The sequence below is a fragment of the Pantoea sp. ACRSB genome, from assembly GCF_022346905.1.
GTDB lineage: Bacteria > Pseudomonadota > Gammaproteobacteria > Enterobacterales > Enterobacteriaceae > Pantoea > Pantoea piersonii.
Map to the genome: position 1 here is coordinate 173,015 of NZ_JAKRNL010000003.1, position 56,934 is coordinate 229,948.

Here is a 56,934-nt window from a genome sequence, read left to right on the forward strand (position 1 = left end):
TGTAAAACGACGCTTATTTGCACAAATCCATTGACAAAAGAAGGCTCAAAAGGCATAGTCCTCGGCCTTTGATTTGTCCATATAGAACACATTTGGGAGTTGGACCTTGGCTAATATCAAATCAGCTAAGAAACGCGCCGTAACATCTGAAAAACGTCGCAAGCATAACGCGAGCCGTCGTTCTATGATGCGTACTTTCGTTAAGAAAGTATACGCGGCGATCGCAGCTGGCGACAAAGCTGCTGCGCAGAACGCATTTAACGAAATGCAACCGATCGTGGACCGTCAGGCTGCTAAAGGTCTGATCCACAAAAACAAAGCTGCACGTCATAAAGCTAACCTGACTGCTCAGATCAACAAAATGGCGTAAGCCTTTGTTTATCGCTTTGTAAAAAGAACCGGCGCTTAGCCGGTTTTTTTTCGTCTCAATTAAGCAGCGCGTTGCGCCAGACGCAGCCTCAGAATCAGATAGCCCGCTACCGCCGACAGAATCGATCCCAGCAAAATACCTAGCTTCGCCAGCGTGATCAGCTGCGGATTGCTCTCGCCATAGGCCAGCGAGGCGATAAAAATCGACATAGTAAAACCGATGCCGCACAGCACGCCGACCGCGGCGATATCCGCGAGACTAGTGTTTTTCGGCAGCGACGCCAGCCTGAATTTTACCGCCAGCCAGCAGAAGAGCGTAATGCCGGTGGGTTTGCCAATCAGCAGTCCCGCTACAATCCCCAACGGCAGCAGCGAGAAGATATCCCCAGCGTGAACGCCATCCAGCGACACGCCCGCGTTGGCGAAGGCGAACAGCGGCAGGATCAGCCAGCGCACCCAGGGATGCAGCGCATGCTCAAGATGAATAGCCGGTGAGTGGCCCTCCTCCTTTTTCAGCGGGATCAGGAAGCCCACCACGACGCCCGCCAGCGTCGCATGAACGCCCGACTTCAGTACGGCGGTCCACAGCACCATGCCGACCAGCAGATAGAGCCCGGTATTGCGCACGTTGAGCAGATTCATCGCCGCCAGCACCACAATTGCCAGCGCGGCGACGCCCAGCGCCGTCATCGACATATCGCTGGTGTAGAAGAGCGCAATAATCACAATCGCGCCGAGGTCGTCGATAATCGCCAGCGCCATCAGAAAGATTTTCAGCGCTGGCGGCACGCGGCTGCCCAGCAGCGCGAGGATACCCAGCGCAAAAGCGATATCAGTGGCGGTAGGGATCGCCCAGCCGCTGCGCGTGGCCTCATCCGCGCCGTTAAACGCCAGAAACAGCAGGCCTGGCACCAGCATGCCGCCCAGCGCAGCGATCAGCGGGAAAACCGCCTGCTCGCGCTTCGCCAGCGCCCCCATCACCATTTCGCGCTTCACCTCCAGGCCGACCAGCAGAAAGAAGATCGCCATCAGCGCGTCATTAATCCACAGCAGCAGGTTCTTGCTAATATCGAGCGAGCCAAAGCGGAACTCCACCGGTACGGCCAGCAGGTTTTGATAAGCCTGCTGCGTAGCGGCGCTGTTCGCCAGAAACATCGCCAGCGCAGCCGCCAGGATCAGCACGACGCCGCTGGTGGCGTCATTATTAAGCAATTTTTTAAGCCCGATATTCACAACTCATCCTTCCCAGAAAATAAAAAACGTACAGGGTCATAATAATAACAGGTTGTAATCGTGCTTTATTATCAGGCGTGGGTTAATCGCGTAACGTGGGGCAAAAAAAAGCCAGTGACAGAGCGCTGGCTTCATTTTCACTGAGTGCGGTTTAGCGGGTCAGGTCGTCAAAAAACTTCTTCACACCGTCGAAAAAGCTTTTTGAACGCGGGCTGTTGTTCTCGCCGGTCGGGCCGCCGAAACTCTCTTCCAGATCGCGCAGCAGCTTTTTCTGCTTTTCATTCAGATTAACCGGCGTCTCCACCACGACACGACACAGCAGATCGCCGACCGCGCCGCCGCGTACCGATTTCACCCCTTTGCCGCGCATGCGGAACAGCTTGCCGGTCTGGGTTTCCGCCGGGACTTTCAGCTTCACGCGGCCATCCAGCGTCGGCACTTCGATTTCACCGCCCAGCGCCGCCATAGCAAAGTTAATCGGCACTTCGCAGTAAAGGTTGTTATCTTCACGCTCGAAGATCGGGTGTTTCTTCACCGAAACCTGAACGTAGAGATCGCCTGCTGGCGCGCCCTGCTCTCCGGCTTCGCCTTCGCCACTCAGGCGGATGCGGTCGCCGGTATCGACGCCTGCGGGGATTTTCACCGACAGGGTTTTCGATTTCTCGACGCGACCGTGGCCGTGACAGGCGTTGCACGGATCTTTAATCACCGAACCGCGACCGTGACAGGTCGGACAGGCCTGCTGTACGGTAAAGAAGCCCTGACGCATCTGCACCTGGCCTGCGCCATGACAGGTCGGACAGGTTTGCGGCTGAGTTCCCGCTTTCGCCCCGCTGCCGTGGCAGACGTCACACTCCTGCAGCGTTGGGATGCGGATCTCTTTGGTCACGCCGCGCACCGCTTCTTCCAGCGTCAGCTCCATGTTGTAGCGTAAATCGGCGCCGCGCGCTGCGCGCTGACGACGACCGCCGCCAAAGATGTCGCCGAAGACGTCGCCAAAGATATCGCTGAAGTCCGCGCCGCCGCCGAAGCCGCCGCCGCCCATGCCGCCCTGTTCAAACGCCGCATGGCCGTACTGATCGTATGCCGCGCGCTTCTGCGCGTCGGTCAGGATTTCGTAGGCTTCCTTGACCTCTTTAAATTTGGCTTCAGCCTCTTTATCACCCGGGTTGCGATCGGGGTGAAACTTCATCGCCAGGCGTTTGTACGCCTTTTTAATTTCACGTTCGTCCGCGGATTTGGAGACGCCTAAAATCTCGTAGTAGTCACTCTTCGCCATTTTTAGCCCTTAACATGCTCGCACGGGCGTGGAGAGAACTCCTACGCCCGTGCTGGTTTCAACGGCTGTCAGGCCAACCGTCGCGCCCGGTCAGGGGCAATTATTTTTTGTTGTCTTTCACTTCTTCGAATTCAGCGTCGACCACGTCGTCATCTTTCTTCGCAGAAGCGTCGGCTGCATCCGCGCCGCCCGCCTGTGACTGCTGCTGCGCCGCTTCCATCAGCTTGCTGGAAACCTGCATCAGCGCCTGCATCTTAGCGTCGATCGCCTCTTTGTCTTCGCCTTTCAGCGCTGTTTCCAGCTCGCTCAGCGCGGACTCGATTGGCGCTTTATCGTCAGCGGAGAGTTTATCGCCCGCTTCATCCAGCTGCTTACGCGTGCTGTGCGCAATCTGGTCGCCCTGGTTGCGGGTCTGTACCAGCTCTTCGAACTTGCGATCCGATTCAGCGTTCGCTTCTGCATCGCGAACCATTTTTTCGATCTCTTCCTCGTTCAGGCCGGAAGAAGCTTTGATGGTGATCTTCTGCTCTTTACCGCTGTTCTTGTCTTTCGCTGAGACGTGCAGGATGCCGTCCGCATCGATATCGAAGGTGACTTCGATCTGCGGCATACCACGCGGTGCCGGCTGAATGCCGTCCAGGTTGAACTGACCCAGCGATTTGTTATCGCTTGAACGCTTACGCTCGCCCTGCAGCACGTGAATGGTCACGGCAGACTGGTTGTCTTCAGCGGTTGAGAACACCTGGCTGTGTTTGGTCGGAATCGTGGTGTTCTTGCTGATCAGCGAAGTCATCACGCCGCCCATGGTTTCGATACCCAGCGACAGCGGGGTTACGTCCAGCAGCAGCACGTCTTTTACGTCGCCCGCCAGCACGCCGCCCTGTACCGCAGCGCCTACGGCAACCGCTTCATCCGGGTTAACGTCTTTACGCGGCTCTTTACCGAAGAACTCCGCTACTTTCGCCTGCACCATCGGCATACGCGTCTGACCGCCGACCAGGATAACGTCGTTGATGTCGGAAACAGAGAGTCCCGCATCCTGCAGCGCGACTTTCAGCGGTTCGATAGAACGGCTGACCAGATCTTCTACCAGCGACTCCAGCTTAGCGCGGGTCACTTTGATGTTCAGGTGTTTCGGACCCGTTGCGTCCGCCGTGATGTACGGCAGGTTAACGTCGGTCTGCTGCGCGGAAGAGAGCTCGATTTTCGCTTTCTCTGCGGCTTCTTTCAGACGCTGCATTGCCAGCGGATCGTTGTGCAGATCGATGCCCTGATCTTTCTTGAATTCCGCTACCAGATAGTTGATCAGACGGCTGTCGAAGTCTTCACCACCCAGGTGGGTATCACCATTGGTCGCCAGCACTTCGAAGGTTTTTTCGCCATCAACTTCGTCGATTTCGATAATAGAGATATCGAACGTACCGCCGCCCAGGTCGTATACCGCGATGGTGCGGTTGCCCTGACCTTTATCCAGGCCGTAGGCCAGTGCCGCTGCGGTCGGTTCGTTGATAATGCGTTTTACTTCCAGACCTGCGATACGGCCGGCGTCTTTTGTCGCCTGACGCTGCGCATCGTTAAAGTAGGCCGGAACGGTAATAACGGCTTCGGTGACCGGCTCGCCAAGATAGTCTTCTGCGGTCTTTTTCATTTTCTTCAGCACTTCCGCAGAGATCTGCGGCGGCGCCATTTTCTGACCTTTTACTTCCAGCCAGGCATCGCCATTGTCTGAAGAGGTGATTTTGTACGGCATGATTTTGATATCACGCTGCACTTCTTCGTCCTGGAAACGACGGCCGATCAGACGCTTGATAGCGAACAGCGTGTTCTGTGGGTTGGTCACCGCCTGACGTTTAGCCGGTTGGCCCACCAGAGTTTCGCCATCCTGCGTATAAGCAATGATTGAAGGCGTGGTACGATCGCCCTCGGCGTTCTCCAGCACGCGCGCTTTCGCGCCGTCCATGATCGCAACACAAGAGTTGGTTGTACCCAGGTCAATACCAATAATCTTACCCATCTAAACGTCTCCCACTTAAATTCTTTGTCAATTTGGGTTGTGACCCCTTAATGCGGTCGCTTTGTTGGCTTTCAACCGCCGTGACTCGCTTTTTTTTCCGGGCTCACAACGCTCGATGACAACTAAATGGGGCCGCTTCGAAGCGCATCAAGGGTTAAAAGAAAATTTTTTTTCAGACCAGCCTTTTCTGAGCCGCGCGCGGTCCGTACGCTGCTGGAGCAAAGGAAAAGGCCGCGCAAAGCGCGGCCTTGTAAACAGGGTGTTGAGTCAGTGCGGTGTGGAGCGGTCAGGCCAGCAGCGGCGTGGCAAAAATATATTATCGTTATTATCGCGAAGCTAAATTATTTTCAGTTTTCCCTGATGTCGGCGAATATGTGGATGCATATCCATCAAACAACTGCCGCTATCATAATATCAGGCCTTTTATTTCACAGGGGTAATATTAGCCCTTGCGTCCGACTGAGCCTCATGGTAATAATGAAAATTCCGGAAGTTTTCTATCCCTCCTTTTTCAATTCATATTTCTATCATATGGGCATTATTATATGGAAATAAAGATCGGCCATATTAAGGACCAACAGACCGAAGAATATATTATTCAGCAGCTCTGGCAGCATAATAGCCGCTTTGCCGACGTTAATATGAAGCCGTTGAACGTTATATTGTACGATGACGAACAATATATTAAGGGCGGTCTGCTGGCCCACACCTGGTTCGGCACGCTGGATATTCACTATTTATGGATAGATGAGGCCTATCGCCAACACGGCACAGGGCGTCAGCTGATGCAAAAGGCCGAAGAAGAGGCGCGCAGCCGCGGCTGCCATATGGCTGTAGTGGATACCCTAAGCTTTCAGGCACGCGGTTTTTATGAAAAGCTCGGCTATCGCGTCTATGGCGAACAGGATGGCTATGCGCAGCGCTTTGCCCGTTATTATCTGGCAAAAAGATTATAACCCGCACTTAATCAGCGAGGCGCTATGGGCAGCCCATATCGCAGTATCGACGATTTTCTTGCCGCCTTTGCCACTACCATGGATCTATTACCTACGCCATGGGGGTTTAAAGATGCGGCGTCGCAGCATTTATATATGAATACCGCGGCGAGGCTATATACCGCCACGCCGAAAAACTATTCATTAGAGGGCAAAAAAGATAATGAGTTTCCCACGCCCTGGAGCGACTGCGCCGATGAATTTTGCGAGCATGATGAAAAAGCCAAAGCGCTGAACACCGGCGTCGCCGTTATAGAAACCCATTACTGGTATGGAAAAAACTATCTTACGCCTTTTATCAGCGAAAAATATCCGGTATTCGATAGCCGCAACGTTTTCCTGGGCTGCATCTGGAATGCACGACCGCTGGAGAGCCTTACCGCGCTGACGTTTATTCATCCACAAAAGGCCTCAGTGCTGACGACGCAGCTCGAACACCCTCTTTTTACCCCTGCCGAACTGGATGTGATCTTTCTGCTGCTCAGGCGATTCAGCGCAAAAGAGATCGCCAGGATTTACAACCTCAGCGTGAAGACCATTGGCAATCGCATCGCCACCCTTTACCAAAAGGCGGGCGTGCACTCGCTGCAACAGTTCGAGCAGTACTGCCGCGCTGAGTCGCTGGAGAACTATCTGCCAGAGAAACTGCTCAGTAAAGGCGTCTCTTTTATTTAAACCGGCAAGGAAAACCTGTTGTGAGTAAATTTGATGACTACCCGTTGAGCCGGGTGCCCGCGGGCGAAAGGCTCTCGCTGCTTAGCGTCGCCATAGTGCATATGGGCATGCTGACCGCGCTCGATCAGTTTATGCTCGGCGCCGTACTGGGCAACAGCATGACGCTCGGCGAAGCCTTCACCGCCATCACCCTGGCAAGCCTGCTGTTTGGCTTGCTGACTTTCGCGCTCGGCTATGCCGGGATGCGCGAAGGCCTATCGGGCACTCTGCTGGCGCGCTGGTGCGGCTTCGGCCGCCACGGCTCGGTCCTGATCGGATTGCTGGTCGCCGTCAGCCTGCTCGGCTGGTTTGGCATCCAGAATGCGGTTTTCGCCCGTTCGCTTAGCTACGCGCTGGGGGGCAAGCTGAGCTTCGCGCAGTCCGCCTCCTTGTCAGGCGCGGTGCTGACCCTGTTGGTCGCCTTTGGCTTTAAGGCGTTGCGTTTTACCGCGCGCGTGGCGGTGCCGCTGTTTATCGCGCTGGTCGGCTGGATTTTCTGGCACGCGTTCCACGGCGAAACGGGAAGCGGCATACCGCCGGTCGCCGCGACGGAGACTATTACCGTGAGTGCCGCCATTACCATGGTGATTGGCGGCGCCATTCTCGCCAGCCTGATGACGCCAGACCTGACGCGTTTCTCACGCAGCGGTAAAGATGTTTTCGCCATCACGCTGTTGACCATCCTCGCAGGTGAGTATGGCGTTAACGGGCTGGCTATTCTGATAGCGAAAGAGCTGCATACCTCCGATATCATTGCCATCCTTACCCAGACCACCAGCACGCTGGGGCTGTTCGCGGTGGTTTTCTCGACCCTGCGTGTTAACGACCTCAACCTCTACTCCTCAACGTTGGGCATCGCTAACGCCACGGAAGGGCTGACCGGCTTTAAACCGCGCTATAGCATGATTACGCTGCTGCTGGGCTTTCTTGGCACGCTCTGCTCTGTGCTGGGTATTCTCGATCGTTTCGTGGATTTTCTTGAGCTGCTGGGCGTGGTCTTCCCGCCGGTGCTGGGCGTAATGATTGTCGATTACTATCTGCTGAAAACCGATCGCCAGACGCTGGCGCAGAGCCGCGCCAGCAATGCGCTGCCGCCAACTTCGCGGCTTATCGGCTGGCCTGCGCTGATCGCCAGCGTCGCAGGCAGCGCCGCCGGGCTGCTGGTTGAGCGCGGCGTGCCGGTTTTCAATTCGATTATTGTCGCCTGCCTCGTTTACCTGTTGACCGCGCCGCTGATGAAGCGCGCGGCGGTTACGCCGAAAGAGAGAGCCGCCGGATAAGCGCCTAACGCGCCTGGAGACAGGCGCGTTATTTATCGCTAAGACGTTAGCTGTGAGCCTCGTACTGCGGCTATTACTGGCTACAGACGCGTTTCACTCGCCAGCGCGCCCTGCCGTCCGGCACTGTGCAGCCACAGCCCAATAAACAGCCCGGTCAGCGCCAGCGCCAGCACATACCAGGCAGGCGCCAGCGGCGTCAGCCGCAGGATCAGCGTCACGAAGATCGGCGTCAGACCGCCAAAGATGGCGTAGGCGACGTTATAGGAGAATGAGATACCGGTGAAGCGCACCGCCGCAGGAAAGGCGCGCACCATCAAAAAGGGCACCACGCCCACCACGCCGACGCTCAGTCCCGCCAGCCCATAGTTAAAGAAGAGGCCGTTGGCATCCGGCGTCTGGCTGGCAAAGAAGTGCCAGCTACAGACCGCCAGCAGCAGCGAGCCGCCCGTCAGGGTTTTCGCCGCGCCTATCCAGTCCACCAGCCATCCGGCGACAATACAGCCCACCAGCAGCATCACCGTTGCCAGGCAGTTAGCCTGCAGGCTCAGCGCGGCGCTAATGCCGTGCTGTTTCTGCATCAGCGCAGGCGCCATCAGGATCACCACCACAATACAGGCGGAGAGCAGCCAGGTGAGCAGCATAGAGAGCAGAACGCTGCCTTTATGGCGGGTCAGCACAGTTTTCAGCGGCAGCGTATCAGCCAGCATTTTACGCTGCTGCATCTGCTGAAAGACCGGCGTCTCATGCAGCCAGCGGCGCAGATACATCGCCAGTAGCCCAAACAGACCGCCCAGAAAGAAAGGAATGCGCCAGCCGATGCTGGCGACCATCTGCGGCGTCATGCTGCTGTTGATGGCGGTCGCGACCAGCGATCCCAGCAGGATCCCCATCGTCAGTCCGGCGGTCAGCGTGCCGCAGGCGAAACCGATGCGCTTTTCCGGCACGTGCTCCGCCACAAACACCCAGGCGCCCGGCACTTCGCCGCCAATCGCTGCTCCCTGCAACAGGCGCAGCAGCAGCATCAGCAGCGGCGCGATAATGCCCGCCGAGTCATAGGTAGGCAGCACGCCCATCGCCAGCGTTGGCAGCGCCATCAGCAGAATGCTCAGGCTGAACATTTTCTTGCGCCCGACCTTGTCGCCGAAATGCGCCATGATCAGGCCGCCCAGCGGACGCGCCAGATAGCCCGCGGCGAAAATCGCAAAGGTTTGCAGCTGGCGCAGCCAGTCAGGAATATCAGGCGGAAAGAAGAGTTCGCCGATAACCGCGGCGAAAAAGACGAAAATAATAAAGTCGTAGAACTCCAGCGCGCCGCCGAGCGCGGCCAGCGACAGCGTTTTGTAATCCTGAGCTTTCAGGCGATGGGCAGCATGTGAATCCATAAGCGTACAGGTTCCAGAAGTAAAAGAAGAATTGTAAATTTACGCTTACTATACCGTTCATCTTTCACCACACCAGCGCCGCCAGAGGCTATGCCTGAAATGACGAATATTTAGTTATTTATCTCTCGTATCGCGCTTTTAGGGCGAAAAGCTGCTACCACATCGCGATGCGTATCGACGTAAGGCCCTTCCAGAAGTTGTAAACAATAAGGTACAGCGGCGAAAATACCCGGCACTTTTACCTTGCCGTCGGCATCCTTCACCCCTTCCAGCGTCTCTTTAATCGACTTTGGCTGTCCCGGCAGGTTAAGCACCAGCGACTGTTTACGGATCACGCCGACCTGACGCGACAAAATAGCGGTAGGCACGAACTGCAGGCTAATCTGGCGCATCTGTTCGCCGAAGCCGGGCATTTCGCGATCGGCGACCGCCAGCGTGGCGTCGGGCGTGACGTCCCGGCGCGCCGGACCGGTGCCACCGGTGGTCAGCACCAGATGACAGAAGCGCTCATCCACCAGCTCGCAGATCGCCTGTTCAATCAGCGGCTGCTCATCCGGCACCAGTCGGGTTTCGGTGGTAAAGGGGGTCGCCAGCGCGCTGCTGAGCCAGGCTTCCAGCGCGGGAATGCCCTGATCCTGATAAATGCCGTTCGCGGCGCGATCGGAAACGGAGATCAGGCCAATGCGTAAAGTATCCATGAATGTATTACCCGGGTTGACCACAAAGCGGTGAAGAGAGGAATAGCAGGAAGAATAATAGAAAGTGGCGCAAAGAGAAAACCGTGGCGGCCTGGCCGCCACGGCAAAAGATTACAGCAGGTCAGCGATCATTTTCTCAAGCTTGCCCTGATCGACGGCGAAATTACGGATACCTTCCGCCAGTTTCGCAACCGCCATCGGGTCCTGGTTATGCTGCCACAGGAACTCAGATTCGGTCATTCGCGCCGGACGCGCTTTGACTTCGCCGCTGTAGCTCAGTTTACGCTCGACCGTACCTTCGCTCTCCGCCAGCTCTTTCAGCAGCGCAGGGGAGATGGTCAGACGATCGCAGCCCGCCAGTTCCAGGATCTCGCCCGTATTACGGAAGCTCGCGCCCATCACCACGGTTTCATAACCATGCTGCTTGTAGTAGCTATAGATTTCAGACACTGACACCACGCCTGGATCTTCATGCGGCGCGTACTCTTTCTTGTCGGTGTTATTTTTGTACCAGTCGAGAATACGGCCAACGAACGGCGAAATCAGGAAAACGCCCGCTTCCGCACAGGCGCGCGCCTGTGCGAAGGAGAAGAGCAGCGTCAGGTTACAGTTGATACCCTCTTTTTCCAGCTGCTCCGCGGCGCGGATGCCCTGCCAGGTCGACGCCAGTTTAATCAGGATACGGTCGTTGCTGATGCCCGCGTCGTTGTAGAGTTTGATCAGGCTGCGCGCTTTGGCGATGCTGCCTTCGGTGTCGTAAGAGAGACGCGCATCGACTTCAGTCGAAATGCGGCCCGGGATCAGCTTGAGGATTTCCAGACCAATGTTGACGGCCAGCTTGTCGGACACCAGCGAAATCAGCTCATCTTTGCTGCCGTTCTGCTCGCGCGCCCAGCTAATCGCTTCGTCAATCAGCTTGCGGTATTCCGGGATTTGCGCGGCGTTAAGGATCAAAGAAGGGTTAGTAGTGGCGTCTTGCGGCTGGTAGAGCTTCATTGCTGCGATATCGCCGGTGTCAGCGACAACGGTGGTAAGTTGACGCAAGGAGGTCAGTTTGTCCGTCATGTCTCTTGTCTCTTGTGTAATGTCAGGGTGAAAAAGGCTGTTGCGATAATATCATGCGGCAACCGAGGCGCAAGGTCGCCAGATGCCGTTTACGATAGCGCCAACGAATGGCTGCGATTTGCCGATCGCTGCGGCTTTTTTGTTACACTCGGCAGCCTGATAATTAGCATTTTCCCTGTGATGACAAGGGATAACCGAGGAAGCGACTATGTTAATGGTGATCTCACCCGCCAAAACGCTCGATTTTACCAGCCCGCTGGCGACCCAGCGTTTTACCCAGCCTGCGCTGTTAGAAAAATCACAGCAGCTGATTGAGGTGGCGCGCGATCTCTCACCGGCGCAGATCGCTTCGCTTATGGGCATCAGCGACAAGCTGGCGCATCTGAACGCTGAACGTTTCAATAGCTGGCAGCCCGATTTCACGCCGGAAAATGCGCGCCAGGCCATTCTGGCGTTTAAAGGCGACGTCTATACCGGCCTGCAGGCGGAGAGCTTTAGCGAAGCGGATTTCGACTTTGCCCAGCAGCACCTGCGCATGCTGTCTGGCTTATATGGCGTGCTGCGCCCGCTCGATCTTATGCAGCCCTACCGCCTGGAAATGGGCATTAAGCTGGCCAGTCCGGCAGGCAACGATCTCTACAGCTTCTGGGGCGACCTGCTGACGGAACACCTCAACGCCGCGCTGCAGCAACAGGGCGACGACGTGCTGATTAACCTGGCGTCAGATGAGTATTTCCGGGCAATTAAGCCGAAGCAGATAAAAGGCCGTCTGGTGAAGCCGGTGTTCCTCGACGAAAAGAATGGCGCGTTTAAGGTGATCAGCTTTTACGCTAAAAAGGCGCGCGGGCTGATGAGCCGCTACGTGATCCAGCATCGTTTAACCACACCCGACGCGCTGAAAGCGTTCGATGTAGATGGCTACTTCTTCGATGAAGCCAGCAGCAGCGAGAACGAACTGGTCTTTAAACGCTACGAGCAAAAGTAAACTATTCTGGCTGCGCTTCAGCCAGAATAATCAACCGTCAGAGTTGCCGGTGTTAGCCACTCTCAATAAGCCAAATCAGGTTCAGTCGCTGGCGTTCAGCGCGCAATATATTCAGACGAGTGAGCGGATTAAGGCAGGCAAAGCCAACAGCAGCGCGCCGGTTTATGCCCGCAAAAGCCGGGTAAACCGGCGCGCTTAACAGCAGGCGCGCCGTCAGCCGTTACGCCTTCAGAAGAAACGCCCGCAGCGGTGCGAAATCAGCCTGCATACTGTGCGACAGCAGCGGCAGCCCGGCGCGATCCGCCAGCTCTTTCGGCAGCGGCAGCGCCTGACCCAGAATCGCCTCTACGCTCTCCTTAAATTTCGCCGGATGCGCCGTACCGAGGAACAGACCAAACTCCCCTTCCTGCAGCTGATCGCGCAGCAGGCGATAGGCGATAGCCGCATGCGGCTCGGAGATATAACCAATCTCCGCCAGCTCGCGCATCGTCGCTTCGGTCGTTTCGTCGCTTACCGCGCCGTAGGCGAGATCGGTCAGACGCCAGGTCTTACGGCGGAACAACTCCTCCACGCGCGGCCAGTTATTCGGCTGGCTGACATCCATAGCGTTCGACAGGGTGGCGACCGTCGCGTTCGGCGTCCAGCTGCCGCCCTGCAGAAAGCGCGGTACGGTGTCGTTAGCGTTGGTGGCGGCGATAAAGCGCTTAATCGGCAGACCCAGCGATTTCGCCAGCAGGCCTGCGGTAAGATCGCCGAAGTTGCCGCTCGGCACCGACACCACCAGCTGGTTGCGTTTCTCCTGCGGCAGCTGCGCGACCGCTTCGAAGTAGTAGCAAATCTGCGCCAGCAGGCGGCTGATGTTAATGGAGTTGGCGGAGTTCAGGCCAATCGCTTTTTTCAGCTCTTCATCGTCGAACGCCTGCTTAACCAGCGCCTGGCAGGCGTCGAAATCACCGTCGATGGCGATAGTTTCGATATTGCCGCCCAGCGTGCAGAACAGTTTTTCCTGCAGCGGGCTGATTTTGCCCTGCGGGTAGAGGATCACTACGCGCACGTTTTCCATACCGTAAAAGGCGTGCGCCACTGCCGCGCCGGTGTCGCCGGAGGTCGCGGTCAGGATGGTGATCTGCTCGTCCGCGCCTGACACGTAAGAGAGCATCTGCGCCATAAAGCGGCCGCCGAAATCTTTAAAAGCCAGCGTCGGGCCGTGGAACAGCTCAAGGCAGGAGATATCTTCGCTGACCTTCGCTACCGGCGCGGGAAAGGCAAAAGCGGTTTTTACGCGTTCGGCCAGCTGATGCGGCGCGATTTCGTCGCCGATGTAGGCGGAGAGAATTTTGCTGCTGCGGCTGACAAAATCCATTTCCAGCATCGCGTCGATATCGGTCAGCTCGAATTCTGGCAGTTCAAGCGGGAAGAACAGCCCCTGCTGTGAGCCCAAGCCCTGTTTTACCGCCTGCGAAAAGCTCACCTGCTCGTTATGATCCTTAAGGTTATAGAGTTTCATGCGTTATCCCAGTTTACGTGCGCCAGCCGTATCAAGACGGCAAATATGGACGAAGCCTTCATCATTCTGCAGATAGTGCTGGCGCAGCCAGTCTGCCATCCGCTGCGCCGTTTCCATCTGATTGCAAACGGCGAAAAGCGTGGGGCCGGAACCGGAGATGCCGCAGGCCAGTGCGCCGATGTCGGCGGCCGCCAGCCGCGCCTCGGCAAAGCCCGGCAGCAGCTTCGTGCGGTAAGGTTCGGCGATCACATCCTGCATCAGTTTAGCGGCCAGCAGCGGCTGACCGCTATGGCAGGCATGAATAAAGCCGGCCAGCAGGCGGCCATGTTTAATCACATCCTCTTTGCGATACTGCGCGGGCAGAATCGCGCGCGCTTCGGCAGTAGAGACCTTAATGCCCGGATAGGCCATTACCCACAGCCAGTCGTCAAAGCCCGGCACAGCCTGGCTGATAATGCCATTCTCTTCCAGCATCAGCTGAATGCCGCCGAGGAAGCATGGTGCCACGTTGTCATAGTGCACGCTGCCGGAAATCCGCCCTTCCAGCTCGCCCATCAGCGTCAGCAGCTGGGTGTCGCTAAGGGGTTTGCCGCAAAACTCGTTCATCGCCATCAGACCGGCTACTACCGAACAGGCGCTGGAGCCGAGGCCAGAACCGATAGGCATATTTTTTTCCAGCGTCATCGCCACCGGCACCTCTTCGCCGATCGCCTCGCAAAAGCGCTGCCAGCACTGATAGACGATATTCTCTTTGGGATCGTCCGGCAGTTTGCTGACGAAGCGTCCGCTGTTCTGCAACGAAAAGCGCTGCGCTACTTCCACCGTAACGCAGTCGCCCAGCAGCGACCCATCCACCGGCGACACCGCCGCGCCCAGCACATCAAAGCCGACGCTGACGTTGCCAATCGAGGCCGGTGCGTAAATTTTTACCATCATCAAACTCCCAACTTCCACGACAGGGTGCGCAGCAGATCGGCGAATACGCCCGCCGCCGTCACGTCATTTCCCGCGCCGTATCCGCGCAGCACCAGCGGAATCGGCTGATAATAACGGCTGTAGAACGCCAGGGCGTTCTCGCCGCTTTTCACTTTATAGAGCGGATCGTTGCTGTCGACCGCGTCGATCTTCACTTTGCAGACGCCGCCCTCTTCAATCGCGCCGACGAAGCGTAACACTTTTCCTTCATCACGCGCTTTGACGACGCGCGCGGCGAAGGCGTTATCCAGCTCCGGCAGACGCTGCATAAACTCTTCAACGTCAGCGATCTCATTCAGGCTGGCGGGCAGCAGCGGCTCAATCTCGATATCGCTCAGCTCCAGCTTATGGCCCGCTTCGCGCGCCAGGATCAGCAGCTTACGCGCCACATCCATGCCGGAGAGATCGTCGCGCGGATCGGGTTCGGTAAAGCCCATCTCACGCGCCATCTTCGTCGCTGCCGAGAGCGAAACGCCTTCATCCAGCTTGCCGAAAATAAAGGAGAGCGAGCCGGAGAGAATACCGGAGAATTTGATCAGCTCGTCACCGGCGTTTAACAGGTTCTGCAGGTTTTCAATGACCGGCAGGCCCGCGCCGACGTTGGTGTCGTAGAGGAATTTGCGACGCGATTTCGCGGCAGCGGCGCGCATCTGCTGGTAGTAGTTCCAGGATGAGGTGTTGGCCTTTTTGTTCGGCGTCACGACGTGAAAACCGTCGGCGAGGAAATCGGCGTACTGATCGGCCACCGCCTGGCTGGAGGTGCAGTCGACGATCACTGGGTTCAGCAGATGGTACTCTTTTACCAGCCGGTTAAGACGGTCAAGATTAAACGGCTCTTTGGCCTCGCTCAGCGCGCCTTTCCAGTCGCTCAGGTCGATGCCATGTACATTAGTCAGCAGCGCACGCGAGTTGGCGATGCCGCAGACGCGCAGATCGATATGTTTCTGTTTCAGCCACGCCTGCTGGCGATAAAGCTGATCCAGCAGCGCGCCGCCGACGCCGCCGACGCCGACCACAAAGACTTCAATCACCTGATCGGTGGCGAACAGCATCTGATGCACCACGCGCACGCCGGTCGTGGCGTCATCGTTGCTGACCACGACCGAGATAGAACGCTCTGACGAGCCCTGCGCGATGGCGACGATATTGATATTGGCCCGCGCCAGCGCGGAGAAAAATTTGGCGGAGATGCCGCGCAGCGTGCGCATACCATCACCGACCACGGAGATCACCGCCAGCTGTTCCATCACGCCCAGCGGATCGAGCAGCCCGTCTTTCAGCTCCAGATAGAACTCCTCTTCCAGCACGCGACGCGCCCGCGCCTGCTCGTTCTGCGGCACGCAGAAGCTGATGCTGTACTCAGAGGAGGATTGCGTAATCAGCACTACCGAAATGCCGGTGCGCGACATCGCGGCGAAAACGCGCGCCGCCATCCCCACCATGCCTTTCATGCCCGGCCCGGAGACGTTGAACATCGCCATGTTGTTCAGGTTGGTGATGCCCTTCACCGGGTTTTCGTCCTGCTCGCCTTCGCCGCCAATCAGGGTGCCAGGGGCCTGCGGGTTGGCGGTGTTTTTGATCAGGCAAGGGATCTGGAACTGCGCGATAGGCGCAATGGTACGCGGATGCAGCACTTTCGCGCCGAAATAGGAAAGCTCCATCGCCTCCTGGTAAGACATCGACTTCAGCAGGCGCGCGTCGGGCACCTGACGTGGATCGCAGGTATAGACGCCGTCAACATCGGTCCAGATTTCGCAGCAGTCGGCGCGCAGACAGGCGGCCAACACCGCGGCGGAGTAGTCAGAGCCGTTGCGCCCCAGCACCACCAGTTCGCCCTTTTCGTTGCCTGCGGTAAAGCCGGCCATCAGGATCATATTTTGCGGCGGGATCTGGCTGGCGGCGATGCGGCGGGTCGATTCGGCGATATCAACGGTGGATTCAAGATAGTGGCCGACGGCCAGCAGCTTCTCTACCGGATCGATGACCGTGACGCCATGTCCGCGCGCCAGCAGCAGCGCCTCCATAATCGCAATTGAGAGCTTTTCGCCGCGGCAGATAATGGCGGCGTTAACGCTGTCAGGGCACTGCCCCAGCAGGCTGATGCCGTGTAGCACCTGTTTTAGCTGGGCGAACTCCAGATCGACGCGGGTTTTCTGTCCCTCATAGTCGAAACCCGGCTGCGCCGCCGCCAGCCCCTGCAGCAGCTCGTCGAAAATGCGCTCGGCGTCGGTGATATTTGGCAACGCATCCTGACCGCTGATGGTCTTTTCAATCATCGCCACCAGGTGGTTGGTGATCTTTGCAGGTGCAGAGAGTACGGTGGCAACCTGTCCCTGCTGCGCATTACTTTCCAGAATGTCAGCGACGCGAAGAAAACGTTCCGCATTCGCTACCGAGGTCCCACCGAATTTCAGCACTCGCATGTTAAAGCTCTCCTGAATTTATGCCGAAAAAAAAGCCCGCACTGTTGAGGTGCGGGCTTTTTTTTGTTTTTCCTGTATGCGTCAGCCCGCACCGTTACCTGTGGTAATGGTGGTAATAATGGTGGTGTTCAGGCTGGTTGAGTTACGCATTGAGATTTTTTCTGTCTGTCTTTTAGAGTCTGTCTGCCTTCCAGAAGTAAAGCAAAGTGCCGGTTAAGTCAACGAATTTGTCCGACGCCCATTTTATCGCCGCTGCGCACTGCTGCGTGCTGACGGTAAAAACGCTTGCAGAATCGTTTGTCCGGCGCGCGCTTTTTACGATCAGCCGCTACCAAAGGCGATTTTTCAGGAAGATTTATCTATAAGTTTTTTTTCTACATCATGCAGCAGGCGATGCAGCATGGCGCTGTCGCGCTGCTCCAGCAGGCCGATGCGCTGATCGATCCAGTCAGCCATCTTGCGATCGTCGCTGACCTCCAGCGTCTGCAACAGCCGTTCAAAGCGTTGACGCAGCGCGTCCAGCTGCTGCGCGTCAGCCTGCGGCGCGGCAGGCGGCGCCACGCGATTGAGCGCGGAGAGCTGATAGCAATAAACCATCACTGCCTGACCGAGGTTAAGCGAGGGATAATCCTGCGCCATGGGGATGCCGGTCAGCAGATCGACCAGATCCAGCTCCTCGTTGGTCAGCCCGCTATCTTCGCGGCCAAAGACCAGCGCCATGCTGTTTACCCACTGACGCTTCTCCAGCAGCTGCGCCTCAACCTGCTGCGGCGTGGCGTAGTAGCGGAACTTCGCGCGGCTGCGCGCCGTCGTGGCGACAGAGAAGTCGATATCGGCCAGCGCGTCGTTCAGGGTGTCGAAGGTGCGCAGGTTATCCAGGATATCCCCGGCGCCGTGTGCGACTCGCCGCGCGGCGGGTTCCTGCCAGGCGTCGCTGGCGACGATGCGCAGTTCGCTGAAGCCCATCGTTTTCATCGCACGCGCCGCTGCGCCAATATTTTCCGCCCGGGCGGGCGAAACCAGAATAAGGGGGAAACGCATGATTATTCCATTTGTGTTTAGAAATCGCGCCGTATAGTAGCACGCGCCGCTGTTAAAGCCGGAATCCAGCGGGCTGAGAAAATAATTTGTTAAGGATGTTAAAATTCAATAAAAAACCCTGTAGAACCCTATTGCATTACGAACTGGCAATAAATCAAATTAACAGGCGAAATAGCCTTTTAAACAGGACAGTAGCAAAAGCGTAACTACAATTTTGTTTTACGCATACATCGCGTAAATATGTAGCGAAATTGATATTTTTTGTGAGCTAAGCTTGCATTACAAGAGAAGTTTTTCACATAAGTGTTAACGTGCTACAATTGCATTTGATATAAGTCAACGAAGCGTTGTTTTTATGCTTATCGGTTGTTGTCGGTGCTGTTAGGTTGCTGTTAATGCGGTTAGGATATGCGCCAAAAGATTCTCTCCTGGGGCAGGCAATATTCATTCTGACTGGCTGAGCTAACACTGTTGTTGACGTTGATAGATGGTTTATCAAGAACATAATTTCGTACAACGGTTAAGCGCCACACACCGCGCTTTTTAGCGAGCCTGAATACCCGCGTACGCCCTGTTTTCGATTTGTTGGCAAATTTTAGGTAGCGAAACATGCAGACCCCACACATTCTTATCGTTGAAGACGAACTGGTCACGCGTAATACCCTCAAAAGCATTTTCGAGGCGGAAGGTTATGTCGTTTATGAAGCCACCGACGGCGCTGAAATGCACCAGGTGCTCACCGACAACGACGTCAACCTGGTGATCATGGATATCAATCTGCCCGGTAAAAACGGCCTGTTGCTGGCACGCGAACTGCGCGAGCAGGCCAACGTGGCGCTGATGTTCCTGACCGGTCGTGATAATGAAGTGGATAAGATCCTTGGTCTGGAGATCGGCGCGGATGACTACATCACCAAACCGTTCAACCCGCGTGAGCTGACCATTCGCGCACGTAATCTGCTGTCGCGCACCATGAATCTGGCGATGCCGAACGAAGAGCGCCGTCAGGTAGAAAGCTACAAGTTCAACGGCTGGGAGCTGGACATCAACAGCCGCTCGCTGATTAGCCCTAACGGCGAACAGTATAAGCTGCCGCGCAGCGAATTCCGCGCCATGCTGCACTTCTGCGAGAACCCAGGCAAAATCCAGACCCGCGCCGATCTGCTGAAGAAGATGACCGGCCGCGAGCTGAAGCCGCACGATCGCACCGTCGACGTCACTATTCGCCGTATTCGCAAGCACTTTGAGTCCACGCCGGATACGCCAGAGATCATCGCCACCATTCACGGCGAAGGCTACCGCTTCTGTGGCGATCTGGAAGAGTAATTCCTTAACGGAAGTCAGGGTTGGTTGACACCGCGCTAATGCGGGTGAGACGACCCGATGGCAAAGACGCAAAAAGCGGCATCCATGCCGGCTCGCAATAAAACGCCCTTACGGGCGTTTTTTTATTCCCGCCACGGCATAATCGGCACTGCGCTCAGCGCGTTTTTTGGCGACCCTTCAACGACCCTGTCGGAATAGCTCAGGTAGATCAGCGCATGACGTTTTTGATCGAAGAAGCGCACCACCTGAAGCTTTTTAAACACCAGCGAGGTGCGTTTCTTAAACACCACTTCGCCCTGCGCCTTACCGTTAGCAATAGCGTCGCTCAGCTCCACCGGCCCCACCTGCTGACAGGAGATCGCCGCATCGGCGGTATCTTCCGCCAGCCCTAAGCCGCCTTTGATTCCGCCGGTTTTTGCCCGGCTGATATAACAGGTTACATTTTTTACGTCGGGATCGTCGAACGCCTCCACCACGATCTTATGATCGGGGCCAAATATCTTGAATACCGTATCTACCGAGCCGATCTCTTCGGCCAGAACCGGGGATGCCAGCAGCAGCGTGGCGAATGAAGCAGCGAAAAAGCGAGTTATTGTCATAGCGTTACCATTGCAAATCTAATAGACGAGCATGTAATGTACTGACAAATGTCCGCGTTGACCAAACCAGAACCGGTTTTATCCCACATTGACATGGCACAATCTCCCAACAGAACTGCCCACGCCAGATGTGCAATTAGTGCTATTATTCGGCGACTGCGTTAGTCGCACCCAGAGAGTATGAGGATGTTTTATGGACCAAGCCGGTATCATTCGCGATTTGCTTGTCTGGCTGGAGAGCCATTTGGATCAGCCCCTTTCACTGGACAATGTTGCCCTGAAAGCGGGTTATTCTAAATGGCATTTACAGAGGATGTTCAAAGACGTAACAGGCCATGCAATCGGCGCCTATATCCGTGCCCGTCGCCTGTCTAAAGCGGCCGTGGCGCTACGCCTGACCAGCCGCCCGATCCTGGACATCGCTCTGCAATACCGTTTCGATTCACAACAAACCTTTACCCGCGCCTTTAAAAAGCAGTTTAACCAGACGCCCGCGTGGTATCGCCGCTCATCGGACTGGAATTCATTCGGCATTCGCCCGCCGATTCGCCTCGACGATAGCAGTATGCCGGAGTCAACCTTCGTCACGCTGCCGGAAACGGTGCTGGTGGGACAAACGCAAAGCTATAACTGCACTCTGGAGCAGATCTCACGCTATCGCGACGAAATGCGTATCCATTTCTGGAAGCAGTTTCTACTGGAAACCGACACCATTCCGCCGGTGCTGTATGGCCTGCATCAGGTACGCGCCAGCCAGGAGAAGGATGACGAGCAGGAGATCCTCTACACCACTGCCGTACCGTCCGATCAGGCGGTTAACCTGCACTCCGGCCAGAGCGTGCTGCTGGAAGCGGGCGACTATGTGCAGTTCACCTATAACGGCCCGCGCAACGAGCTACAGGACTTTATCCTGCTGCTCTACGGCACCTGCATGCCGACGCTCGGCCTGACGCGTCGTCAGGGTCAGGATATCGAACGCTTCATTACCCACGGCGGCAAGAAGCGCAGCGAGCCACCAAAAGAGATCCGCTGCGAATACCTGATCCCGATTCGCCATCAGCAGGCGAACTGACCATTAAGCCGTCGCCACGACGGCTTTTTCTTTAGCGCTGTAGCTCATCCAGCGCAGGCGCGTCAAGATGCGATATATCCCCCGCCGTCTCTACCACCCAGCCTTCCGCCAGCCAGGCGCTGTGCTGATGATCGACGCGAGAGATTGAGCAGTTGCGCAGGCGCAAACGACGCTCCGCATGAGCCGGCAGGCCAAGAATGGTGCTGATTAGCACGCCAAGCGCCATACCGTGGCTCACCAGCAGCGGTCGGCTACCCGCGGGGAGCGCCAGACAGGCATTCAGCGCCTCGTGCATGCGCGCTGCCATCTCCGCCATCGATTCGCCCTGCGGAATACGGCCATTTTCGGTGCCGTCCACCAGCGTACTGCGCCAGCGCTCCTCTTCCTCGGTTAACCCATCCAGCGGACGCTTCTCCAGCACGCCCATATTCAGCTCGCGCAGGCGCGGCTCCAGCGTCACCGCGCAGCCGCAGGCGTCGGCGATGATCTCGGCGGTGCGCTGCGTGCGCCCCAGATCGCTGGCGATAACATGGGTAATGCCAAGATGTTTAACGCGCTCGCCCACCTGATGGGCCTGTTGCTCTCCTTTCTCCGTCAGCGGACTGTCGGATTGTCCCTGAATGCGGCGCTCCGCATTCCATACCGTTTCACCGTGACGAACAAGATAGACCTGTAGCATGCTGAGTTTCCGTTATACTGCGACAAATTTGCCTAAAGGGTTCAATAGATTATGTACCAGGTTATCGCAGCCACCATCAATCCGGCAAAAATTCGCGCAATCTCTCAGGCGTTCAACGACGTTTTCGGCGAAGGATCCTGCCATATTCGCGGGGTTGAGGTCGATAGCGGCGTCGCAGCCCAGCCCCTGAGCGATGCGGAAACGCGAACCGGCGCACGTCAGCGCGTTGCCAACGCGCGCCAGGCAGAGCCAGAGGCTGATTTCTGGGTAGCGATCGAGGCCGGTATTGAAGAGGATTGCGCTTTCGCCTGGATGGTAGTGGAAAACGCCGAACGGCGCGGCGAGTCGCGCTCCGCCAGCTTTACGCTGCCGCAGGTGGTGCTGACGGGCTTACGTGCCGGGCGCGAGCTGGGCGATGAGATGGCGCGGCTGACCGGGGTAGAGAATATCAAACATAAAGGCGGTGCCATCGGTGCCTTTACGCAGGGCCTGCTGACGCGCTCCAGCGTTTATCATCAGGCACTTATCCTGGCGCTCTGCCCCTTTACTCATCCGCTTTATCAGCGCTGACCCCGCCACGTCCCAGTTGCGCCTCCAGCCAGCGCCGCAGTTCAGGCGGCGCCTCTTTCAGACTGTTCGAGCCGCGCGTAATCGTCGCGATGCCGACGCCCAGTTCATTTTTCAGCTCTCGCTGGCTCATGGTGCCGTTCATTAACTCTTCCACGATGCGCAAGCGCGTGCCGAGCGCTTCGCGCTCATCGGCCGTCAGCATCAGCTGCAGCAAAGGCAACGCCACGTCATCAGCGTAAGCCTGCTGCATCAGCGCGATAAAGCGCCGCCAGTTATCTTCAGAAAGGGAATGTTGCGCCGACCGGGCGGGAGATTGCGTCATAAAACAGGCTTCCGTACTCACTAACGAGTACGGAAGCATAACACGCTAGTAGCGGCGGTTCCACTCGCTGTCCGACAGTACCTTGTCCGGCTCGCCCATAAAGTGGCGATAGTAGGCGTCGTAGGCCAGCACGTTCTTCACGTAGCCGCGCGTTTCAGAGAAGGGAATGGTTTCGATAAAGGCGACCGCATCAAGATTGCCCGCGCTGACGTTCTGCCAGCTGCGCACGCGTCCCGGCCCCGCATTGTAAGCCGCGGAGGCGAAAATGCGGTTCTGCCCGAACTGCTGATAGACATACTCCAGATATTGCGTGCCGATCTGGATATTGGTCTGCGGATCCAGCAGCTGATTGCTGTTCATATAGCCGGGAATATTGTACATCTTCACGGTATGCGCCGCTGTCGTCGGCATCACTTGCATCAGACCGCTGGCACCGACCGGCGAACGCGCTTTCGGGTTCCAGGCGCTCTCCTGGCGCGAGATCGCCATGGCGTAGCTCGGCGCAATGCCTTTGTCGCGAGTGTTGCTCTTATAGAAGCTCTCCCACGCCAGCGGGAAGCGCTCTTTCAGGCTGTCCCACATCTTTGCCGTAATCGTCGCCTGCACGCTGAGATCCCACCAGTCCTGCTCGTTGGCGTAGCGCGCCAGCATCTGCTGCTGCGTGTGGCTTTTGCTGGCGATCAGGTTGGCCCATTCGCTGCGCGCCAGGTTATCCAGCCCCCAGAACATCAGCTCGCGCACGCGCGCCAGCTCCGGCCCCTGCACCGTCGCGCTGTCCGGCTTCGGCGCCTCGTCGATCTGCATCGGATATTTCACGCCCAGCCGCTGCGCCGCCACCATGGGATAGAAGCCGCGCGCCTGCATCAGCTTATGCAGGATCTCGTCCGCCTCCTCTTTACGTCCCTGGGCGTAAAGCAGATCGGCCTGCCAGTACTGCCACTCATCTTTCTCTTTCGCCTCAAGCGGCAGTCGCGCGATCCAGGTATTCAGGCCGCGGCGATCGTTTTGCGACAGCGCCAGGCGGACGCGCCGCTCAATCAGCGCTGTCGACTGGCTGTTCATGATCACCGCATCACGCCAGCGCGCCTGCTCCGAGGTTAAATCGGAGCCCATCATGCGCCAGACCACAATCTCTTTCAGCGCCTGCTCATCGTCCGCCTCCATCTTCTGTCCGCGTACCAGCAGCGGGATCATGCTGCGCGCATTCTCCATATCGGCGCGCGCGACGCGGGTAAAGGCGTAAATTGTCGCCTGGCGGGTAAAATCGGTCGGGCCGACGGATTGCGCAAACGTCACCACCGTCTGCGGATCGTTCTGCAACGCAAGCACGCCGTTGGCGATGGTCTGGTAATCTTCCAGCAGGGTTTTTGCCAGGAAGCTCACCAGGCTGTCGTTGCCCGCCTTCATCGCGAGGCGTATGCGCTCCAGTACGGTAATGGGCGACATCTGGCCGGAAGATTGCCAGACGGAGAAGAGTCGATCGCAATCGTTAGGCAGCGAGGTGCCGCGCAGCCAGATCTCCTTCGCGCCCTCAAACGCCTGCTGCTGCGCGCCCGTCGCCCATTTGGCGTAGAGCCAGTTGCAGCGCGCCTGTACCGGGCCTGGCGCTTCCGGGCTAAAGCTCAGAATGCCCTGCCAGTCCTGGCGGTGCGCCAGCACGTTGACGAAGCGGGTTTTCAGCGAGCGCGCCGGCGGCAGCGTCGGATATTGCTGGATAAAGTTTTTAACGGCGAGCGGCGTTTCCTGGTCCAGGTCCTGCGCCAGCAGGCGGTACTGCAAATAGGGGTATAAAGGATAATCCTGCAGCGTCGGCAGCAACTGCTCCACCGTCGCCATCTGGTTGCTGTCCCACGCCTGTTTGATCTCCTGATAACGCTGTCGCTGCTGATCCAGCGAGTCTGCCCACGCGCTGCTGGCCGCTCCGGCCAGACAGATCCCTATCATCCAGTTACGCCACTTCTCCACGAAAATCTCCTCATGTTGCTGCTCTCCGGCTGCGTGCCAGGCATTCTTCATGCTAACCAGGGGAACCGGCTCTTGCCATGTTCTTCACAAAATTTACGCAGCGCGACGCGCAATGGTGGCTAAAGAGGCGTAGCAAGGATGATGCTGGCTCCCGCAGGACGCGGGAGCCATTGCTTAAGCGACCTGCGCTTCGCTGAGGTTAAGCTGGAACAGGCTTACGTTCTCCATGAGCGCGCCAACCTGCTGATTGAGCGCGCGCGCCGCCTGTGCCGACTGTTGCGACAGCGTGGCGTTCTGCTGCGTGGCGGCATCCATATGCGTAACGGCGAGGTTGACCTGCTCGATGCCGGTGCTCTGTTCGGCGCTGGCTGACGAGATATCTTCCATCAGCGCGGCCAGCGCCTTGACGCTGGCGATAATCTCCTGAATAGAGACGCCAGCGCCTTTTACCAGCGCGTTGCCCTGAGAGATCAGGCTGACAGAGCGATCGGTCAGGGTGCGGATATCGCGCGCCGCCGAGGCTGAACGCTGCGCCAGCGCGCGCACTTCCGAGGCCACCACCGCAAAGCCGCGACCGTCATTACCGGCGCGCGCCGCTTCTACCGCCGCGTTGAGCGCCAGAATATTGGTCTGGAAGGCGATGCCGTCGATAACGCTGACGATTTCGTTGATTTCGCGTGAGAACTGGTGGATCTCATCCATCGCTACCACCACTTTCTCCACCACTTCGCCGCCCTCCCCGGCGCGCTGCCGCGCCTCACGGGCGATATCGCTGGCGTGCTGCGCATTGCCGGCGTTGTTTTTCACCACGGAGGTAAGCTGCTCCATGGACGCCGCCGTCTGCTCCAGCGCGCTCGCCTGCGCCTCATTGCGCGATGAAAGCTCGCGGCTGCCGTGTGCGACCTGCTCGGTGGTCTGCGCGATAGCGTCGGTGCCGGTACGCACGCCGGTCACAATTCGCGTCAGGCTATGGTTCATATCGCGCAGCGCCGTCATCAACTGCGCGGTTTCGTCACGGCCCGACACCTCAATGTGAGCGCGCAGATCGCCCGACGCCACGGTTTTGGCAATGTCGATAGCCTGATTTAACGGCCGGGTAATGCTTTTGATCAGCCACAGCGTCACCAGCCCGCCCGTCAGCAAAATGCAGAGCATAACCGCCAGCAGCAGCAGCCGTGTCTGGTGATAGTGCGCCAGGTTATCGTTCTCAATCTCTTTATGCATCACCTGCGCGCGCTGCAGTGTGTCGTTAACCAGCCCGTCGATCATCTGCGTCGGCGCGCGGTCGATGCCGGTTACCAGCTTATCGACACGTCCTGCGCTGTTGACGTCCTGAACGTTATAGTCGCTGAGCGCGCTCAGATAGCGCTGTTCCAGCCCGGCATGCACCTCGCGCGCCTTCGCGACGCTGGCGCCGTCGATGCCAAGCGCCGCCTGAATGTGACTCAGGCTGGTAAGCAGCGCCTGGGTCTGGCGGCTCTCTTCCAGAAAGGCGTTTTTATATTTATTGAAAACTTCCTCGCCCTGCGTCCCGCGCAGCAGCGTGTTTTTCCACTCCTGGACCTGAATCTTGAACTGGACCTGGGCGCTGCGCGCCGTATCGATACTCTCGGCGATGAGCATCTCACGCGCCATTATCGCCTCATTGTTATGCAACGCCTGCAGGTTGATCTGCAGGGCGCGCAGTCCCATTAACAGCGTGGCAAGCAACAACAGCGTGGCGAGAAAGCCCAGTCGCTGACCGATTTTAAAATGATTTAGCTTCATAAAGCCGATACCTGCTGATAATTAAGTGAGACGCCGGACGGCATCCCCCATGGTTATCGTCCCGGCGAGCGCAGGCTTTACGCTATAAACCGATGTTTTATATGACACTTTTATGACAGCGGCCGGACGCGGGAACGAGCAAGGCGGCGTTTGCGAGGCGATCTTATTACAGGTAAGATTGACCGCTTAGTAGACTGAACACGCAACTTATTAAAATTGCGAGAATTATCGCTGTTTCTCGGCGAGGCGACTGCATCGCATTTCTTTCGGCCATCAACCACAACAGAGACGTCTATGGAAACCCGGCGCGACGAACGCATCCAGAAACTGACCCTGGCGTTAAAACGTACCGACAAGCTACATCTGAAAGATGCTGCGCAGCTGCTGGGCGTCTCGGAGATGACCATTCGACGCGATCTGAGCGAGCCGGCATCAGCCGTGGTGCTGCTGGGCGGTTATATCGTCAGCGATCCGAAAAATCACGTCGGGCACTATTTTATTTCTGACCAGCATGGCCAGAACGCGGCGAAAAAGCAGCGTCTGGCGCAGGCTGCCGCCAGCCTGATTAGTGAGAACGATACGGTCTTCTTCGACTGCGGCACCACCATTCCCTATATCATCGACGCCCTGCCTGACGGCCTGCCCTTTACCGCTGTCTGCTGCGCCATGAATACCTTTCTCGCCTTAAAAGAGAAACCGGCCTGCAACGTTATTCTGAGCGGCGGCGAGTTTCACGTCGATAACGCCCTGTTCACGCCGATCGGGGCGCACACGATTCTTGACACCCTCTGCCCGTCGCTGGCGTTTATCTCGGCGGCGGGCATCGACAAAGATCAGGGCGCGACCTGTTACAACCTCAACGAGCTGGCGATGAAGCACCACGCGATGCTGCGCGCGCGCCAGCGAGTGCTGGTGGCGGACAGCAGCAAATTCGGCAAGGTGCTGCCCGCTCGCATCGGCGAACTACACCGCTTCGACCTGCTGGTGAGCGACAGCGCGCCGGACAAGGCGCTGGCGGAGTGGCTGGCGCAGCAGCCGTTGCCGCTGCGTCTGCCCGATTCAGCCTGACCCCGCCTTTTCTCTTTACGCGTAACAACCTTGCGCGCCCGGAATAATCCCGGCGCGCGGCTGGGATTAGCCAGGCAAAAAGGCTAAACTTCGTCACTAATTCACCCACCAGAATCAGAGGCTCATTACAACGTGGCTCAATTCGTCTATAGCATGCATCGCGTCGGTAAAGTGGTACCGCCGAAGCGTCATATTCTGAAGAACATCTCCCTCAGCTTTTTCCCGGGCGCAAAAATCGGCGTGCTTGGCCTGAACGGCGCGGGTAAATCAACGCTGCTGCGCATCATGGCAGGCATCGATAAAGATATCGAAGGGGAAGCGCGTCCGCAGCCGGGCATCAAAGTGGGTTATCTGCCGCAGGAGCCGCAGCTCAACCCGGAACAGACAGTACGCGAATCTATTGAAGAAGCGGTCTCCGAAGTGGTCGGCGCGCTGAAGCGTCTGGATGAGGTTTACGCGCTCTACGCCGAGCCGGACGCCGATTTCGACAAGCTGGCGGCTGAACAGGGTCGTCTCGAAGAGGTGATTCAGGCGCACGACGGCCATAACCTGGAAACTCAGCTGGAGCGCGCCGCCGATGCGATGCGTCTGCCGGACTGGGATGCCAAAATCGGCAACCTTTCCGGTGGTGAACGTCGCCGCGTGGCGATGTGCCGCCTGCTGCTGGAAAAACCGGACATGCTGCTGCTGGACGAACCGACCAACCACCTGGACGCCGAGTCTGTGGCCTGGCTGGAGCGCTTCCTGCACGAGTTTGAAGGCACCGTTGTGGCGATTACCCACGACCGTTACTTCCTCGACAACGTAGCGGGCTGGATCCTTGAGCTGGACCGCGGCGAAGGCATTCCGTGGGAAGGCAACTACTCCTCCTGGCTGGAGCAAAAAGATCAGCGTCTGGCGCAGGAAGCTTCTGCCGAAGCTGCGCGTCGTAAGTCGATCGAGAAAGAGCTGGAGTGGGTGCGTCAGGGCGCTAAAGGCCGTCAGTCTAAGGGCAAAGCGCGTCTGGCCCGTTTTGAAGAGCTGAACAGCACCGAATATCAGAAACGTAACGAGACCAGCGAACTCTTTATTCCGCCAGGTCCGCGTCTGGGCGATAAAGTGGTTGAGGTGAAAAACCTGACCAAATCCTACGGCGACCGCGTACTGATCGACGATCTCTCTTTCTCCGTACCGAAAGGCGCTATCGTCGGCATTATCGGCCCTAACGGCGCGGGTAAATCGACCCTGTTCCGCATGATGACCGGTCAGGAGCAGCCTGATTCCGGCAGCATCGAGCTGGGCGAAACCGTGAAGCTGGCGTCGGTCGATCAGTTCCGCGACTCGATGGATAACAGCAAAACCGTCTGGGAAGAGGTTTCTGGCGGTCTCGATATTATGCGCATCGGCAACTTTGAAATGCCGAGCCGCGCCTATGTCGGCCGCTTTAACTTCAAAGGCACCGATCAGGGCAAACGCGTCGGCGAACTCTCCGGCGGTGAGCGCGGTCGTCTGCATCTGGCGAAGCTGCTTCAGGTTGGCGGCAACCTGCTGCTGCTGGACGAACCGACCAACGACCTGGACGTAGAAACCCTGCGCGCGCTGGAAAACGCCCTGCTTGAGTTCCCAGGCTGCGCCATGGTGATCTCGCACGACCGCTGGTTCCTCGACCGTATCGCCACCCATATTCTTGACTATCAGGATGAGGGCAAGGTGGAGTTCTTCGAAGGCAACTTTAGCGAGTACGAAGAGTATAAGAAACGCACGCTCGGCGCAGATGCGCTGGAGCCGAAACGTATCAAGTACAAGCGTATTACCAAGTAAACAGCAGGCTGTCTGCTGTTGTAAAAAGGGGTCATGCTTATGCATGACCCCTTTTTTTTAACCTGTGCAACCCTCTGAAGTTAAGATTATTCCGTTATTTATAATTAGCGTTCGTTAATATAATAATTAAAATCTCATCTCCTGCTAAATAGTGGGATTAAAATTTATGGAACCCTGCTTTCCAGTTCTCCGATAATCGCCTGTATATCAATAATAATATTTAACGCCCCGCCAAATTTTCCATCATTATAAAGCCAGAAAATAGCGCTGTTATTTTCCTTACAAAGGTAAATAACTTTAGTTTCTTATATTTATTATTAAGAATTTGTCTGATTGATCGCAGTTTTTCGTTAATGTAAATTCGCCTTTACATTTAATACCACTATTACTGAGGGAATTATGCGCGCACGTATTACGCATCTGGACGGGATGCGCGGCTTAGCCATCCTGCTGGTCATTGGCTACCACGCCTACGCTCGCTGGCCCGATTTATTACCTTTTGTCCAGGCGACGCAGCATATTCCCCTGTTTTCTTTTGGCTGGGTAGGCGTACAGCTTTTTTTCATGATCTCGGGTTTTGTTATATTTATGTCGCTCGATAAGTCAGAGAGCTATATTAGCTTCCTGAAAAAACGCTGGCTGCGCCTGTTTCCTGCAATGCTAACTGTTAGCGTGCTACTTTATTTTACGGACGGCTTTTTTCCCGAATGGTCAGCGATGACGCCCTACGCAAAGAACCTTCTGCCGGGGCTGTTATTCTTTAACCCGGAGACCCTGACGCAGATTAGCGGCGTCGAGCTTCACTCAATGGCAGGCTCTTTCTGGTCGCTGTACGTGGAGGCGATGTTTTATCTGATTATCGGGGTAGTTTACTTTACCGCCGGGAGAAAATATTGCCTGCCTGCGCTTATCGTGCCGATGTTGCTGCTGTCAGCGTCGTCGGTATTAAAATCGCTGGGACATCCACTGTTAATTGATATCGTATCAAAATTCGGTTTTATTCATTACGCCTGGTTTATGGTGGGCTGTCTGGTTTACGAAAGATTTCATGAGCGCGACAAGGGCTATCATTATGCGCTGGTGGTACTGGCGCTGCTGATTAACTTCAGTTACTACGTGAAAAATAGCGGCGTTATAAGCCTTGTGCCGCTGCTCATCGTTATGCTGTTTTTTATCGCAAGCTTTTACTCAAAGCAGATTGAGCGCTTTCTTTCGCTGCGCTTTTTTACGGCCGTTGGCTTCGTCAGTTACGCCTTCTACTTAATCCATGAAAATTTGCTGATTGCGACGCTTATCAAGACGAATCGGTATATCAAGAGCGAGACGCTAATGCTGCTGATGCCGGTTATTATTGCCGTCGCGCTCTATTTTATCGCTTTGGCTATCACAAAATATGCCGAACCGGCGGTGCGTAACATGCTGAAAGGCCGGCGTCAGCCGGTGCGGCAGGCGTAAAGCCCAGGCGCAGTTAATCACTGCGCCTGAGCAAGAGCCGCCTGTCAGGCGCGGACGACTCTACTCATGGACGGCAGACGAATGGCTATTTCGTTTTGCCGTCCATCATCTCTTTCACCAGCTCAATACAGCGCAGGAAGCGCGTATCGTAATCATCCTCACGCACATGCACGAACGAGACGTTATTCTCGCGCAGCATAGTCACCAGCATCGACTGAAACTCGCGGCGGTCCACTGAGCTGCCCAGGCTGCGCAGGCCGTCCGCCACCCAGGGCACGTTATTCTCCAGCAGGATCACCAGGTCGAAACGGTATTCGTCGATCAGCGCCTGCACAAAGGGATGCTCGCGCCCTTCATACTTCAGGCAGAACGCCTGCGTGGTGATGAAATCGGTATCGATAAAGGCGACTTTATTGGCGTACTTCACCGCAAAGTCGATGTACTGCGCCTGGCCGAGAGCGATCTTGTCGTAGTCGGAATATTGCAGCGCCATCTCGTCGCCGCCCAGGTGCGAGAAGACGTAGTCGCGTCCGTACTCCCAGGCGCTGGTGGTGTTAAAGATATTCGCCAGCTTGTTGACCAGCGTGGACTTGCCGCTTGATTCCCCGCCGAGCACAGCGACGGTGCGCACGAAAAAGGGCTTAACCTCAGTCGGGATATATTCCCAGTAGCGAAAGGGATCCTGACGGATCTGCGCGCCGCTGATATTCATAAAGGAGCGCGCCGGATCGACCAGTACGGTGCGCACGCCCAGGTGCTGTTGATACATCTCCGCGTCCGCGGTTTCGCTGGTATAGATGCAGTCGGGCGTGACGCCCTGATCGCTGAGAAAGGCTTTTACGCCCTTGCTCCAGACGTCCCAGCCGTGTGGATAAGGCTCGATGCCCTCTTCATTGAAAGAGTGAATCCGAATATTTTTCTGGTACTTGAAGGTCTGCAGCAGCCAGCGCAGCCGATCGCTGACGGTCGGCTGCTGCGACATGGCGCTGTTCTCGAACAGCTCGCGATCGCGCGGCTCGTCGTGCCCCATAATGATATGCAGCTCGTCGACCTGGCTGCAGGCGCGCTGGATCAGGTAAATATGGCCGGTATGCAGCGGATAAAACTTGCCGAACACCACGCCGACGGTTTTATCGCGACGTGGAAACTCCAGACCCAAAAAGCGATGCAGCGCTTCCAGTTTTTGCGCGCTCGGACTTTTGATTTTGGCGTTGAGCAGCTGGCTCAGATAGCCCTTGGTCATCCCGCTGGCGTCGGCCACCTGCTGCAGGGTATGCCCCTGCTGGCGAATGGCGGTTTTCAGATAGTCGAACGACGTCATGCTGCCTCCTGCATGGATTGAAGTTGCCTGCGAGTGTACCCGCTCAGTCGTTAAAGCTCATCCAGTATCGCCAGCGCGTCCGCCAGTTTTTTCGCGCTATAAACTTTCATGCCGTCGATGGTTTTCTTCGGCGCGTTGCCGGCCGGAACGATGGCGCGCTTAAAGCCGTGTTTGGCCGCTTCGGAGATACGCTCCTGACCGCTCGGCACCGGACGGATCTCGCCCGCCAGCCCCACTTCGCCGAAGATGACCAGATCCTGCGGCAGCGGCCGATCGCGCAGGCTCGACACCATCGCCAGCAGCAGCGCCAGATCGGCGCTGGTCTCGGTCACCTTTACGCCGCCGACCACGTTAACGAAGACATCCTGATCGGCCATCTGCAGGCCGCCGTGACGATGCAGCACCGCCAACAGAATCGCCAGGCGGTTCTGCTCCAGCCCCACCGCGACGCGGCGCGGATTGCCCATCATCGAGTGATCCACCAGCGCCTGGATCTCGACCAGCAGCGGACGCGTGCCTTCCCACACCACCATTACGGAGCTGCCGGAGGTAATCTCGTCGCCGCGCGACAGAAAGATCGCCGAAGGGTTGCTGACTTCACGCATCCCCTGCTCGGTCATGGCGAAAACGCCCAGTTCATTGACCGCGCCAAAGCGGTTTTTGTGGCTGCGCAGCGTGCGGAAGCGCGAGTCGGCGTCGCCGTCCAGCAGTACCGAACAGTCGATACAGTGCTCCAGCACTTTTGGACCCGCCAGCGAGCCATCTTTGGTGACGTGGCCGACCATCACTATCGCCACGCCGCGCGTTTTCGCGAAGCGCGTCAGATAGGCGGCGGTTTCACGCACCTGCGCCACGCTGCCTGGCGACGACTGAATATCCGCCATATGCATGACCTGAATGGAGTCGATCACCATCAGCTTCGGCTGCTCCTGCTCGGCAATCTGGCAGATCTGCTCGATGCTGGTTTCCGACAGCATATTGAGGTTTTCGCTCGGCAGGCCGAGACGATGCGCGCGCATCGCTACCTGCTGCAGCGACTCTTCACCGGTCACATAGAGCGTTTTCATCTCCTGCGCCAGACGACACATCACCTGCAGCAGCAGCGTCGATTTACCCGCGCCGGGACTGCCGCCAATCAGAATGGCACTGCCCGGCACTACGCCGCCGCCCAGCACGCGGTCGAACTCTTTAAAGCCGGTAGAGAAGCGCGGCAGCGCCTCCAGGCTGATTTCCGACAGCTTCTGCACCCGACTGACGCCCGCACTGCCGGCGTAGCCGCTCAGGCGCTCGTTGCGCGCCGCCGCTGGCGACGCTGCAATGCGCACCTCGGTGATGGTGTTCCAGGCGTGACAGGCGCTGCATTGCCCCTGCCAGCGCGGATAATCTGCGCCGCATTCGTTACAAACGAAGGCGCGTTTTGCCGCTTTGGCCAAATCAGTACCTCTAACGCTCTTCGTGAATCAGGCTGCCGCTGAGGATGCAAAATACGCCCATCAGATCGGCGTGACGGATAGTCACTTGCGTCTGCTCATTCACTTTTGGTTTAGCATGATAAGCGATACCCAGCGCCGCGGCCTTTATCATCGGCAGGTCGTTGGCGCCGTCGCCGATAGCGACGGTTTGCTCCGGCGCGATATCAAAACGCTGCGCCAGTTTCTTCAGGGTGTCGGCTTTGTATTGCGCATCGACAATCTGTCCCAGCACCTCGCCGGTCAGCTTGCCGTCGCGCATCTCCAGTTCATTAGCGGCGACGTGCGCCAGATGGAGCGTGTCGCGCAGGTATTCCGCGAAATAGGTAAAACCGCCGGAGGCGATGGCGACCTGCCACCCCAGCGCCTGCAGCTTCTGCACCAGCTCGGTCAGGCCCGGCATCAGCGGCAGCGCGTCGCGCACCTGCTTCAGGATATTGGCATCGGCGCCTTTCAGCGTCGCTACGCGCTGGCGCAGGCTGGCGGCGAAGTCTAGCTCGCCGCGCATCGCGCGTTCGGTCACTTCCGCCACCAGCTCGCCGCTGCCCGCCAGTTTGGCGATCTCGTCGATGCACTCGATCTGAATCGCGGTGGAGTCCATGTCCATTACCAGCAGGCCTGGCGTTTTCAGATGCGGGATCTTGCCGAGCGGCGCGACGTCGAGGCCGTTGTCATGCGCCAGCTTCGTGGCGCGCGGCGTCAGGGAGCCCGCCAGTCGCACCACCTGATACTCATCGACGCGCCAGGCGCTGACGATCACCATCGCCGCGCCTAACTGGTGCTGATAGTCGGTGAGCTGTTGTTTATTCAGTTCCCGGCCATACAGCAGCCAGCCGGTCCGACCGGCACGGTAGTCCAGCGGCATCACTTCATCGCCGCTAAGGGAAAGAGGTAAACCCGGCCATTCGGAGAGTTCGGCGGGCAAATCGCACCAGGTAAGACGGTTCGGCATCAGAGCTCCTGTAGGGGGACAACAAAACCACGCAAGAGGCTACCTTGTCTGCGCCGCTTCTGGCAACATAATCTCCTGGTTTCTGTTGTGACGTGACACAGGTTATTGATGGCTAAAAGGGCACTGAAATTTCGCTTACATCGTACAGTGATTGTGTTGATCTCGCTGGCGCTGTTGGTCGTCCTGATGCAGGGCGCCTCATGGTTCAGCCTCGGCCATCAGATGGCGCGCTCCGAGCAGGTCGAAGAGCTGGCGCAGACCCTGACGAAGCAGGTCGCCTTTAGCCTGTCGCCGCTGATGGACAACAGCGACGATAACCGCAGCCAGATAGAAGCCATCCTCAACCAGATGACCACCAACAGCCGTATTCTCGACGCCTCTGTCTATGCCGACGACGGCAGCCTGGTGGCGCACAGCGGCGAAAACATCAACGTCCGCGACCGCCTGGCGCTCGACGGCAAGCGCGCCGGCAGCTACTTCAACCATCAGCTGGTGGAGCCGCTCGGCAACAGCGACGGCCCGCTCGGCTTTCTGCGCGTCACGCTGGATACCCACGTGCTGGTCACCGAATCGCGTCAGGTCGACAACACCACCAATATTCTGCGTCTGATGATGCTGCTGGCGCTGGCGATCGGCATTATTCTGACGCGTACCCTGCTGCGCGATCGCCGCACCCGCTGGCAACAGTCGCCGTTTCTGTTGACCGCCAGCACGCCGGTTAAAGAGGATCGCGACGACGAGGGCGAGAAAAAAGATGCTGCGCCTTAAGTAAGACGCGCCCTACGCCTGCGGAATGCTTTCTGTAGACGGAAACGCCCGCTTCGCCTCTCCCGTCACGCTATTTACCGCCTGGTGCAACCTACATGCGGTCAAATAGTATGCTTTCAAGATGCAATCGCACATTTGCGTTGATAAGTTCATGAAGGCGAAACCCCGTCACTGCTTTGCCCGTCAATACCCACTCTCACCTATCATGAATAGATTCGTGAATAGATTCTGAATGCAAAAAAGCCCGTTATACGGGCTTCTTAGCGATAAAGCTGACCGATTTATGAATAGATACTCAGGCGAGCAGCAGCGCCTTCAGTTCACCCAGCGACTTCACCGTCCAGGTCGGATGGATATGCGCAGGCAGCGGGCGCGTGCCGTGATCGATCCAGCAGGTTTTCACGCCAGCATTCATACCGCCGAGAATATCTGACTCCGGCGTATCGCCTACCATCAGCACGCGGCTGCGATCCGGGTTGCCCATTTTCTCCAGCGCGTAGTCGAAAATGGCGGCGTCCGGCTTAGGCACCCCCACCTGTTCAGAGATTACCAGCGCCGAGAAATAGTCGTGAAAGCCGGTGCGCTCAAGACGCGCCTGCTGCAGCGCGGTAAAGCCGTTGGTGATAATGCCCATCGGCACCTTATTGTGCAGGGCGTGCATCAGGCTGACCGCGCCCTCCAGCGGCATACAGATCTCCGACATGGCGCTCAGAAAGCCGCTGTTGAGCACGTCAGGCGCCACGCTCAGTTTTTCCGCCCAGCCGTTAAAACGACGCGTCTGCAGCTGCAGCGCGGAGATCGCGCCGTTCTGGTAATCGACCCACAGCGGCTTGTTAATCGCCTGGTAGTCGGCGTAATCCTGATCGGTAAACTGAACGTCGTAACCGGCAAAGAGACGCTGCAAACCGGCGAAGGCGTCAAAATGGAAAAGGGTGTCATCTGCATCGAACAGGATGCAATCCCAGTCTTTTAACATTACAGCTCCTTAAAGCCTACAGCGTCAGCGCCATAATAATGGCGTCTTCACGTCCGCTGGCGGTGGGATAGTAGTTGGGGCGGCGGCTCACCTGATGGAAGTCGAGCTGCTCGTACAGGGCGATAGCAGGATGGTTAGAGGCGCGTACTTCCAGCCACAGCGTCATCACCTCGCGCTTCTCCAGCTCGGCGATAAGATGCTGCAGCAGCTGGCGACCGTAGCCGCGGCGCTGGAAAGCGGGATCGACGGCGATATTGAACAGCGACGCCTCATCCAGCACCACCTGAGTGATGGCGAATGCAGCCATAACGCCATCGACATCGAGGCGATAGTTAAGAAAACGCTCGCCCTGATTGCTGGCGAAAGTCTGTTCGCGCCACGGAAAAGCGTGGCTGCGGCACTCAATAGCAAAAGCCTGGGCGTTGTCCTCAGGGGTGAGGAAAGAGATCGCTGTCATGGTTACACATCTGTTGCCAGAGCGCGCGTTTCGCCGCGCCGCTGCTGGAGAGTTCATTTAAAGAGGCTGAGCGGAGCGCGACGCCGCTAAAGGGATGCGGCCCGTCGATGCCGATCAGCCAGCCCGCGCAGTCGAGCGATTCGGGCAGCATTTGCAGCTGATCGGGCGTCAGCGTCATCACCTGTGCGGGCTGCATGCCGAGCGCGTGCAAAACGTCGCGCACCAGCGGCTCGTGCAGGCTGGGTACGACGTCGGCGACGATAATCAGCCTGGTGCCAGGCGTCAGCCGTACCGCGATTTCGCCCTGAAGCACGCGCGGGCGTCGCAGTTGATACTGCGTAATTCCCATTTGCTGTAACAGCCAGTCGCGCCTGGACGTCATGTTTTACCCTTGATGTGCTGCCGGAATGCGACGCTATGCTAGCAAACCCATCGAACATGCGCCAACAAACCACTATAATCGCCGCTCTGATCTAACAGGAGCCTTTCATGTCTGCTTTTACCCCGGCCAGCGAAGTTGTACTGCGCCACAGTGATGAATTTACCGCCCGCCATGTTTTGTTCGCTGGCGATATGCAGGATGACCTGCCCGCTCAGCTGGAAACCGCCTCGTCGCGCGTGCATACCCAGCAGTATCATCACTGGCAAAACCTGAGTCGCCTGCTGGGCGAGCGGGCGCGTTACGGTCTGGTGGCAACGCAGGAAGACGTTGAAGGCTGCGATACGCTGGTCTACTACTGGCCAAAAAACAAGCCGGAAGCGCTGTTCCAGCTGATGAACCTGTTATCGCTGCTGCCGCTGGGCTGCGACATTTTCGTCGTGGGCGAAAACCGCAGCGGCGTGCGCAGCGCCGAAGGCATGGTTGAGGAGTGGGCGACGCTGGAAAAAATCGACAGCGCGCGCCGCTGCGGATTCTATCACGGTCGCCTGGAAAGCCAGCCGACGTTCGACGCCGAGAGCTTCCGCGACAGCTACGATCTCGATCCACTGACCATCTGCACGCTGCCCGGCGTCTTTAGCCGCGACGACCTCGATATCGGCAGCGCGCTGCTGCTTACTACCCTGAAGCCGCACACCAAAGGCAAGGTGCTGGACATCGGCTGCGGCGCGGGCGTGCTCTCAGCGGTGCTGGCGAACCATTCGCCGAAGGTGCGCCTGACCCTGTGCGACGTGCACGCCGCGGCGATTGAATCAAGCAAGGCAACGCTGGCGATCAACGGCTTTGAGGGCGAGGTTTTCCCCAGCAACGTCTTCTCCGACGTGACCGGCCGCTTCGATCTGATCCTCTCTAACCCGCCGTTCCATGAAGGGCGCGAAACCAGCCTGGATGCGGCGCAGACCCTGATCCGCGGCGCGGTGAAGCACCTCAACACCGGCGGCGAACTGCGTATCGTCGCTAACGCCTTCCTGCCCTACCCGCAGGTGCTGGATGAGACCTTCGGCAGCCATGAAGTGCTGGCGCAAAACGGTCGTTTCAAGGTTTACCGCGCCGTTTACGGCCGCGGCGCCCGAGCGCGCTAAAGCGCGGCGACGGTGAAAACGTTGCTTTTTACAGCAGTCGATTCACCGTCGCGAAATATCTGTTGACGCCGGGTGTAAAATCTCTAGAATGCGCCTCCGTGGTTGCAATACTGTCATGTATTGCTGGTACGCGAAGGTGGCGGAATTGGTAGACGCGCTAGCTTCAGGTGTTAGTGTCTTAACGGACGTGAGGGTTCAAGTCCCTCTCTTCGCACCAACAACCACGATTTTCATCTCGCATCGCACTGCGCGAAGGTGGCGGAATTGGTAGACGCGCTAGCTTCAGGTGTTAGTGTCTTAACGGACGTGAGGGTTCAAGTCCCTCTCTTCGCACCAATGCGGCGATATGAAAACAAGATGACTCAAATGCGAAGGTGGCGGAATTGGTAGACGCGCTAGCTTCAGGTGTTAGTGTCTTAACGGACGTGAGGGTTCAAGTCCCTCTCTTCGCACCAGAGTTGTCCTCCCCTGCTTCACCTCCCTGTTTTGCCTCTCTTTTTCAAAGCCCATGAAAATTCACTGCGACAGCCGCGAGTCCACCCGCTAACGCCAGGCACGAAGGCAACAGCAGATAGTGACGCAGCCGACTGTGAAACAGCATAGCGATCGTCAGCAGCAGCGCCACGATCATCACAATGCGCCACTGGCTAAAGCTCGGCTCCCATAAAGCAAAACACGGCATGGCCGCGCAGGGCAACAGCACGCCCCAGGCGCTGTCGAGTCTCTTCCCCATCATCCAGCTAACTCCCCACAAGCCGCAGGCGGCGAACACTGCCATTAACATCGCGCTGACCTCAGATGATAATAATTACCATTATCATAAGATAATAATTCTTATCTTGCAGCCTGTTTTTTTCGCCCTCTGTCCGAAGATGACAGACCAGTTGGAAAATGCTAGATTGCGGCCGATAACACTTTTCATAACACAGCAAATTTGCTCATTTTCCGGCAAAAGAATTTATTCTCGCCGGAATGCGCTTTGATATTTCAGGGCCGTTTCGAGTATTAATAATGAAATTACAATCTTACGATGAGTTGAAACACAGTAAATATCGGCTGTCGCTGATGCTTTTCCTGTTTTTAAATGTCGCCGTATCGCTTTTTTGCTTGATCCCTTTTACCGGCAGCCCGACAGGAGAATGGCCTGCTCCGGTTATTACTGTCGCTCTTTTTAGCGCATCGACGTTAATTGCCTGTTTAATCAGGCCAAAACTAAAATTGCCTTTATTAAATCCTGTTGCTTTGCTGCTTGGCGCGCTTTGGGCCTGGCATATTTACCTGAAATACCATCAGGTATTCTTTTTTGACGGCGATTTCCTGATTATCAGCCTGCTCAGCGTTTTTTTTATCAGCGCTATCGCCCTGAGCGATTACCTGCCAGCATTTTGTCTGCATATCTCTCCGCCGGTCATCACGGTGCTGATGCTGGATAATGGCGAACATCTGGCGATGCTGCTGCTGACGATCTCCCTGCCGCTGATCGGCTTTTCCCTGCAACATCTGATGCGCCGTCGCGTCGACCATTTTACCCGCCGTCTGATGCGCCAGCTTTACGAAGAGAAAGAGACCTTTAGCGATCTCAGCATGCTGGACCCGCTCACCGGCCTCTACAACCGGCGCGGCCTGAAAAACCGGCTGGACAATATTCTGGAAAACCACGCGGGCAGCCACTTTGTCCTGCTGCTGGATATCGACCACTTCAAGGCGTACAACGACAATTACGGCCATGCGATGGGCGATCAGGCGCTGGCGCGCGTATCGGTGGCGATCCGCGACGCCGTCCGCTCGCGCGATGTGGTAGTGCGTTACGGCGGTGAAGAGTTTCTGGTGTTGATGACCAACGTTAACGCGTCTATCGCTATGAAGCTGGCGGAGCGTATCCGGCAGTACGTGCTGGATCTGGAGATCCCCCACCGCTTCAACGAAAAGGTCTCTACGCATGTCACCGTCAGCGCCGGTATCGCGCCGATTTTTGATGACGAATTTGACCAGGCGGTCGCGAATGCCGACCGCGCGCTTTACGTCGCTAAAAATCAGGGCCGCAATACAATTCTCGCCTGGGAGGAGTTGCCCAAAACGCTGACCGTCAGCGGCGAAGCGCTTTAACATTCCCTCAATCGTAGCGGCGAAGCGCGGTGGTTGCTGAGCCTCGCCGCTTATCCTCCTGATTAACGCTACCTTTCCCCCGCCCTGCTTTTCCTTGATGCGTATTCAAAACAGCCATCTTGTGAATAGGACTAAGAACGATTATCATTCTTTCTTCTCTGCTTCCAGGACGCGTTACTCAGCATGGCGATCATCAGGCAGCACTCTCAACGCTTTCAGTACGCTCAGCCAATCTTTATGCAGCGCGATCGCACGCTGGCGCGCGCCCTGCGCGATCTGATGCGTGAGCAGCACAGCTACATGCTGGACAGTATTCACCTTGATGAAGCCGCCCCCTCTGACGCTCTGACGCTGGCAGACTGGGCGCGTCCTGACCATTTCCCCGCGCTGGCGCAGCGCTACAGCGATTACCTCTATCGTGAGCATCCCGATGCCGTTCAGGAGGCGAAGCCGGTTCAGTCGCTCTGGGCGCAGTGGTATTTCGGCCTGCTGTTGCCGCCGCTGATGCTGTCGCTGCTGGCGGAATCGCGCGCCCTTGACTGCTCGCCACAGCATATTCACGTCCAGTTCCACGAGAATGGTCACCCCTGCGCCTTTTGGATCGCAACGCACGAAGATGAAGAGGCGCGCTATCTTAATGCGCCGCAGCGTATCGATCGTCTGATCCAGCAGCATCTCATCCCGGTGGTCAACGCTATCGCCCAACACGGCGGCATTAATGCCCGGCTGATCTGGAACAATATGGGCTTCTCCTTCTACTGGTTCCTTGGCGAACTGAAAACGCTGCTGGATGAGGCGACCGTTTTGCAGCTTGAGCAGACGCTTTTTTTCACCAGCCGCCTGCAGGACGGCAGCGATAATCCGCTCTACCGCACCATGCTGCCGCGCGGCGGCGAGATGGTGAGACGCAGCTGCTGTCAGCGCTACCGCATTCCAGACGTCGAACGCTGCGGCAACTGCACGCTCAGCGTATAAATACGCATCCCGACGCAATTTCTCTCTTTCTCTCGTTTACACTTTTTCCGCCTTGTGGCAGTTTTTACGCCTTCGACCTGCATGGAGAAAAAGATGAGCCTGGAGTCGGTACGGCAGTTTTTCGCCGAACACGCACCTGAGATTGAGATTATCGAGATGGCGCAAAGTACTGCCACCGTTGAGATGGCCGCGCGCGTTCACGGCGTTACGCCGGGTCAGATCGCGAAAACCCTGTCGCTGAAAGTCAAAGATGAAGTGGTGCTGATCGTCACGCGCGGCGATGCGCGGCTCGATAACCGTAAGCTGAAAGCGGCGCTGGGCGCGAAGGCGCGCATGCTGAGCGTCGATGAGGTCGTGAACTGGACCGGACATCCGGTTGGCGGCGTCTGCCCGTTCGGGCTGGAGAATCCGCTGAAGGTTTACTGCGATGAGTCGCTGCGCTACTTCGAGGAAGTGTTGCCCGCAGCGGGCGCCATCCATAGCGCCGTACGTATTACGCCACAGCGCATGGCCGAACTGACCCATGCGCAGTGGGTAGACGTGTGCGAAGCGGTTTAATGAGGCGGCTTCGACACCGCGCCTGAGATTTCAATGCCGCGTGTTTCGCGGCCGAAGGCGACAAACAGCGAGATAAGCACCGCCACCGTACCTGCAACAATGGCCATCCCCAGGCCGTAGTTGCCGTTATGCGCCTCGGCGATACGCGACTGCAGCGTGGCGTTGACCGAGGCGATAAGATTACCCAGCTGATAAACAAACCCTGGCAGCACCGCGCGCGCGTTCGCGGGCACCAGCTCGGTTAGATAGGTCGGCACCACGCCCCACGCGCCCTGCACCATAAACTGCATCAGAAACGCCCCCAGGCCAATCGCCCAGGAACCGCTGGAGAAAGCCCAGAGCGGCAATACCGGCAGCGCCAGCAGCGACGCCAGAATAATCGCTTTTTTACGGCCGATGCGCTCCGACAGCGAACCGAAGAAGACGCCGCCCAGCATCGCCGCAATATTGTAGCTAATGGCGATAATGCTGACGGTGTGCGCATCAAACTGGTGCTGCACCTTCAGGAAGGTAGGATATAGATCCTGGGTGCCGTGGCTGAAGAAGTTAAAGCAGGCCATCAGCAGCACCATATAGATGCACATTTTCCAGTGCTGGCGAATAATCGGCAGCAGCGCGCTGCTCTCCTTGCGCTCGCGCGCCGCCAGCCAGACCGGCGACTCCGGCACCTTGAAGTAAATAAACGGCAGCAGCAAAATCGGCAGCGCGCCGATCAGGAACATGCCGCGCCAGCCCACCATTTCGAAGAACAGCCCGAAGACCACAGACGCCAGCAGATAGCCACACGGATAGCCCGCCTGAAAGATGCCGGACATCAGCCCGCGCGAGCGGTCGGGAATGGTCTCCATTGCCAGCGACGAGGCAACGCCCCAGATGCCGCCCATCGCCACGCCGTAAATGACGCGAAACGCGAGAAAGGCGCCAAAGCTCGGCGACCAGGCAGAGAGCACCTCAAACAGCGAAAACATCACGATATTGAGCATCAGTATCGGCCGACGGCCAAATTTTTCCGCCAGGCGGCCAAACAGCAGCGCGCCAATCGGGCGCACCGCCAGCGTCAGCATAATGGCGATCGAAACGTCAGAGACGGAGGTATGAAAGTATTGCGCGAGGTCGCTTAAAACAAACACCAGTATAAAGAAGTCAAACGCGTCCAGCGTCCAGCTGGCGAAGCTGGCAAACGCCACATTCCGCTGGGTTGGGGTCCAGTTAAACATAAACGTATCCTTCAGTGCCAATCGGACAACCGTCCGAAAAAGAGGGGCGCAGCCGCCGAAACGGTTACGACATTGTTAACATTTTGTTTATACCACCTTGCTAAACGTCAGCGCGTTCAAAAGCTGTTATCCCTGACGTCAGGATGTAACTAAGGGTGTCGGCAGGTTTCATATCGGACGACGGGACGTGATTAAAAAAACGTGATAATGGCCCGCTCGAAAAGAGGGCAAAGCGGCATCCCTGCCCGCGCGGACAGGGATGTTTTAGTGTGGATTAGCGGCTGAGCTGCGTGAGGGCCTGTTCAATAATCGTGAGCAGCAGGTTGTTATCGACGTGATGCAGCACATGCACCAGCGCGCCGCTGTCAGCGGGGATGCCAACGTCAACGCGCAGCGGCGTGCGGTAGCGCCAGCTTTTGCCGCGCGTTGCGCCGGGACGAAGCTCGATATCCACCCGATAGTCAGTGCCGTTCGCCACGCGCTGATTCAGCAGCCAGGCGACCGCTAGCGCGTCGTGGATCCAGCTGCCCGGCAGATTGCGGGTGCGGACGGAGTAATCAATCCACGGACGCAGCGTATCACGCACAAAGTGAGAAAGGGGATGATCGCTGACGGTAATGCGTGCCAGATCCTGATGCGTCAGCAGCGTCTGGGTGGTGACGTCCATCGGCGCCAGCGTAATCGCCGCGCCGCTGTGCAGCACCTGATGCGCCGCCTCAGGATCGAGACCGAAATTGGTGTCCTTAATGTAGTCATCCAGCGCGAACACACCGCCCATAATCACGATTTCTGCCACCGCTTCCGCCATTGCCGGATAGCGCTGCATCGCGAGCGCCACGTTGGTCAGCGGGCCGATCGCCACCAGGGTGATTTCGCCGGGATTGTCGCAAATCAGCCTGCCGATAGCCTCAGCCGCATCGTCACCGTCCACCGTCACCGGCGCAGGCGTGCGCACGCCCTGCCAGAGCTTTACCATATCGAGCTGCTGTACGCGGTTATCGAGCGCCGCTCGCCAGGGCGCATGATCCTCTGCCAGCGCATGTGTCGCGCCCTGCACCACCGGAATGGCCGAGCCAAGGCGCACCAGCAGATCTTTCGCCACCTGCGCGCCGATATCGCTCGGCGTATTGCCTGCCACGGTGGTGATCAGCTCTACACACAGCGCCGGCGAAGCGAGCGCCAGCGCAATCGCCAGGCCATCATCGGTATTGGCACCAGCGATGCCGTTGCCCGGATCGCAGTCAATAATTACTCTTTTCATATTGTCGTCGCGTTGTTTTCTTTATGCGGCATACAGCCGCAGGATTCGCCGATTTCAAGGTAGTGCGGAAATTCCTGAAGCTGCGCTTCGCCGTTCCAGTTTTGCAGCATGGCAATGGCGCAGCGCGCCATATCACGCAGCGGCTGGCGCACTGTGGTTAAGGTCGGAACATGGAAGGCTGACTGATCGGTGCCGTTAAAACAGACCAGCGCCACATCCTGCGGCACGCGAATATTGCGCTCGGAGAAAGCGCGAATCGCGCCGATCGCCTGGCCTTCGTTACTGGCGAACAGCGCGCGCGGCGCGCCTGAACCGGCCAGCATCCGCTGCGCCGCCTCGTAGCCGCCCTGTCGCGTATAGCTGGCGGGGAAGATCAGTGACTCATCGACCGGCACCGCGTGCGCCGCCATCGCCTCGCGCCAGCCCTGAATCCGATCCTGCGCGTTAAGCATCTCCAGCGGCCCGCTGATCATGCCGACCTGCTGATAGCCGTGGCTGAGCAAGTGTGAGGTCACCTGAAACGCCGCCTGTCGCTCATCGACGCGCAGCATGCTGACGCCGGGCTGCGGCTCGACGCGATCCAGCATCACAAATGGCGTGCCGCTGGCCTTAATCACGTCGATATAGAGATGGCGATCGACGCTGTTGTAAAACAAACCGTCGACCTGGCGGTTCAGCAGGCTGTGGATCAGCTCCAGCTCGCGCTGGCGGTCGTCGCCCGCGTCGCCAAGCAGCATTACGTGGCCATGATCCAGCGAGGCCTGCAGCAGTACGTGCGCCATAGAGGCGACGAAGGTATTGCCGATATTGGGCACAATCAGCCCATAGGTTTTGGTGCTGCCCGACGCCAGCGCGCGCGCCACGCCGTTGGGGCGATAGCCAGTCAGACGGATGGCGTCGAGAACGCGCTGGCGCGTGCTTTCCGCCACCGGACGCGGGCCGTTATTAATGACGTAGCTGACCACCGCAACCGATGTGCCAGCCAGTTTTGCGACGTCGCTGCGCGTAACTTTGCCTGACGGCTGTTTCAAGCTTTTCGCTCCCGATGTAAACACGAAAGGCCGTGAATCATCACGGCCTGCTCGTTAGTGCGCCAGAGATGACGCCGCACTAGATGGCGTCTTCCGGCAAATTAAGGTCGCGCCCTCGCGTTTCCGGCGCAACAAAGGTGGTAAAGAACCCAATGGCCGCCATTGCAGAGAAGTAGACTGCGATCGGCCACCAGTGGCCGCTCCAGGAGAGCATCGCCGCCGCCAGCAGCGGCGCGGTGCCGCCTGAGAGAATCGACCCCAGCTCTTTCGCTACCGCCATTTTAGTGTAGCGATGTCTGACGCCGAACAGCTCAACGCCCCACGCGGCCTGCACGCCGTAGATGCCCAGCGACGCCAGCGCCATGCCCACAACAATTACCGGAATCACAATCGCAGGCTCGCGGCTGTCGAGCAGGTAAAACGCAGGCCAGGCATAAAACATCAGCAGCAGGCAAAATCCGCGGTAGGTGATGCGTCGACCAAAGCGATCCGACAGCCAGCCCGCCAGCGGGATCACCGCGAATCCCAGCACCGAGGCGATAAAGACCGCCGTCGTCGGCACCGACTTATCGACCATCAGCACTTTCGCCACATAGCCAACCATAAATCCCTGCGCCAGATAGGAGGGGCCGTTCTCGCCGATACGCAGGCCCACCAGCGTCCAGAAGGCGCGGGTGCGCGTCCAGAATCCGCGCGTATCCGCAGCAGGCTGCCCGGCGCGCATGGCGGCGCGTTCCGCTTCCAGCTCCTGCTTTCTGCGTTCGAAAACCGGCGTTTCGCGCAAATGGCGACGGATCCACAGCGCCGCCAGCGCAATCAGCACGCTGCTGAGAAACGGAATGCGCCATCCCCAGGCCAGCAGGCTCTCCTGATCCATCTGCACCACCGCCAGCCACACCAGCGCGGCGAGCAATGTGCCGCTGTTGGAGCCTAAGGCGATAACCGACGAGACCAGGCCGCGCCGCTCGACCGGCGCATATTCGCCAAGCATTACCGTTCCGCCGGAAAGCTCCGCGCCTGCGCCCAGCCCCTGGGTAAAACGCAGCAGCACCAGACAGGCAGGCGCCCATAAGCCGACAGATGCGTAGCTGGGGATTAAGCCGATTAAGGTAGTAGAGGCGCCCATCAGAATAATGGTGATAACCATCACCGTCTTTCGCCCTTTCCGGTCGCCGATCCAGCCGAACAGCACCGCGCCGATGGGGCGAGCGATAAAACCGACCGACCAGGTAGCGAAGCTGGAGAGCAGCGCCATTGCCGGGGTCGCCTGCGGGAAAAAGACGTCACCAAAGATAATGCCCGCCGCCAGGCCGTAGAGCGCGAAATCCGCATACTCCATTGCCGTACCCAGCCAGCAGGATAAGGTGGCGCGCCAGAAATCTTTGCGCCCGGAAGAGGTGGTCAGCCGCTCGTCGGCGGCGGAGTGCGAGCGTGTTGAATCACGCTCAACGGAGTGTTGTACCGTCATACCATTTCCCTGTTTCAGCGATTGTGAACGCCCTTCCGTGGGACGACCCCTGATTGCAATCAGATATCCCCCGGTGGCGATGTACTGGTTGGCTAACCCTTGTCGCGGTCAGTAAAGGATTCCCTGGTGTCAGGATCTCTATCTTTGCCATGCTCTGCCGATGTTAATCACCGGTCGCGTTAAGCAGGCAAAGGACTAAACCTTGTGGGCCGTTCTCGCATCGTCCGCCGCGAGCAATCACTGGGCGCCAGTTTATCTACGCGCGTAGATAAATCAAGTAAATTTAGTCATATCAGTCGGGAATCATAGTACACCGCAAGAGAATAAATCCAAATTACTCATTTAATTCAATGATTTAATAATAAAATCACGTCTGGAGAGTAAACCTTTTCGCTAAACAAGTAACACTTTCTCTTAATAATACCTGTTAGCAACCTCTCAGAACGCAGCGGACAGAGTTATCGCCCGAAATGATGACCGGAGGATGACAGCGCCATTTATTTCTTCAGGTCAGCGCAAATTTTAACATTGCGCCGCTTTGCATTAGTCTTAAGAGAGAGCGAAGCAGGAGGCTTATGACCATTATCTTGATGCGACACGGTAAACCGGACCATCGCGCAGGCGGCCGACTCAGCGCCCAGGGCCTGGCGGACTGGTGCGAGGCGTATGATATGGCGCTGGTGTGCGATATGCCGCCCGACCGCAGCCTTGCGATTGCGCGTCAGGCATCGGTGATTGTTTGCAGCCCGCTGCCGCGCGCGCGATCTTCGCTGGCGCGTCTGGGCCTGCAACCGCTTCATGTTGATGCGCTGTTCAGTGAAGTCTCCGTTCCGCTGATTGCCGCGCAGCGCCTTGAACTACCTACGCTGCTCTGGCTGACGCTGCTGCGTATGCTGTGGCTGTGCGGCTACGCAGGCGAAAGCGAGTCGCTGCTTCTGGCGCGCCAGCGCGCCGCCCGCGCCGCCGACAGGCTGATTGCGCTTTCGGAACAGGGTACGGTGCTGCTACTCGGCCACGGCCTGATGAATAAAATGATTGCGCGGGAGCTGCGTAAGCGCGGCTGGCAGGCGGAAAAGCATGCCAGCAGCCGCCACTGGAGTTCAGCGATCTATCACCGCCCTTTTATCTGACCAGCTCGAAAAAGCTCAGCACCTCGCAGCCGGTGCCGACGCGCGGCGTGGCGATGACGCGGGCCGTTGCCAGATCGATCACGCTCAGCGTGCCGTCGCCTTCGTTAGCAATCAGCAACTGCTGATTATCCGGGCTAAAGCAGCCGTCCATCGGTTTATTCCCTACCGTGATATCGCCTAATGGATTGAGCAGATCGTCGAACAGGGTAATCACCGGCTCCTCATCGCCTATCGCCACCAGCCGCTCGCCGTCCGCGCTGAACCGCACCACCTGACAGGGTTTTTTATGTCCCGGCAGCGCCAGACGCTGGCGCACGCGATGGCTCTGGCGATCGATAACGTAGAGATAAGTCGCATCCGCCGCGCTGGCCACCAGATAGGGATGCTTCGGCGACGCCGCGATCCCGGCGATGGGGCCAGGCAGCAGAATAGTATCGATAACCCGCCCTTCCGCTTCGCACAGATCCACCACGGTAATGCTGGCGTCTTCCTCATTTTCGGTAAACAGCTTGCGTCCGCTGGGCGAAAGCGTCAGGCGATGAGCGTTATGCGAAGGCAGAGGAATGGTTTTCTCAACCCGATCGGTTTCTGGATCGATCACCGCGACCGCCGCGCTGTTTTCGCAGCAGAGGTAAACCTTACCGTCGCGCCCCAGCTGACCGCTGTGCGGCGCGCGCAGCGGCGACAGATCGATAAAGCCGCTAATTTCGCGCTTCGCCAGATCGATCACCGCCACTTTATGGCCCGGATGCGGATTGTCGCCGTGGATGCCGTCGCCGTAGATGGGCACATAGGCTTTTTGCCAGGCCGTCAGCATCAGCAGCTCATGCGGACGCGGCGGGAAAGCGTTGAGTTCGCGCTCGACGGCGAAGGTCTCAGGGTTAAGAAACAGCACGCGGTTGCCCTGCTTGTCCACCGCCAGCAGCCCACGGGTTGGTTCAGACATAGCTACTCCTTTCTCAGTAAGCCTTCCTTAAGCGTAGACAACCGCTGTTATGCCATCATGACCGTATAAAAACATCAGCATGATTAACCAACCCGTATAAGCCCAACGCGCGCTGAAATAACCGGCCAGCGCCTTCTGCTGCTGAAGCGCACAGGTAAAAACCAGGAATTTCTTTAGCCGCCCGGTGAAAATTAAGAATAAGCGGGTTATTTAAATATAAGGCAAACGGGAAAGCGCTAAGCGACAAATACCTCCTCCGCTTTCCGGTTTATCTGAAATTCAGCAAAAGACGTAGCGCGCATATAAATAATGCTTTATTAAATCGGTGAAGAGATTTTATACACAACCGTGAGGAAACAGATGCGCGTTCTGCGCTGCGCCTCACCAGGGAAATATCCGCGGCAGTCATCACAATAACAGGTGCATCATGAATCAACACCGTCGACATCCTGCACATACGCTCTGGCGCAACTGGAAACGCGTCTCTTTCAGCAGTCAAATGCTGTGGCAGAAGAAAAAGCACAGCGCCCTTACCGCGCCGGAATATGACGCCAGCCAGGAGGAGAACCTGGTGATCCTGTCGGCGGAGAAGGCCCCTGCGGAGATCCCGAAAACCATCTGGATGTACTGGCATGACGATCAGCTGCCGCTCTCTCTGCGCCTGAATATCAATCAGCTGCGTCAGGATAATCCCGACCACACGCTGCATCTGGTCACGCAGAGCACGCTGGCGCAGTGGCTGCCGGATATAGAGTTTATTTCTGCCGACCTGACGCCGAGGCATAAAAGCGAAATTATCCGGCTGGAGCTGCTCCACCGCTTCGGCGGCATCGGTATCGACTGCGGCACGCTGTTATTTGAGAAGCTCGACTGGGTACATCAGACGCAGCAGGATAAGCCGATGGACGTTATTGGCTATTATCGCGAAAGCTGCACGCTTAATTTTCTGTCGCCGGTTATCGAAAGCTGGTTTATCGCCGCCGCGCCTGGCAACGCCTTTATTCGCGAATGGCTGAAGCAGCTGGCGCCGATTAAAAATCTCGGCGCGCAGAACTATATTAACGAGCTGAAAAAGCGCGACGACTATCCGCTTATCGTGCAGAAAATCCATCACCCAGCGCAGGCGCTATTATCGCTGGCGCAGCAGGTGGCGGTTAAAGAGTATCGCCGCGTGAATCTCCATTTACGCAAAGCGGAGGCCAACGCCTGGTTTTATCAGCGGCTGCACGCCGGCAACAGCGATGCGTTCGCCTGTTCGGTGCTGTTCCATCAGCGGCCGCAAACGCCGCCGCCGGTAATCAGGCTGAGCGGCGACGAACGGCTGCATCTCGATTTTAACCTGCGTCTTGGCCTCTATAACCGCGCCAGCCTGCTGGGCGAGATGATGCTGACACCCGCGCGCCCGACGCTGGCGTTGCCTTCAGGCACCGACAAAGCGCGCGCGTAGCCAGTGCGTAAAGGTCGTTACCGCGCGCGGCACCTGCGCGGCGTAAGGCCTGACGATCCACAGCTTCTCTGCAAACGCCTCAACGGCTCGCCAGCGCGGCAATACCTGCTTTAGCGCGCCGGTGGCGAGCGCCTCGCTGGCGCTGAAGTCCGGCAGCATGGCGATGCCCAGCCCCTGGAGCGCCGCATCGCGAATCGACTCGCTGTTGTTGGTGGCGAAGCTGCCCTGCACCCGCACCTGCACCCTTTCTTCCTGCTCCGCGTCGGCGAAGGTCCAGCGCGGGGTTTCTACGCCGCGCGGATAGTATAAGCAGTTGTGCTGCGCCAGCTGATGCGGAGTCTGCGGCGCGCCGTGTGCCGCAAGGTAGTCCGGCGAGGCCACCAGCAGGGTGGGCGTGTCGCACAGCGGCAGCGCGACGTGAGTTTCCGGCAGCGCGCTGCTGTGGCGAATCGCCAGGTCGAACCCTTCACTGCTGAGCGAGACGATGCGGTCCGTCACGTCGAGCTGCAGTCGAATCTGCGGGTAAGCGCGCAGAAAATCCCCGACGATCGGCACCAGCTGCTGGTGGGCAAAGGCCACCGGCGCGGTAACCCTGACCAGACCGCGCACCGGCCCGGCGGCGTCGCGCACGCCGAAAAAGCTCTGCTCGATACGCGCGAAAGGGTCTCGCAGCTCTTCCACCAGCTTTTCCCCTGCCGCCGTCAGCCGAACGCTGCGCGTAGTGCGCTGCACCAGCGCCGTCCCCGCCGCCTGCTCCAGCTCTTTGATCTTCTGGCTCATCGCCGCTTTGCTGACGTCAAGCCGCTCCGCCGCGCGGGTAAAGCTGCCCTGCTCCGCCAGTACCAGCAGCCAGTGCAGATGCATCCAGAGCGCGTCCGTTTTCATCTCTTTCATGTTGGATTGTTCACAATATTGAATAATCAGTTCAGCGAGCGCGCTTTTTCTTTGCCCGCAGAAACGCCAGGATAGTCACCAGAGCATACAAAAATTACGCGTTCAACAGGAGAAATAGCGATGCCATTACTGCAATTCGATGTGATACAAGGTCGTTCAGAGTCAGAACTGCGCACGCTGCTGGACGCGGCGCATCGCGCGGTGCTGACCGCCTTTAAGGTGCCGGAGCGCGACCGCTATCAGATTGTTCACGAAAACAAAGGTTATCAGATGGTTTTTCAGGATACCGGCCTCGGCTTCCAGCGTAGCGACAATCTGGTGATGGTGCGCGTCTATACCAGCCCGCGCAGCGCCGAGCAAAAGCAGCACTTTATGGCGGAGCTGGCGCGCGAGCTGCGCGAAAGCAGCGGCGTGCAGGGCAACGATCTGATGATCAGCTTTATCACTAACGACAAAGGCGACTGGAGCTTCGCTGACGGCGAAGCGCAATACCTTACCGGTCGGCTTTGATTCCACGCAGTTTTCCCCCCGCTATCGACGGCAGCCAGGCGGCTGTCGTCCTTTTTTGTCCTTGAAAGATTACCCACTGCACAATTCGGGCGGCATATGTTGCAGAGCTATGACAGCCATTATAGATTGACGAAAATCTATTCGTGCTCATCGCGGTCTGCGCAGGAAGCGCTAATTCACTTTAAAAGAGGATTTGACGTTGTCCGAATGTGTCTCAGTGGCGCTGTTCCTGGCTGCCATTGCCGTTTACTCCTGGAAAGCCGGACGAAATAAACTCTGGTTCTCCTTTGTGCTGCTTCTGCTGGTGCTGTTTGTACTGCTCAACGCCACTCTTTTCGCCAGCAACTACTTCACCGGGGACGGCATCAATGATGCGGTGCTTTATACGCTGACTAACAGCCTGACCGGCGCGGGCGTCAGCAAATATGTGGTGCCTGCTCTTGCGCTGCTGCTGCTGCTCTTTTTGCTGATCTGCCTGCTGACCTGGCTGCTGCGCCGCCATGAGCGGCCGCACCATCTCGGCTGGAGCCTGCTGGCGGTCGCCTGCGCCGCCGGATCGGTGCAGACCACGCCTGCGTTTCGCCAGGTCGCCAGCCTGGTCGCCTCGCACACCCGCCCCGCTGACTCCGACTTCGACGACTACTATAAAGTGCCGCAGAAGGTCATCAACAACCCTCATCTCAACCTGGTCTATATCTACGGCGAAAGCCTGGAGCGCACCTACTTCGACAACCAGGCATTTCCCGATCTGACGCCAGAGCTGGGACGGGAAAAAGCGCAGAGCCTGGATTTCAGCGAGACCGTACAGCTGCCCGGCACCGATTACACCATTGCCGGTATGGTGGCCTCGCAGTGCGGCATTCCGCTGTTCGCGCCTTTCGACGGCAACGCCTCCGCCGCGCTTTCCAGCTTCTATCCGCAGAACATCTGCCTCGGCGATATTCTGAAAAATTCCGGCTATGAAAACTGGTTTATTCAGGGCGCGGATCTGCGCTTTGCCGGTAAAGATCTCTTTCTGAAATCACACGGCTTCGATCCCGCTCATATGTACGGATCGCAAGAGCTGAAAGATCGCGTTGCCGATCCCGCCTACCGCAACAACTGGGGCTACTACGACGATACGGTAATGGATGAAGTGTATGAGCAATATGAGGCGCTGTCGCGCCAGCAGAAACGCTTCGCCCTGTTCGCCCTGACCGTGGACACCCACCATCCCGACGGCTTTATTTCACGGAGCTGCCAGCGCAAAAGCTACAGCTACGCAGGCAAGCCCAACCAGTCTTTCAGCGCGGTAGCCTGCTCGCAGGAGCATGTGGCGCGGCTGATTGCGCGCATCAAGGCCTCTCCATACTTTAAAAACACCGTTATCGTCGTGACCTCGGATCATCTGGCGATGAATAACACCGCTCACCCCTATTTGATCAAGCAGCCGCGCCGCGATCTTTTTATGGTGATCCGCGGCGATCGGCCGCAGGCGGAGGTGATCGACCGGCCGCGCAGCACGCTGGATAACGGCGCGACGGTGCTGGACATTCTCGGCGGCGATAAGGCGATTGGTCTTGGCCGCAGCAGCCTGGCGGGCGCGACGCTGACCGGCCGCTTTACCGATTTCCAGAGTTATATCAGCCGCTGGAAGGCGGATATTATCCAGCTGTGGAATTTCCCGAAAAAGCTCGACCGCTTCGTCATCGACCAGACGAAAAACAGCTTTAGCTTCTCCGGCGCAACGTTCAAACTGCCGATCCTGTTCCGCGTCGCCAGCGGCCACGTCGAGCCGCTGCCGGAAGGAGAATATTCCGCGCCGCTGCGCTACCAGCTGGCGGACTTCACCGCCAGCGAAAAGTTTGTCTGGGTCGATCGCTGTTTCCGTATGGCGCGACTGTGGAAACCTGAGCTGGCGCTCTCCACCGATTTCTGCGTAGCGATGGGGCGGCTCGGCGGCCAGCCGAGCGTGACGCGTATCGACAAAGCGCAGTGGAAAGGCCAGGCGAAATTCCCTGAGGAGACGCTGAGCGCGGCGAACTATTAGCGTAATGAAGCGCTGCTCCGCGTTGAGGATAACGATATTCGCTACGATGCTGACCGCTTTCTCTTCGCTGTACCGGGCGCGCCAGCCAGCGTGAAGCGCTTTAGCGGCATCTCGCGCTGGGAGAACTGGGGCCGCTGGTCTAACGCCAACCTGGCGCCGGAAGTTAACATTGAATATGTCGATCCGCTGCCCGCGCGCTTCGACTTGGTGATCACCGCGCGCGCCTTCGGGCCTAACGCGCACCAGCCGATTCCGGTACGCGTCGGCGATCAGCAGCAGCAGCTAACGCTGGGCGAGGAACTCTCCACCACCACCCTGCACTTTAGCAACCCGACGGGGGAGCATACCTTGACGATTGCGCCGCCGCAGCCGCAGCAGAGCAATCTGGGCAATATTACCGGCCAGGATCCGCGTCGGCTGGGTATCGGGATGGTCGAGATTAAAATCGTGCAGCCGCAGAGTTAAGTCAGGAATAGTTAATGGTAAAGGTTAAGGTTCCATTCGCCGTTCCTGCGCTGACGGTGCCGGTAGAGATATAGTTGGCGTAAAAGGTATAGGCGGCAGTGCCGTCGCTATCGATAGTCGTTGAGACGGTCTGGTTAAGCGGCACGCGGTTTTTATCCGCATCAAGGATCTCGATCGCGATATTTTCCGCTGTGCTGTCGCTGTCTAACGCCAGTAATTCTGCCGAACTGCTGTCCTGCGAACCGCTAAAGGTCAGCTCTGCGGTAGACGCAGAGCAATCGGTCAGCGCAATGCCAAAGTAGACCGGTTGCGAACGTACTCCGCTGTCAGTGAAGTTTTTTACTGCCCAGTCACCCAGCACGATAGTCTGGTTATCGTCCCCTTCGCTTACAGTACAGGAGGAGGCGACGATATTGCCGTGTAGGGTGATCTCAACCGAACCTGCGTTGGTAGCCAGCAGAGAGGGGCTAAAGAGTGCAAGCGCGAGAGCCCACGCCGTTCCTCTGAAACAAAAAGGTGTTTTCATATTTTCTCTCTCCGATTCTAGGCAAACTCAACAAGTAAATAGGCTGTCGCAGAGAAGGTGCCCTCTTCAGGTTTATTGCCCGTTACGCTGACCGGATAGGCCTTGATCGTTACGGTAGCCTGAGACGTGCTGTCCAGGGTTGTGGTAATGGCGCTGGTGGTATCATTCGGGACAATAATATTGCCCTGGTCATCGGTAATAATAAAACCGAGATCCGGATTGGAAGAAACAATGGTATTGCCTGAGACGGTAGAGGTTTGCAGCGTTATTTTTAACGTAGCGTTCGCCTCGCCATCTGTACATGCAATATTAAATGACTTAGACAGCGTTGATACGTCGCTGGGTTTAACCCCTGCGCCCGCCCGGCTAAAGGAAGAGGCGTTGATATCTGAAAAGTCAAAATCGATGGTGGTTCCGGCATTAACGGTACAGGTCTGCGGCACCGATATCGTCGCGCCGTTAATAACGATTTTGTATACCACGCTTTTCATCACTGGCGGATTATATTGTCCTATATCCGCGCCGACATACACGTTAAATATTTCGGTATAAGGTATCGTCAGTGTCCCGGTAAAGGCTTTCAGCACCTTAAACTTATATATCAGGTTGCTGTCACGCACAGGGAATTCTTTAGATTGATTAACGTTACCGTGCCAGCCCATATGCACATACTCGGCGGGTGGGTAAAAACGTTTTGCGTAGTCATCAACGATAGAGACAGCGATAGCAAGGTAATCATTCACCTTAAGAAACTGATAGCTGTCTTCCGTTGAAACCGCGGTAAGCGAAGTGCGATAGCTACGATATGTAGTGTCATCTCCTGCCCCCAGGTACCAGCTTGTATTAGGGCATACGGCATTAACACCCACGTAATCCTTGCTGGTGCTGGTTACCACCGTTCCTACGGTGGCATCGCTGATAATATCGCTGGGGATATCCAGCTCTTTCGTCTTATTACCTGACGAGAACTGGCAAGCCCCTTCATTCACGGCGTAACCTCTGCTAACGATACATATATTCAGCAGCACAATAAGCAGTGCGAGAAAATATTTTTTATTCATTAAATACTCTTCCTGTCTACTGGAGACAAACGGCGTCGGTTTGAACAACCGGCTGTTTTAACTGGGCATTGGTAAAGGTGTAGCTGGCGGTGCATTTATCCTGCTCGCCTGGACCCCAGCTCACCACGATGGTGCCTTTCTCACCAATACCGGTCAGGTAGACATGGCTGTTGTCATCAACAATGCCGGTTGCGCTGCTCTCTTTCTCCAGCGCCGTAGAGGCAAAAGGAACGCTCTTTTTATCTTTCGTCACTAAGTTGAAGATGGCCCGGTAGCCGACTCTGGCATTAAAGCTTGCCAGCGCCAGCGCGCCCTTGGTCGGCACTACGTTGACCACGCTGTCGTCCAGATCCGTATGATCGTCCAGGGTGCGGGTATCCAGCGCGATACGGTTATTTCGGTAGCTGGTGGAATAAGGCACTACCGCATAACCGCGCAGGTCAGTTTTAATGCCGGTGGTATTTTGCACCTTAACGCTTTGCGCGCCCGGCGCTTTAATTAATATGTTGGTATCGCCCAGCGGCTGACTTAGCGTTATGCCGTCGTGATGCGCAACGAAGCCACCGGTTAACCGATAGTCGAGCATTTTATAACTGCGGTTATAAGAGTAACCCAGGCCAGCGTCGCCATATTCACTCGTATAGTTAAGGTTGGCGCTGCCGGTATAGTAACTTTTGTTGCTGTAACCCTGATTAACGCTGTATTGCAGACGACCGTCGCTGAGCGCAGTGCCGCTCACGCCTGTCTGAATCGAGGTTTTGCCGTCTGAGTTATTACTAAACGTCGAGGTGGCGTGGATATTTTTCAGCTTCTGCCGGTAATTATTATTATTGGTTAACAGCTCCAGCGGCAAAGACAAACTCAGTGCGATAGCCTGATCCGATTCTGAGGTGCCGCGGCTTTTACTGTATGACCAGGAGAGGCTATAGCTCAGAGCATTCCAGTTAGAACTAAAACCGGCCTGCCAGGTTGAGTCAGTTTCGTCGGTATTCCAGTAATTCTGCTGCGTTGCGCTCAGGTAGACGGAACCATAACCGCCAAGCTGCTGATTTATGTTGGCCTGAAACTTCCCTTTTTTGGCGTTACGGGTGTTGTAGTAGTTAACTAACACCCTCTTCTTATTGCCGTTCTCATCCGTATAGTAGTCGTACTCGTAGCCTGAGCTGTTCTTATAGGTGGTGTCTTCCAGCGTATAGAAGTTTTTGGTTGAGTAACGGTATCCCAGCAGCTGGAAGGTCGTCCCCCATTCGTTCAGAGATTTCG

The 56,934-nt window shown here is 57.3% G+C and carries 50 protein-coding genes, 3 tRNA genes, 1 pseudogene and 1 other annotated feature (1 of these 55 running past the window's edge); of the genes and pseudogenes, 23 read left to right on the forward strand and 31 right to left on the reverse strand.

Going from position 1 to position 56,934, the window contains the following annotated elements:
- Positions 1–106 precede the first annotated feature (106 nt).
- The gene (gene rpsT / locus MHZ89_RS11650; RefSeq protein WP_033749434.1) at positions 107–370 is read left to right on the forward strand and encodes a 30S ribosomal protein S20; all 264 of its coding nucleotides are present in this window, start codon (positions 107–109) and stop codon (positions 368–370) included.
- Positions 371–429: 59 nt separating this feature from the next.
- Here rpsT and nhaA read toward each other — a convergent pair whose 3' ends face one another.
- From nhaA to dnaK, 3 genes are all read right to left on the reverse strand, one after another.
- Entirely contained in the window at positions 430–1,602 is a 1,173-nt protein-coding gene (nhaA, locus tag MHZ89_RS11655) for a Na+/H+ antiporter NhaA (RefSeq protein WP_311783127.1), read from the reverse strand.
- Positions 1,603–1,753: 151 nt separating this feature from the next.
- Entirely contained in the window at positions 1,754–2,881 is a 1,128-nt protein-coding gene (gene dnaJ / locus MHZ89_RS11660; RefSeq protein WP_311783128.1) for a molecular chaperone DnaJ, read from the reverse strand.
- Between the two features lie 100 nt (positions 2,882–2,981).
- Positions 2,982–4,895 carry a molecular chaperone DnaK gene (gene dnaK / locus MHZ89_RS11665; protein WP_311783129.1) on the reverse strand — a complete coding sequence of 638 codons (1,914 nt, stop codon included), beginning with the start codon at positions 4,893–4,895 and terminating at the stop codon, positions 2,982–2,984.
- A gap of 545 nt (positions 4,896–5,440) precedes the next feature.
- Between dnaK and MHZ89_RS11670 the strand changes: the two genes are divergently transcribed.
- From MHZ89_RS11670 to MHZ89_RS11680, 3 genes are read left to right on the forward strand one after another with little or no spacing between them, the layout of a single operon-like run.
- Positions 5,441–5,851, forward strand: coding sequence for a GNAT family N-acetyltransferase (locus MHZ89_RS11670; RefSeq protein ID WP_311783130.1), 411 nt, complete (start codon positions 5,441–5,443; stop codon positions 5,849–5,851).
- Between the two features lie 24 nt (positions 5,852–5,875).
- Entirely contained in the window at positions 5,876–6,565 is a 690-nt protein-coding gene (locus tag MHZ89_RS11675; RefSeq protein WP_311783131.1) for a LuxR C-terminal-related transcriptional regulator, read from the forward strand.
- Between the two features lie 20 nt (positions 6,566–6,585).
- Positions 6,586–7,884 (forward strand): cytosine permease, encoded by a 1,299-nt coding sequence (locus tag MHZ89_RS11680; protein WP_311783132.1) that lies wholly within the window; start codon positions 6,586–6,588, stop codon positions 7,882–7,884.
- Between the two features lie 80 nt (positions 7,885–7,964).
- Here the strand turns inward: MHZ89_RS11680 and MHZ89_RS11685 are convergent, their stop codons facing one another.
- The 3 genes from MHZ89_RS11685 to tal form a co-directional block, all read right to left on the reverse strand.
- Positions 7,965–9,266, reverse strand: coding sequence for an MFS transporter (locus MHZ89_RS11685; protein ID WP_311783133.1), 1,302 nt, complete (start codon positions 9,264–9,266; stop codon positions 7,965–7,967).
- A 110-nt stretch (positions 9,267–9,376) separates the two neighbouring features.
- Positions 9,377–9,964 (reverse strand): molybdopterin adenylyltransferase, encoded by a 588-nt coding sequence (gene mog, locus MHZ89_RS11690; RefSeq protein ID WP_120455629.1) that lies wholly within the window; start codon positions 9,962–9,964, stop codon positions 9,377–9,379.
- Positions 9,965–10,075: 111 nt separating this feature from the next.
- On the reverse strand, positions 10,076–11,029 hold the full coding sequence (gene tal / locus MHZ89_RS11695) for a transaldolase (protein ID WP_126689045.1): 954 nt from the start codon (positions 11,027–11,029) through the stop codon (positions 10,076–10,078).
- A gap of 208 nt (positions 11,030–11,237) precedes the next feature.
- Between tal and yaaA the strand changes: the two genes are divergently transcribed.
- A complete protein-coding gene (gene yaaA / locus MHZ89_RS11700; protein ID WP_311783134.1) occupies positions 11,238–12,014 on the forward strand; it encodes a peroxide stress protein YaaA in 777 nt (258 codons plus the stop codon).
- 220 nt (positions 12,015–12,234) lie between these two features.
- On the opposite strand, the gene thrC is transcribed toward yaaA, so the two are convergent.
- From thrC to MHZ89_RS11720, 4 genes are all read right to left on the reverse strand, one after another.
- Positions 12,235–13,521, reverse strand: a complete 1,287-nt coding sequence (thrC, locus tag MHZ89_RS11705) for a threonine synthase (RefSeq protein ID WP_311783135.1) — start codon at positions 13,519–13,521, stop codon at positions 12,235–12,237.
- A 3-nt stretch (positions 13,522–13,524) separates the two neighbouring features.
- Positions 13,525–14,454 (reverse strand): homoserine kinase, encoded by a 930-nt coding sequence (thrB, locus tag MHZ89_RS11710; RefSeq protein ID WP_311783347.1) that lies wholly within the window; start codon positions 14,452–14,454, stop codon positions 13,525–13,527.
- Positions 14,455–14,456: 2 nt separating this feature from the next.
- Positions 14,457–16,919 carry a bifunctional aspartate kinase/homoserine dehydrogenase I gene (gene thrA / locus MHZ89_RS11715; protein WP_311783136.1) on the reverse strand — a complete coding sequence of 821 codons (2,463 nt, stop codon included), beginning with the start codon at positions 16,917–16,919 and terminating at the stop codon, positions 14,457–14,459.
- A 25-nt stretch (positions 16,920–16,944) separates the two neighbouring features.
- Positions 16,945–17,059, reverse strand: a sequence feature (Thr leader region).
- A gap of 205 nt (positions 17,060–17,264) precedes the next feature.
- Positions 17,265–17,960 carry a tRNA/rRNA methyltransferase gene (locus tag MHZ89_RS11720; protein ID WP_311783137.1) on the reverse strand — a complete coding sequence of 232 codons (696 nt, stop codon included), beginning with the start codon at positions 17,958–17,960 and terminating at the stop codon, positions 17,265–17,267.
- Positions 17,961–18,569: 609 nt separating this feature from the next.
- On the opposite strand from MHZ89_RS11720, the gene arcA reads away from it, so the two are divergent.
- Positions 18,570–19,286, forward strand: coding sequence for a two-component system response regulator ArcA (gene arcA / locus MHZ89_RS11725; RefSeq protein WP_311783138.1), 717 nt, complete (start codon positions 18,570–18,572; stop codon positions 19,284–19,286).
- Between the two features lie 122 nt (positions 19,287–19,408).
- On the opposite strand, the gene creA is transcribed toward arcA, so the two are convergent.
- Positions 19,409–19,885: a protein CreA gene (gene creA, locus MHZ89_RS11730; protein ID WP_311783139.1), complete on the reverse strand. Its 477-nt coding sequence runs from the start codon at positions 19,883–19,885 to the stop codon at positions 19,409–19,411.
- A 193-nt stretch (positions 19,886–20,078) separates the two neighbouring features.
- On the opposite strand from creA, the gene robA reads away from it, so the two are divergent.
- A complete protein-coding gene (gene robA, locus MHZ89_RS11735; RefSeq protein WP_311783140.1) occupies positions 20,079–20,957 on the forward strand; it encodes an MDR efflux pump AcrAB transcriptional activator RobA in 879 nt (292 codons plus the stop codon).
- Positions 20,958–20,988: 31 nt separating this feature from the next.
- On the opposite strand, the gene gpmB is transcribed toward robA, so the two are convergent.
- Positions 20,989–21,636, reverse strand: coding sequence for a 2,3-diphosphoglycerate-dependent phosphoglycerate mutase GpmB (gene gpmB, locus MHZ89_RS11740; protein WP_311783141.1), 648 nt, complete (start codon positions 21,634–21,636; stop codon positions 20,989–20,991).
- 51 nt (positions 21,637–21,687) lie between these two features.
- On the opposite strand from gpmB, the gene yjjX reads away from it, so the two are divergent.
- Positions 21,688–22,206, forward strand: a complete 519-nt coding sequence (yjjX, locus tag MHZ89_RS11745) for an inosine/xanthosine triphosphatase (protein WP_311783142.1) — start codon at positions 21,688–21,690, stop codon at positions 22,204–22,206.
- Here the strand turns inward: yjjX and trpR are convergent.
- From trpR to MHZ89_RS11760, 3 genes are all read right to left on the reverse strand, one after another.
- Positions 22,181–22,528 carry a trp operon repressor gene (gene trpR, locus MHZ89_RS11750; RefSeq protein WP_311783143.1) on the reverse strand — a complete coding sequence of 116 codons (348 nt, stop codon included), beginning with the start codon at positions 22,526–22,528 and terminating at the stop codon, positions 22,181–22,183. The two genes, yjjX and trpR, sit on opposite strands and share 26 nt — an antisense overlap.
- Positions 22,529–22,573: 45 nt before the next feature.
- A complete protein-coding gene (gene sltY, locus MHZ89_RS11755; RefSeq protein ID WP_409373264.1) occupies positions 22,574–24,544 on the reverse strand; it encodes a murein transglycosylase in 1,971 nt (656 codons plus the stop codon).
- 123 nt (positions 24,545–24,667) lie between these two features.
- A complete protein-coding gene (locus tag MHZ89_RS11760) occupies positions 24,668–26,260 on the reverse strand; it encodes a methyl-accepting chemotaxis protein (protein WP_311783144.1) in 1,593 nt (530 codons plus the stop codon).
- Between the two features lie 294 nt (positions 26,261–26,554).
- Between MHZ89_RS11760 and deoR the strand changes: the two genes are divergently transcribed.
- The 3 genes from deoR (at position 26,555) to MHZ89_RS11775 (ending at position 30,583) form a co-directional block, all read left to right on the forward strand.
- Positions 26,555–27,328, forward strand: coding sequence for a DNA-binding transcriptional repressor DeoR (gene deoR / locus MHZ89_RS11765; RefSeq protein WP_311783145.1), 774 nt, complete (start codon positions 26,555–26,557; stop codon positions 27,326–27,328).
- A 132-nt stretch (positions 27,329–27,460) separates the two neighbouring features.
- Complete coding sequence (gene ettA / locus MHZ89_RS11770) at positions 27,461–29,128, forward strand: energy-dependent translational throttle protein EttA (RefSeq protein ID WP_311783146.1); 1,668 nt, start codon at positions 27,461–27,463, stop codon at positions 29,126–29,128.
- A gap of 399 nt (positions 29,129–29,527) precedes the next feature.
- Positions 29,528–30,583, forward strand: coding sequence for an acyltransferase (locus tag MHZ89_RS11775; RefSeq protein ID WP_311783147.1), 1,056 nt, complete (start codon positions 29,528–29,530; stop codon positions 30,581–30,583).
- 85 nt (positions 30,584–30,668) lie between these two features.
- On the opposite strand, the gene nadR is transcribed toward MHZ89_RS11775, so the two are convergent.
- From nadR to serB, 3 genes are read right to left on the reverse strand one after another with little or no spacing between them, the layout of a single operon-like run.
- Positions 30,669–31,904 carry a multifunctional transcriptional regulator/nicotinamide-nucleotide adenylyltransferase/ribosylnicotinamide kinase NadR gene (gene nadR / locus MHZ89_RS11780; RefSeq protein WP_311783148.1) on the reverse strand — a complete coding sequence of 412 codons (1,236 nt, stop codon included), beginning with the start codon at positions 31,902–31,904 and terminating at the stop codon, positions 30,669–30,671.
- 50 nt (positions 31,905–31,954) lie between these two features.
- Entirely contained in the window at positions 31,955–33,337 is a 1,383-nt protein-coding gene (gene radA, locus MHZ89_RS11785) for a DNA repair protein RadA (protein ID WP_126689051.1), read from the reverse strand.
- A 10-nt stretch (positions 33,338–33,347) separates the two neighbouring features.
- The gene (gene serB / locus MHZ89_RS11790; protein WP_120455593.1) at positions 33,348–34,325 is read right to left on the reverse strand and encodes a phosphoserine phosphatase; all 978 of its coding nucleotides are present in this window, start codon (positions 34,323–34,325) and stop codon (positions 33,348–33,350) included.
- A 108-nt stretch (positions 34,326–34,433) separates the two neighbouring features.
- On the opposite strand from serB, the gene MHZ89_RS11795 reads away from it, so the two are divergent.
- Positions 34,434–35,093, forward strand: coding sequence for a YtjB family periplasmic protein (locus MHZ89_RS11795; protein WP_311783149.1), 660 nt, complete (start codon positions 34,434–34,436; stop codon positions 35,091–35,093).
- A 295-nt stretch (positions 35,094–35,388) separates the two neighbouring features.
- Here the strand turns inward: MHZ89_RS11795 and yjjG are convergent, their stop codons facing one another.
- From yjjG to MHZ89_RS11810, 3 genes are read right to left on the reverse strand one after another with little or no spacing between them, the layout of a single operon-like run.
- Positions 35,389–36,069: a pyrimidine 5'-nucleotidase gene (gene yjjG, locus MHZ89_RS11800; protein ID WP_311783150.1), complete on the reverse strand. Its 681-nt coding sequence runs from the start codon at positions 36,067–36,069 to the stop codon at positions 35,389–35,391.
- Between the two features lie 16 nt (positions 36,070–36,085).
- A complete protein-coding gene (gene rimI, locus MHZ89_RS11805) occupies positions 36,086–36,526 on the reverse strand; it encodes a ribosomal protein S18-alanine N-acetyltransferase (RefSeq protein WP_120455588.1) in 441 nt (146 codons plus the stop codon).
- Positions 36,498–36,908, reverse strand: coding sequence for a DNA polymerase III subunit psi (locus MHZ89_RS11810; RefSeq protein WP_311783151.1), 411 nt, complete (start codon positions 36,906–36,908; stop codon positions 36,498–36,500). The genes rimI and MHZ89_RS11810 overlap by 29 nt, the downstream gene beginning before the upstream one ends.
- A 107-nt stretch (positions 36,909–37,015) precedes the next feature.
- Here MHZ89_RS11810 and rsmC point away from each other — a divergent pair, with 107 nt between their 5' ends.
- From rsmC to MHZ89_RS11830, 4 genes are all read left to right on the forward strand, one after another.
- Positions 37,016–38,047 carry a 16S rRNA (guanine(1207)-N(2))-methyltransferase RsmC gene (rsmC, locus tag MHZ89_RS11815; RefSeq protein WP_311783152.1) on the forward strand — a complete coding sequence of 344 codons (1,032 nt, stop codon included), beginning with the start codon at positions 37,016–37,018 and terminating at the stop codon, positions 38,045–38,047.
- Between the two features lie 130 nt (positions 38,048–38,177).
- Positions 38,178–38,264 (forward strand) — tRNA-Leu (locus MHZ89_RS11820).
- Positions 38,265–38,296: 32 nt separating this feature from the next.
- A tRNA-Leu gene (locus tag MHZ89_RS11825) sits at positions 38,297–38,383 on the forward strand.
- 32 nt (positions 38,384–38,415) lie between these two features.
- Positions 38,416–38,502 (forward strand) — tRNA-Leu (locus tag MHZ89_RS11830).
- Positions 38,503–38,546: 44 nt separating this feature from the next.
- Here the strand turns inward: MHZ89_RS11830 and MHZ89_RS11835 are convergent.
- Positions 38,547–38,831, reverse strand: coding sequence for a DUF1435 domain-containing protein (locus MHZ89_RS11835; RefSeq protein WP_311783153.1), 285 nt, complete (start codon positions 38,829–38,831; stop codon positions 38,547–38,549).
- Positions 38,832–39,058: 227 nt separating this feature from the next.
- Here MHZ89_RS11835 and MHZ89_RS11840 point away from each other — a divergent pair, with 227 nt between their 5' ends.
- The 3 genes from MHZ89_RS11840 to MHZ89_RS11850 all read left to right on the forward strand — a co-directional run bounded on the left by MHZ89_RS11840 (position 39,059) and on the right by MHZ89_RS11850 (position 41,686).
- Positions 39,059–40,153 carry a diguanylate cyclase gene (locus MHZ89_RS11840; protein ID WP_311783154.1) on the forward strand — a complete coding sequence of 365 codons (1,095 nt, stop codon included), beginning with the start codon at positions 39,059–39,061 and terminating at the stop codon, positions 40,151–40,153.
- Between the two features lie 183 nt (positions 40,154–40,336).
- Positions 40,337–41,128 (forward strand): siderophore-iron reductase FhuF, encoded by a 792-nt coding sequence (fhuF, locus tag MHZ89_RS11845; protein WP_311783155.1) that lies wholly within the window; start codon positions 40,337–40,339, stop codon positions 41,126–41,128.
- Between the two features lie 93 nt (positions 41,129–41,221).
- Entirely contained in the window at positions 41,222–41,686 is a 465-nt protein-coding gene (locus MHZ89_RS11850) for a YbaK/EbsC family protein (RefSeq protein ID WP_311783156.1), read from the forward strand.
- On the opposite strand, the gene MHZ89_RS11855 is transcribed toward MHZ89_RS11850, so the two are convergent.
- From MHZ89_RS11855 to MHZ89_RS11870, 4 genes are all read right to left on the reverse strand, one after another.
- Positions 41,683–42,903: an MFS transporter gene (locus MHZ89_RS11855; protein WP_311783157.1), complete on the reverse strand. Its 1,221-nt coding sequence runs from the start codon at positions 42,901–42,903 to the stop codon at positions 41,683–41,685. The two genes, MHZ89_RS11850 and MHZ89_RS11855, sit on opposite strands and share 4 nt — an antisense overlap.
- Before the next feature lie 274 nt (positions 42,904–43,177).
- Positions 43,178–44,164, reverse strand: coding sequence for a nucleoside hydrolase (locus tag MHZ89_RS11860; protein WP_311783158.1), 987 nt, complete (start codon positions 44,162–44,164; stop codon positions 43,178–43,180).
- Positions 44,161–45,195 carry a LacI family DNA-binding transcriptional regulator gene (locus tag MHZ89_RS11865; protein ID WP_311783159.1) on the reverse strand — a complete coding sequence of 345 codons (1,035 nt, stop codon included), beginning with the start codon at positions 45,193–45,195 and terminating at the stop codon, positions 44,161–44,163. The genes MHZ89_RS11860 and MHZ89_RS11865 overlap by 4 nt, the downstream gene beginning before the upstream one ends.
- 79 nt (positions 45,196–45,274) lie before the next feature.
- Entirely contained in the window at positions 45,275–46,663 is a 1,389-nt protein-coding gene (locus MHZ89_RS11870; RefSeq protein ID WP_311783160.1) for an MFS transporter, read from the reverse strand.
- A 575-nt stretch (positions 46,664–47,238) separates the two neighbouring features.
- Between MHZ89_RS11870 and MHZ89_RS11875 the strand changes: the two genes are divergently transcribed.
- Positions 47,239–47,793: a histidine phosphatase family protein gene (locus tag MHZ89_RS11875; RefSeq protein ID WP_311783161.1), complete on the forward strand. Its 555-nt coding sequence runs from the start codon at positions 47,239–47,241 to the stop codon at positions 47,791–47,793.
- Here the strand turns inward: MHZ89_RS11875 and MHZ89_RS11880 are convergent.
- On the reverse strand, positions 47,786–48,739 hold the full coding sequence (locus tag MHZ89_RS11880) for a WD40 repeat domain-containing protein (protein ID WP_311783162.1): 954 nt from the start codon (positions 48,737–48,739) through the stop codon (positions 47,786–47,788). The genes MHZ89_RS11875 and MHZ89_RS11880 overlap by 8 nt on opposite strands.
- 427 nt (positions 48,740–49,166) lie before the next feature.
- Here MHZ89_RS11880 and MHZ89_RS11885 point away from each other — a divergent pair, with 427 nt between their 5' ends.
- Complete coding sequence (locus tag MHZ89_RS11885; RefSeq protein ID WP_311783163.1) at positions 49,167–50,186, forward strand: capsular polysaccharide synthesis protein; 1,020 nt, start codon at positions 49,167–49,169, stop codon at positions 50,184–50,186.
- Here the strand turns inward: MHZ89_RS11885 and MHZ89_RS11890 are convergent.
- A complete protein-coding gene (locus MHZ89_RS11890; protein WP_311783164.1) occupies positions 50,160–51,080 on the reverse strand; it encodes a LysR family transcriptional regulator in 921 nt (306 codons plus the stop codon). The genes MHZ89_RS11885 and MHZ89_RS11890 overlap by 27 nt on opposite strands.
- 120 nt (positions 51,081–51,200) lie before the next feature.
- Between MHZ89_RS11890 and MHZ89_RS11895 the strand changes: the two genes are divergently transcribed.
- Both MHZ89_RS11895 and opgB read left to right on the forward strand, forming a co-directional pair.
- Positions 51,201–51,590 carry a tautomerase family protein gene (locus MHZ89_RS11895; protein ID WP_120455558.1) on the forward strand — a complete coding sequence of 130 codons (390 nt, stop codon included), beginning with the start codon at positions 51,201–51,203 and terminating at the stop codon, positions 51,588–51,590.
- Positions 51,591–51,789: 199 nt separating this feature from the next.
- Positions 51,790–54,084, forward strand: a pseudogene (opgB, locus tag MHZ89_RS11900) (phosphatidylglycerol--membrane-oligosaccharide glycerophosphotransferase).
- Position 54,085: 1 nt separating this feature from the next.
- Here opgB and MHZ89_RS11905 read toward each other — a convergent pair.
- The 3 genes in view from MHZ89_RS11905 to fimD are tightly spaced (at most 17 nt apart) and all read right to left on the reverse strand, a layout consistent with a single transcriptional unit that may run on beyond the window.
- Positions 54,086–54,610, reverse strand: coding sequence for a fimbrial protein (locus MHZ89_RS11905; protein ID WP_311783165.1), 525 nt, complete (start codon positions 54,608–54,610; stop codon positions 54,086–54,088).
- 17 nt (positions 54,611–54,627) lie between these two features.
- The gene (locus MHZ89_RS11910) at positions 54,628–55,671 is read right to left on the reverse strand and encodes a fimbrial protein (RefSeq protein ID WP_311783166.1); all 1,044 of its coding nucleotides are present in this window, start codon (positions 55,669–55,671) and stop codon (positions 54,628–54,630) included.
- Positions 55,672–55,687: 16 nt separating this feature from the next.
- Positions 55,688–56,934: the 3' end of an outer membrane usher protein FimD gene (gene fimD, locus MHZ89_RS11915; protein WP_311783167.1), read on the reverse strand. The gene runs 1,252 nt beyond the window's last position; 1,247 of the gene's 2,499 nt are visible here — the last part of the coding sequence; its start codon lies off the right edge, out of view; the stop codon is at positions 55,688–55,690.

Excerpts from the sequence above, each read along its gene's own strand:
- mog (WP_120455629.1), bottom strand. The coding sequence starts at position 9,964 with ATGGATACTTTACGCATTGGCCTGATCTCCGTTTCCGATCGCGCCGCG.
- MHZ89_RS11795 (WP_311783149.1), top strand. The coding sequence starts at position 34,434 with ATGGCTAAAAGGGCACTGAAATTTCGCTTACATCGTACAGTGATTGTG.
- MHZ89_RS11675 (WP_311783131.1), top strand. The coding sequence starts at position 5,876 with ATGGGCAGCCCATATCGCAGTATCGACGATTTTCTTGCCGCCTTTGCC.
- MHZ89_RS11910 (WP_311783166.1), bottom strand. The coding sequence starts at position 55,671 with ATGAATAAAAAATATTTTCTCGCACTGCTTATTGTGCTGCTGAATATA.
- MHZ89_RS11775 (WP_311783147.1), top strand. The coding sequence starts at position 29,528 with ATGCGCGCACGTATTACGCATCTGGACGGGATGCGCGGCTTAGCCATC.
- yjjX (WP_311783142.1), top strand. The coding sequence starts at position 21,688 with ATGTACCAGGTTATCGCAGCCACCATCAATCCGGCAAAAATTCGCGCA.
- dnaK (WP_311783129.1), bottom strand. The coding sequence starts at position 4,895 with ATGGGTAAGATTATTGGTATTGACCTGGGTACAACCAACTCTTGTGTT.
- sltY (WP_409373264.1), bottom strand. The coding sequence starts at position 24,544 with ATGAAGAATGCCTGGCACGCAGCCGGAGAGCAGCAACATGAGGAGATT.
- rimI (WP_120455588.1), bottom strand. The coding sequence starts at position 36,526 with ATGACAGCGATCTCTTTCCTCACCCCTGAGGACAACGCCCAGGCTTTT.
- trpR (WP_311783143.1), bottom strand. The coding sequence starts at position 22,528 with ATGACGCAATCTCCCGCCCGGTCGGCGCAACATTCCCTTTCTGAAGAT.
- thrB (WP_311783347.1), bottom strand. The coding sequence starts at position 14,454 with ATGGTAAAAATTTACGCACCGGCCTCGATTGGCAACGTCAGCGTCGGC.
- thrC (WP_311783135.1), bottom strand. The coding sequence starts at position 13,521 with ATGAAACTCTATAACCTTAAGGATCATAACGAGCAGGTGAGCTTTTCG.
- serB (WP_120455593.1), bottom strand. The coding sequence starts at position 34,325 with ATGCCGAACCGTCTTACCTGGTGCGATTTGCCCGCCGAACTCTCCGAA.
- arcA (WP_311783138.1), top strand. The coding sequence starts at position 18,570 with ATGCAGACCCCACACATTCTTATCGTTGAAGACGAACTGGTCACGCGT.
- deoR (WP_311783145.1), top strand. The coding sequence starts at position 26,555 with ATGGAAACCCGGCGCGACGAACGCATCCAGAAACTGACCCTGGCGTTA.
- robA (WP_311783140.1), top strand. The coding sequence starts at position 20,079 with ATGGACCAAGCCGGTATCATTCGCGATTTGCTTGTCTGGCTGGAGAGC.
- MHZ89_RS11720 (WP_311783137.1), bottom strand. The coding sequence starts at position 17,960 with ATGCGTTTCCCCCTTATTCTGGTTTCGCCCGCCCGGGCGGAAAATATT.
- MHZ89_RS11860 (WP_311783158.1), bottom strand. The coding sequence starts at position 44,164 with ATGAAAAGAGTAATTATTGACTGCGATCCGGGCAACGGCATCGCTGGT.
- MHZ89_RS11855 (WP_311783157.1), bottom strand. The coding sequence starts at position 42,903 with ATGTTTAACTGGACCCCAACCCAGCGGAATGTGGCGTTTGCCAGCTTC.
- MHZ89_RS11895 (WP_120455558.1), top strand. The coding sequence starts at position 51,201 with ATGCCATTACTGCAATTCGATGTGATACAAGGTCGTTCAGAGTCAGAA.
- MHZ89_RS11890 (WP_311783164.1), bottom strand. The coding sequence starts at position 51,080 with ATGAAAGAGATGAAAACGGACGCGCTCTGGATGCATCTGCACTGGCTG.
- MHZ89_RS11810 (WP_311783151.1), bottom strand. The coding sequence starts at position 36,908 with ATGACGTCCAGGCGCGACTGGCTGTTACAGCAAATGGGAATTACGCAG.
- nadR (WP_311783148.1), bottom strand. The coding sequence starts at position 31,904 with ATGACGTCGTTCGACTATCTGAAAACCGCCATTCGCCAGCAGGGGCAT.
- MHZ89_RS11885 (WP_311783163.1), top strand. The coding sequence starts at position 49,167 with ATGAATCAACACCGTCGACATCCTGCACATACGCTCTGGCGCAACTGG.
- MHZ89_RS11875 (WP_311783161.1), top strand. The coding sequence starts at position 47,239 with ATGACCATTATCTTGATGCGACACGGTAAACCGGACCATCGCGCAGGC.
- gpmB (WP_311783141.1), bottom strand. The coding sequence starts at position 21,636 with ATGCTACAGGTCTATCTTGTTCGTCACGGTGAAACGGTATGGAATGCG.
- yjjG (WP_311783150.1), bottom strand. The coding sequence starts at position 36,069 with ATGTTAAAAGACTGGGATTGCATCCTGTTCGATGCAGATGACACCCTT.
- dnaJ (WP_311783128.1), bottom strand. The coding sequence starts at position 2,881 with ATGGCGAAGAGTGACTACTACGAGATTTTAGGCGTCTCCAAATCCGCG.
- tal (WP_126689045.1), bottom strand. The coding sequence starts at position 11,029 with ATGACGGACAAACTGACCTCCTTGCGTCAACTTACCACCGTTGTCGCT.
- MHZ89_RS11840 (WP_311783154.1), top strand. The coding sequence starts at position 39,059 with ATGAAATTACAATCTTACGATGAGTTGAAACACAGTAAATATCGGCTG.
- creA (WP_311783139.1), bottom strand. The coding sequence starts at position 19,885 with ATGACAATAACTCGCTTTTTCGCTGCTTCATTCGCCACGCTGCTGCTG.
- MHZ89_RS11835 (WP_311783153.1), bottom strand. The coding sequence starts at position 38,831 with ATGTTAATGGCAGTGTTCGCCGCCTGCGGCTTGTGGGGAGTTAGCTGG.
- MHZ89_RS11685 (WP_311783133.1), bottom strand. The coding sequence starts at position 9,266 with ATGGATTCACATGCTGCCCATCGCCTGAAAGCTCAGGATTACAAAACG.
- thrA (WP_311783136.1), bottom strand. The coding sequence starts at position 16,919 with ATGCGAGTGCTGAAATTCGGTGGGACCTCGGTAGCGAATGCGGAACGT.
- yaaA (WP_311783134.1), top strand. The coding sequence starts at position 11,238 with ATGTTAATGGTGATCTCACCCGCCAAAACGCTCGATTTTACCAGCCCG.
- MHZ89_RS11905 (WP_311783165.1), bottom strand. The coding sequence starts at position 54,610 with ATGAAAACACCTTTTTGTTTCAGAGGAACGGCGTGGGCTCTCGCGCTT.
- MHZ89_RS11870 (WP_311783160.1), bottom strand. The coding sequence starts at position 46,663 with ATGACGGTACAACACTCCGTTGAGCGTGATTCAACACGCTCGCACTCC.
- MHZ89_RS11880 (WP_311783162.1), bottom strand. The coding sequence starts at position 48,739 with ATGTCTGAACCAACCCGTGGGCTGCTGGCGGTGGACAAGCAGGGCAAC.
- MHZ89_RS11850 (WP_311783156.1), top strand. The coding sequence starts at position 41,222 with ATGAGCCTGGAGTCGGTACGGCAGTTTTTCGCCGAACACGCACCTGAG.
- fhuF (WP_311783155.1), top strand. The coding sequence starts at position 40,337 with ATGGCGATCATCAGGCAGCACTCTCAACGCTTTCAGTACGCTCAGCCA.
- MHZ89_RS11670 (WP_311783130.1), top strand. The coding sequence starts at position 5,441 with ATGGAAATAAAGATCGGCCATATTAAGGACCAACAGACCGAAGAATAT.
- rsmC (WP_311783152.1), top strand. The coding sequence starts at position 37,016 with ATGTCTGCTTTTACCCCGGCCAGCGAAGTTGTACTGCGCCACAGTGAT.
- MHZ89_RS11760 (WP_311783144.1), bottom strand. The coding sequence starts at position 26,260 with ATGAAGCTAAATCATTTTAAAATCGGTCAGCGACTGGGCTTTCTCGCC.